Source organism: Epilithonimonas sp. JDS (assembly GCF_021261315.1).
Classification (GTDB): domain Bacteria; phylum Bacteroidota; class Bacteroidia; order Flavobacteriales; family Weeksellaceae; genus Epilithonimonas.
This window is the reverse complement of record NZ_JAJSAX010000001.1, coordinates 461372-519042: the sequence shown is the minus strand read 5'-3', so window position 1 is coordinate 519042 and position 57671 is coordinate 461372. Positions and strand designations below refer to the sequence as shown.

The 57671-nt window shown below is 37.3% G+C and carries 55 protein-coding genes (2 of these 55 running past the window's edge); 30 read left to right on the top strand and 25 right to left on the bottom strand.

All coding sequences use genetic code 11. From position 1 onward, the window contains the following. Nucleotides 1-204: the 5' portion of a 2Fe-2S iron-sulfur cluster-binding protein gene (locus LUD75_RS02415; RefSeq protein ID WP_232704123.1), read on the bottom strand. Its footprint begins 129 nt before the window's first position; the window shows 204 of its 333 coding nt (coding positions 1-204); the start codon lies at nt 202-204; its stop codon lies off the left edge, out of view. 88 nt (nt 205-292) lie between these two features. Beyond that, nucleotides 293-1345 (bottom strand): NAD(P)/FAD-dependent oxidoreductase, encoded by a 1053-nt coding sequence (locus LUD75_RS02410; protein ID WP_232704122.1) that lies wholly within the window; start codon nt 1343-1345, stop codon nt 293-295. A gap of 117 nt (nt 1346-1462) precedes the next feature. On the opposite strand from LUD75_RS02410, the gene LUD75_RS02405 reads away from it, so the two are divergent. Beyond that, nucleotides 1463-4816: a T9SS type A sorting domain-containing protein gene (locus tag LUD75_RS02405; protein ID WP_232704121.1), complete on the top strand. Its 3354-nt coding sequence runs from the start codon at nt 1463-1465 to the stop codon at nt 4814-4816. 185 nt (nt 4817-5001) lie between these two features. Here the strand turns inward: LUD75_RS02405 and LUD75_RS02400 are convergent, their stop codons facing one another. Next, a complete protein-coding gene (locus tag LUD75_RS02400; RefSeq protein ID WP_232704120.1) occupies nt 5002-6207 on the bottom strand; it encodes a methyltransferase domain-containing protein in 1206 nt (401 codons plus the stop codon). Nucleotides 6208-6484: 277 nt separating this feature from the next. Here LUD75_RS02400 and LUD75_RS02395 point away from each other — a divergent pair, with 277 nt between their 5' ends. The 4 genes from LUD75_RS02395 to LUD75_RS02380 all read left to right on the top strand — a co-directional run bounded on the left by LUD75_RS02395 (nt 6485) and on the right by LUD75_RS02380 (nt 12800). After that, a complete protein-coding gene (locus LUD75_RS02395) occupies nt 6485-7078 on the top strand; it encodes a TetR/AcrR family transcriptional regulator (RefSeq protein ID WP_232704119.1) in 594 nt (197 codons plus the stop codon). A 104-nt stretch (nt 7079-7182) separates the two neighbouring features. Continuing rightward, a complete protein-coding gene (locus tag LUD75_RS02390) occupies nt 7183-8535 on the top strand; it encodes a TolC family protein (protein WP_232704118.1) in 1353 nt (450 codons plus the stop codon). A gap of 7 nt (nt 8536-8542) precedes the next feature. Further along, on the top strand, nt 8543-9604 hold the full coding sequence (locus LUD75_RS02385) for an efflux RND transporter periplasmic adaptor subunit (protein WP_232704117.1): 1062 nt from the start codon (nt 8543-8545) through the stop codon (nt 9602-9604). A 7-nt stretch (nt 9605-9611) separates the two neighbouring features. After that, nucleotides 9612-12800: an efflux RND transporter permease subunit gene (locus LUD75_RS02380; protein WP_232704116.1), complete on the top strand. Its 3189-nt coding sequence runs from the start codon at nt 9612-9614 to the stop codon at nt 12798-12800. Nucleotides 12801-12936: 136 nt separating this feature from the next. Here LUD75_RS02380 and LUD75_RS02375 read toward each other — a convergent pair whose 3' ends face one another. Further along, the gene (locus LUD75_RS02375; RefSeq protein WP_034966543.1) at nt 12937-13383 is read right to left on the bottom strand and encodes a KTSC domain-containing protein; all 447 of its coding nucleotides are present in this window, start codon (nt 13381-13383) and stop codon (nt 12937-12939) included. Between the two features lie 237 nt (nt 13384-13620). Here LUD75_RS02375 and LUD75_RS02370 point away from each other — a divergent pair, with 237 nt between their 5' ends. Further along, nucleotides 13621-14025, top strand: a complete 405-nt coding sequence (locus LUD75_RS02370) for an META domain-containing protein (protein WP_232704115.1) — start codon at nt 13621-13623, stop codon at nt 14023-14025. Nucleotides 14026-14150: 125 nt separating this feature from the next. Here the strand turns inward: LUD75_RS02370 and LUD75_RS02365 are convergent, their stop codons facing one another. The 10 genes from LUD75_RS02365 to LUD75_RS02320 form a co-directional block, all read right to left on the bottom strand. Further along, the gene (locus LUD75_RS02365; protein WP_063970596.1) at nt 14151-14393 is read right to left on the bottom strand and encodes a hypothetical protein; all 243 of its coding nucleotides are present in this window, start codon (nt 14391-14393) and stop codon (nt 14151-14153) included. Between the two features lie 78 nt (nt 14394-14471). Then, nucleotides 14472-15806: a hypothetical protein gene (locus LUD75_RS02360; RefSeq protein WP_232704114.1), complete on the bottom strand. Its 1335-nt coding sequence runs from the start codon at nt 15804-15806 to the stop codon at nt 14472-14474. A gap of 73 nt (nt 15807-15879) precedes the next feature. Then, nucleotides 15880-16773 (bottom strand): 3-hydroxybutyryl-CoA dehydrogenase, encoded by an 894-nt coding sequence (locus LUD75_RS02355; RefSeq protein ID WP_232704113.1) that lies wholly within the window; start codon nt 16771-16773, stop codon nt 15880-15882. A 114-nt stretch (nt 16774-16887) separates the two neighbouring features. Beyond that, nucleotides 16888-17886 carry a DNA adenine methylase gene (locus LUD75_RS02350; protein WP_232704112.1) on the bottom strand — a complete coding sequence of 333 codons (999 nt, stop codon included), beginning with the start codon at nt 17884-17886 and terminating at the stop codon, nt 16888-16890. 3 nt (nt 17887-17889) lie between these two features. Continuing rightward, a complete protein-coding gene (locus LUD75_RS02345) occupies nt 17890-18504 on the bottom strand; it encodes a hypothetical protein (RefSeq protein WP_232704111.1) in 615 nt (204 codons plus the stop codon). Nucleotides 18505-18517: 13 nt separating this feature from the next. Then, entirely contained in the window at nt 18518-19333 is an 816-nt protein-coding gene (locus LUD75_RS02340) for a M23 family metallopeptidase (RefSeq protein WP_232704110.1), read from the bottom strand. Between the two features lie 5 nt (nt 19334-19338). Next, nucleotides 19339-20304, bottom strand: coding sequence for a Gfo/Idh/MocA family oxidoreductase (locus LUD75_RS02335; protein ID WP_232704109.1), 966 nt, complete (start codon nt 20302-20304; stop codon nt 19339-19341). Nucleotides 20305-20675: 371 nt separating this feature from the next. Next, nucleotides 20676-21704, bottom strand: coding sequence for a Gfo/Idh/MocA family oxidoreductase (locus LUD75_RS02330; protein ID WP_232704108.1), 1029 nt, complete (start codon nt 21702-21704; stop codon nt 20676-20678). Nucleotides 21705-22014: 310 nt separating this feature from the next. Beyond that, the gene (locus LUD75_RS02325; RefSeq protein WP_133945872.1) at nt 22015-22839 is read right to left on the bottom strand and encodes an SDR family oxidoreductase; all 825 of its coding nucleotides are present in this window, start codon (nt 22837-22839) and stop codon (nt 22015-22017) included. 127 nt (nt 22840-22966) lie between these two features. Next, nucleotides 22967-23944: a beta-ketoacyl-ACP synthase III gene (locus LUD75_RS02320; protein WP_232704107.1), complete on the bottom strand. Its 978-nt coding sequence runs from the start codon at nt 23942-23944 to the stop codon at nt 22967-22969. A gap of 190 nt (nt 23945-24134) precedes the next feature. Here LUD75_RS02320 and LUD75_RS02315 point away from each other — a divergent pair, with 190 nt between their 5' ends. The 3 genes from LUD75_RS02315 (at nt 24135) to mazG (ending at nt 26181) form a co-directional block, all read left to right on the top strand. Continuing rightward, entirely contained in the window at nt 24135-24785 is a 651-nt protein-coding gene (locus LUD75_RS02315) for a protein-L-isoaspartate(D-aspartate) O-methyltransferase (protein ID WP_034966562.1), read from the top strand. Next, a complete protein-coding gene (locus LUD75_RS02310) occupies nt 24785-25231 on the top strand; it encodes a PH domain-containing protein (RefSeq protein WP_232704106.1) in 447 nt (148 codons plus the stop codon). Before LUD75_RS02315 ends, LUD75_RS02310 begins: the two co-directional genes overlap by 1 nt. Before the next feature lie 179 nt (nt 25232-25410). Next, nucleotides 25411-26181: a nucleoside triphosphate pyrophosphohydrolase gene (gene mazG, locus LUD75_RS02305; RefSeq protein WP_232704105.1), complete on the top strand. Its 771-nt coding sequence runs from the start codon at nt 25411-25413 to the stop codon at nt 26179-26181. Here the strand turns inward: mazG and LUD75_RS02300 are convergent, their stop codons facing one another. After that, nucleotides 26182-26400, bottom strand: coding sequence for a cupin domain-containing protein (locus tag LUD75_RS02300; protein ID WP_317207309.1), 219 nt, complete (start codon nt 26398-26400; stop codon nt 26182-26184). It abuts the gene before it with no gap. Between the two features lie 55 nt (nt 26401-26455). Between LUD75_RS02300 and LUD75_RS02295 the strand changes: the two genes are divergently transcribed. Then, nucleotides 26456-26599: a hypothetical protein gene (locus tag LUD75_RS02295; RefSeq protein ID WP_232704103.1), complete on the top strand. Its 144-nt coding sequence runs from the start codon at nt 26456-26458 to the stop codon at nt 26597-26599. A 59-nt stretch (nt 26600-26658) separates the two neighbouring features. Here the strand turns inward: LUD75_RS02295 and LUD75_RS02290 are convergent, their stop codons facing one another. Further along, the gene (locus LUD75_RS02290; RefSeq protein ID WP_232704102.1) at nt 26659-27654 is read right to left on the bottom strand and encodes an NADP-dependent oxidoreductase; all 996 of its coding nucleotides are present in this window, start codon (nt 27652-27654) and stop codon (nt 26659-26661) included. A gap of 91 nt (nt 27655-27745) precedes the next feature. Here LUD75_RS02290 and LUD75_RS02285 point away from each other — a divergent pair, with 91 nt between their 5' ends. The 13 genes from LUD75_RS02285 to LUD75_RS02225 all read left to right on the top strand — a co-directional run bounded on the left by LUD75_RS02285 (nt 27746) and on the right by LUD75_RS02225 (nt 39304). Further along, the gene (locus LUD75_RS02285) at nt 27746-28117 is read left to right on the top strand and encodes a helix-turn-helix domain-containing protein (protein ID WP_232704101.1); all 372 of its coding nucleotides are present in this window, start codon (nt 27746-27748) and stop codon (nt 28115-28117) included. Nucleotides 28118-28201: 84 nt separating this feature from the next. Continuing rightward, complete coding sequence (locus LUD75_RS02280) at nt 28202-28798, top strand: LemA family protein (protein ID WP_232704100.1); 597 nt, start codon at nt 28202-28204, stop codon at nt 28796-28798. Next, nucleotides 28795-29226: a TPM domain-containing protein gene (locus LUD75_RS02275; RefSeq protein ID WP_232704909.1), complete on the top strand. Its 432-nt coding sequence runs from the start codon at nt 28795-28797 to the stop codon at nt 29224-29226. Before LUD75_RS02280 ends, LUD75_RS02275 begins: the two co-directional genes overlap by 4 nt. After that, entirely contained in the window at nt 29207-30004 is a 798-nt protein-coding gene (locus LUD75_RS02270) for a TPM domain-containing protein (protein WP_232704908.1), read from the top strand. The genes LUD75_RS02275 and LUD75_RS02270 overlap by 20 nt, the downstream gene beginning before the upstream one ends. Nucleotides 30005-30175: 171 nt before the next feature. Then, nucleotides 30176-30700 (top strand): NAD(P)H-dependent oxidoreductase, encoded by a 525-nt coding sequence (locus LUD75_RS02265; protein ID WP_232704099.1) that lies wholly within the window; start codon nt 30176-30178, stop codon nt 30698-30700. Continuing rightward, on the top strand, nt 30697-32550 hold the full coding sequence (locus LUD75_RS02260) for a monovalent cation:proton antiporter-2 (CPA2) family protein (RefSeq protein WP_232704098.1): 1854 nt from the start codon (nt 30697-30699) through the stop codon (nt 32548-32550). Before LUD75_RS02265 ends, LUD75_RS02260 begins: the two co-directional genes overlap by 4 nt. 297 nt (nt 32551-32847) lie before the next feature. Next, nucleotides 32848-34929, top strand: coding sequence for a M3 family metallopeptidase (locus LUD75_RS02255; RefSeq protein WP_232704907.1), 2082 nt, complete (start codon nt 32848-32850; stop codon nt 34927-34929). 110 nt (nt 34930-35039) lie between these two features. Further along, the gene (locus LUD75_RS02250) at nt 35040-35294 is read left to right on the top strand and encodes a DUF6364 family protein (RefSeq protein WP_232704097.1); all 255 of its coding nucleotides are present in this window, start codon (nt 35040-35042) and stop codon (nt 35292-35294) included. After that, complete coding sequence (locus LUD75_RS02245; protein WP_232704096.1) at nt 35294-35713, top strand: PIN domain-containing protein; 420 nt, start codon at nt 35294-35296, stop codon at nt 35711-35713. Before LUD75_RS02250 ends, LUD75_RS02245 begins: the two co-directional genes overlap by 1 nt. Nucleotides 35714-35753: 40 nt before the next feature. Continuing rightward, nucleotides 35754-36893: a histidine kinase gene (locus LUD75_RS19165; RefSeq protein ID WP_232704095.1), complete on the top strand. Its 1140-nt coding sequence runs from the start codon at nt 35754-35756 to the stop codon at nt 36891-36893. Nucleotides 36894-36896: 3 nt separating this feature from the next. Further along, complete coding sequence (locus LUD75_RS02235) at nt 36897-37577, top strand: LytTR family DNA-binding domain-containing protein (RefSeq protein ID WP_232704094.1); 681 nt, start codon at nt 36897-36899, stop codon at nt 37575-37577. Nucleotides 37578-37680: 103 nt separating this feature from the next. Beyond that, entirely contained in the window at nt 37681-38421 is a 741-nt protein-coding gene (locus LUD75_RS02230; protein WP_232704093.1) for an intradiol ring-cleavage dioxygenase, read from the top strand. A 214-nt stretch (nt 38422-38635) separates the two neighbouring features. After that, nucleotides 38636-39304, top strand: coding sequence for a hypothetical protein (locus tag LUD75_RS02225; protein WP_232704092.1), 669 nt, complete (start codon nt 38636-38638; stop codon nt 39302-39304). A gap of 110 nt (nt 39305-39414) precedes the next feature. Here the strand turns inward: LUD75_RS02225 and LUD75_RS02220 are convergent, their stop codons facing one another. From LUD75_RS02220 to LUD75_RS02200, 5 genes are all read right to left on the bottom strand, one after another. Then, a complete protein-coding gene (locus tag LUD75_RS02220; RefSeq protein ID WP_232704091.1) occupies nt 39415-39858 on the bottom strand; it encodes a carboxymuconolactone decarboxylase family protein in 444 nt (147 codons plus the stop codon). Nucleotides 39859-39925: 67 nt separating this feature from the next. Beyond that, nucleotides 39926-40501 carry a Crp/Fnr family transcriptional regulator gene (locus tag LUD75_RS02215; protein ID WP_232704090.1) on the bottom strand — a complete coding sequence of 192 codons (576 nt, stop codon included), beginning with the start codon at nt 40499-40501 and terminating at the stop codon, nt 39926-39928. Nucleotides 40502-40586: 85 nt separating this feature from the next. Then, on the bottom strand, nt 40587-41198 hold the full coding sequence (locus tag LUD75_RS02210) for a PH domain-containing protein (protein WP_232704089.1): 612 nt from the start codon (nt 41196-41198) through the stop codon (nt 40587-40589). A gap of 79 nt (nt 41199-41277) precedes the next feature. Continuing rightward, on the bottom strand, nt 41278-42621 hold the full coding sequence (locus tag LUD75_RS02205; protein ID WP_232704088.1) for a T9SS type A sorting domain-containing protein: 1344 nt from the start codon (nt 42619-42621) through the stop codon (nt 41278-41280). A gap of 112 nt (nt 42622-42733) precedes the next feature. Beyond that, on the bottom strand, nt 42734-44659 hold the full coding sequence (locus tag LUD75_RS02200) for an ABC-F family ATP-binding cassette domain-containing protein (RefSeq protein ID WP_232704087.1): 1926 nt from the start codon (nt 44657-44659) through the stop codon (nt 42734-42736). Between the two features lie 125 nt (nt 44660-44784). Here LUD75_RS02200 and LUD75_RS02195 point away from each other — a divergent pair, with 125 nt between their 5' ends. Next, nucleotides 44785-45429, top strand: a complete 645-nt coding sequence (locus tag LUD75_RS02195; RefSeq protein WP_232704086.1) for a hypothetical protein — start codon at nt 44785-44787, stop codon at nt 45427-45429. 28 nt (nt 45430-45457) lie between these two features. Continuing rightward, nucleotides 45458-46432 (top strand): deoxyhypusine synthase family protein, encoded by a 975-nt coding sequence (locus LUD75_RS02190; protein ID WP_232704085.1) that lies wholly within the window; start codon nt 45458-45460, stop codon nt 46430-46432. Nucleotides 46433-46525: 93 nt separating this feature from the next. Here the strand turns inward: LUD75_RS02190 and LUD75_RS02185 are convergent, their stop codons facing one another. From LUD75_RS02185 to LUD75_RS02175, 3 genes are all read right to left on the bottom strand, one after another. After that, entirely contained in the window at nt 46526-46672 is a 147-nt protein-coding gene (locus tag LUD75_RS02185; RefSeq protein WP_165569352.1) for a hypothetical protein, read from the bottom strand. Nucleotides 46673-46760: 88 nt separating this feature from the next. Beyond that, nucleotides 46761-47066 carry a DUF493 domain-containing protein gene (locus LUD75_RS02180; RefSeq protein ID WP_034966599.1) on the bottom strand — a complete coding sequence of 102 codons (306 nt, stop codon included), beginning with the start codon at nt 47064-47066 and terminating at the stop codon, nt 46761-46763. Between the two features lie 76 nt (nt 47067-47142). Then, entirely contained in the window at nt 47143-47697 is a 555-nt protein-coding gene (locus tag LUD75_RS02175; protein ID WP_232704084.1) for a ferritin, read from the bottom strand. Nucleotides 47698-47957: 260 nt separating this feature from the next. Here LUD75_RS02175 and LUD75_RS02170 point away from each other — a divergent pair, with 260 nt between their 5' ends. The 5 genes from LUD75_RS02170 (at nt 47958) to bglX (ending at nt 57187) form a co-directional block, all read left to right on the top strand. Further along, on the top strand, nt 47958-50762 hold the full coding sequence (locus LUD75_RS02170; RefSeq protein WP_232704083.1) for a SusC/RagA family TonB-linked outer membrane protein: 2805 nt from the start codon (nt 47958-47960) through the stop codon (nt 50760-50762). A 10-nt stretch (nt 50763-50772) separates the two neighbouring features. After that, a complete protein-coding gene (locus LUD75_RS02165) occupies nt 50773-52203 on the top strand; it encodes a RagB/SusD family nutrient uptake outer membrane protein (RefSeq protein ID WP_262908158.1) in 1431 nt (476 codons plus the stop codon). An 82-nt stretch (nt 52204-52285) separates the two neighbouring features. Then, nucleotides 52286-53665 (top strand): glucoamylase family protein, encoded by a 1380-nt coding sequence (locus LUD75_RS02160; RefSeq protein WP_232704081.1) that lies wholly within the window; start codon nt 52286-52288, stop codon nt 53663-53665. Between the two features lie 411 nt (nt 53666-54076). Then, complete coding sequence (locus LUD75_RS02155) at nt 54077-54787, top strand: prolyl oligopeptidase family serine peptidase (protein ID WP_232704080.1); 711 nt, start codon at nt 54077-54079, stop codon at nt 54785-54787. A gap of 72 nt (nt 54788-54859) precedes the next feature. Next, on the top strand, nt 54860-57187 hold the full coding sequence (gene bglX / locus LUD75_RS02150) for a beta-glucosidase BglX (RefSeq protein ID WP_232704079.1): 2328 nt from the start codon (nt 54860-54862) through the stop codon (nt 57185-57187). Nucleotides 57188-57308: 121 nt separating this feature from the next. On the opposite strand, the gene LUD75_RS02145 is transcribed toward bglX, so the two are convergent. Next, nucleotides 57309-57671: the 3' end of a PQQ-dependent sugar dehydrogenase gene (locus LUD75_RS02145; RefSeq protein ID WP_232704078.1), read on the bottom strand. 996 nt of this gene lie beyond the right edge of the window; 363 of the gene's 1359 nt are visible here — the last part of the coding sequence; its start codon lies beyond the right edge, outside the window — the gene reads right to left on this strand; the stop codon is at nt 57309-57311.

Genomic DNA, 57671 nt, shown 5'->3' with positions numbered 1-57671 from the left:
TTCCGGCAGTGGTACATTTTCGCTCAAAACATAGCATTGACAAGAGGCGCACATTGCCATTCCGCCGCAGATTCCGATGGTTCCTTCCGGTGCCAATTCGTAGGCGCGAACGATTTCCATCAGGCTCATCGCCATATCTGTTGGAGCAGGAATTGTGTGAGAAACGCCGTCTCTGTCTATGATTGTAATATTAACGTCTGACATTTTGCAAAGATAGAAAATAGATTTCTAGATGATAGATAATAGACAAAAGAATTATTTTCTATTATCTATCCGTCTATTATCTTGTTATCTAATCAATAGATTTCACAACCGCTTTTTCAGCTTCTTTTCTAGTTCCGTCGAAACCGTCAACGCCACTTACAGTTGTATATTTCAAGACAAATTTCTTGCCCGGATTCATCCTGTTGTAAACACTTTGAACCATCAATGTTGCTTCGTGGAAACCACAAAGAATCAACTTCAGTTTTCCAGGATAAGTATTAATGTCGCCGATTGCATAGATGCCTTCGATGTTGGTTTGATAATCCAGCGCGTTGTTTACTTTGATCGCATTTTTCTCGATTTCCAATCCCCAATCTGACAATGGACCTAATTTAGGCGTTAATCCAAAAAGTGGAATCAAGTAATCTGTTTCGATGATTGATTTTTCGCCATCTTTTTCAATTTCGATAGCTGTGATTTTATCTTCGCCAATCAAACCAGTTACTTCTGCAGGCGTGATCAAGTTTATTTTTCCCTGATGTTTTAATTCTGATACTTTTTCCACAGAATCCAAAGCGCCACGGAATTCGTTTCTTCTGTGAATCAATGTCACATCAGAAGCTACATCCGCTAAGAAAACGGACCAGTCAAGGGCGGAATCTCCACCTCCGGCGATCACGATTTTTTTGTCACGGAACATTTCTGGATCTCTTACAAAGTATTCAACGCCTTTTTCCTCGAATTTTGCGATGTTTTCCAACTCCGGTTTTCTAGGGTCAAAACTTCCCAAACCACCAGCAATTGCAATGGCTTTACCTTTAACCTGAACACCTCGGCTGGTTGTAACGATGAACTGTCCGTCTTCTGTCTTTTCATAACTCAAAGCTTTTTGAGCCAATGAAAACTGAGGTTCGAACTGCTTGATCTGTTCCATCAAATTATCCACCAAAACACCAGCATCAACGCTTGGAAATCCAGGAATATCAAAGATTGGTTTTTTAGGATAAAGCTCTGTCAATTGTCCGCCTGGCTGAGGTAATGCGTCGATTAGATGACATCTCAGTTTCAGCAGTCCTGCTTCGAAAACGGTGAAAAGTCCGGTTGGACCAGCACCGATTATAATAATATCTGTTTCAAACATTTAGAAAAATTTTGAAGTGCAAATTTAATGATTATATCTGATTTTAAAAGATTGTTAACTATGATATTAATTTGCTCAGAACTATTTATTTAAAATATCTTTGCAAAAAAATAATTTATGACCACGAAAATCTATTCTAGGCAAATTTCCAAATTTGCTTTGCTATTATTTATTTCAATTTTTTCTCAGAATTTTTATTCTCAAACCGCTCCTGAAAATACCAGATTTTTTCAACTTAATACCGTAAAAGGTAGTCGGCTTTACATTGTAGAAAGTACGGATAATTTTGTTTATCATATAGGCACGATTAATTCTTCTGAGGTTGGCTTTGATAATCTTACTGCTGCCAATGTGGGATTGGATGATCTTTTCGTTTTAAAATCTGCAGCTTCTACAGGAAGCAATACGTGGTTCAAAACCTTTAATGCCGGAACTGACGGGAAAATAATCCCCAGAAATGTCTTTGCAGATGCCAATGAAAATGTATATGTTTTTGCACAGTTTCAGGGCAGTGTAAAAGTAGGAAGCAAAACCATTACTTCTGCTAATCCTACCGATACTTTTCTGATGAAAATTGATAGCAACGGCAATGCAGTGTGGGTTGATTATCTTGAAAATGGATACAATTCACTTTACAAAACGAAATGTGTTACTGAAGGTGCCAACACTTATTTTGTTTATGGCGGTAATCATTTACTAAAACTGACTGATGCTGATGGTACAGAGATTTTTAATAAAATCTATAATGGTGTTGAGTTAAAAAGCGTAGCAGTGAAAGATCAGGATTTGTATTTGGCAGGTGCTACTATAATTTCAGGTGTTAATTTTGGTTCGGAATTTATCAATGATAGTAATGTTGGTTTTGTTTTGAAAGGTGATAAAGATGCAAATTTTACAGCTTCACTCAAGACTGTTCCTACTCAAAGTTTTTTAAACACTTCAGATATAAGCGATATTGCGTTCTCGAGTAATGGCTCTTTATTACTGACAGGATTCTACACTGGGAGTCTTATCACTTTGAATAGTGAAAGTGGAAATTTTTCTTTCACTTACAATCCGAATGCAAATTATAACATTACTGCCAGACTTTATAATTTTGTCGCAAATGTAGATTATAATCTGGGTGCTGTTTCTTTCTTTCGTTCATCATCACCAATTAGTCAAGAAGTAATATACAATATAAGGACAGACTTAAATTCGTCAAAATTGATTCCGTACGGTAACTTCGGAGATTTCAGACAGATCAATTATATTACAGATAGGTATAAAAATATAGTGAACTACATTAATCCAAACGGAACATCCACTGATTTATCTCCTTCCTCATCTACCACCAATTATTCAACCTTACTGTCTTATAATAATTTGGGAGGTTTCACATCCGGAAGCCAGCTGGTAAAATATGGTTTCAAAATGAGTGCCTCGGGAAATTCTTACACCACAACCGAAAACAACAACATCAGAGTATTTACTACGTCGCAGTATAATGCTGAAAATGCTGCATTAGCGTGGACTAAGCAGAAAGTAAATTCTATTGGTGGCAGTTTTTCCAAGCAATTCCAAAAGCATTTAAAGTCTGCAAAATCAGATATTTTCTTTACAGCATTAGCAGAAGGGAAAGGTAAATTTTTCAGTAATGAATTTAATAATGGTCAAAACGTATTTTCCAGATATGTTACAAGACTTGGAGCAGATGGAACTGCCAAATGGACGGCGAACTTCAGCAATGCAGCCAATGTAGATGAACTGAATGTTTCTCAGGATTTTGCGTGTACAGATAAAGATGATAATTTTTATTTTGTTGCAGGAATTAAAGGTAACTCATCCGTGTTTTCTGATGCGGCGGGTAATTCATCAAATTTCAGCACAGCATCCGGAAATTCTAAAGTTCTTCTAAAATTAGATCAAAACGGAAAGTTTTTGTGGAGCAAGCAGATCAATCAGTCCGGATTATCAAAAGTGGCAGTTGCAAGTGACTCTGCAGGCAATGTTTATCTGATGGGTCAGACGGAAGGAAGTTTAACATTAGATAATTTCAGCATTCCGTCAGAAGGTGGTTTGTCTTTGTTTGTTGTCAAATTGTCTAGTGCAGGAAATTTAATCTATTCCAAATATTATAAAAATGTAGGTTTCGGATTTTATGCTTTTAATCCAGTATTTGATAGTCAAGATAATCTATATGTTTTTACCGAACCAGCCAGTATATCCGCAGGAACCGGTGATTACCAGGATTACGTTTTTGGTTCCGTTACAGTTCCTGCCAATATAAACGGTGTAGATCATCTGATGTTGAAATTTGATAATACAGGAAATGTAATTTTCGGAAAGAATTTCTATGCTAATGCACCTAGTGCTACGTTCTCTTATGCGTGGCCAAATAATGCCGCTTTTGACGGTACGGATTTTATAGTCTCAGGTAACTATTACGGCGATTCCAATGCTGCAAGATATTTGGGATTGGACTTAGTAAATGTTCCAAAAGTATATTCAAGTGTTAATTCCTACGTTCCCTTTTTTGCAAAAGTAAATACAAGCGGAAATGTCATCTGGCAAAAAGCTCTTGAATCCAATAATAGTAATGCAGGGAACTACACCAATTTTGGACTTGATGAGAATAAAAACATCTATATGTATTATTCGGTGAAAGATAAAGTAAGAATAGGTGGAACAGAATATTCTTTTAATTCAACAGATGGAAATAAAATTCTCCTGAAACTTGATACCAACGGGAATCTTGTTTATTACAAAACTACCGATAAAGGAATGCTGGCTTATTCCCTAGTAGACGTCATCGAAAATGATAAGATTAATGCGTCGGGCTTTACATCAGAAAATAATTTCCTTAATTATAAGATTAACAATCAGAATGCAACAAATCTGTACGTCGCGACTTTCGGAGCTTTAGATCAAAAATATCTTACACCGATGAACAACTATTTGATTTTGACAAATGCAGCGATTTCCAACAATCCTGGAAATGCCAATTCTTTTGTGTTTGATTTGGTTAATAATGTTAATTGGACAGCAACTAGTGATCAAAACTGGTTGAACTTGACAGCTTCTCAGAACAAAAATATAGCGAACGTTATTTCTGGAAACGGAGATGCAAAACTGACATTGACAGCCGAAACTAATAATTCTGGTAGCACCAGATCTTCCAATATATTTATTTCCGGTGACGGAGGTGTGGCTTCGAAAACCATTGTTGTAACGCAAACCGGAATTCTGGCAAATCAGGAAGCTAAAACATTTGTAACCGTAATCTATCCAAACCCGACTTCTGATATCATTAATATCCAGACAGATCAGAAAATTTCTAAAATTGAAATTTTTGATACAAGCGGAAAACTTCTGAAATTAAATTCAGGTAGTGAAAAGAGCATTCAGGTTTCTGAATTAGTCAAAGGAATTTATCTGATAAAAATATATTCAGACAATCATATTATCAATTCTAAATTTATTAAAAATTAGAAAATACATACATATTATCAATAAAAAATCGATCTCAATTTGAGATCGATTTTTTGTTTTCAGTAAATTATTTTGGATAAAATCTTACCAAATGATAAGATTTTATTTTATGGTTTGCCTTAGTTTTGGCCTTTCATCATTTGTGTTTTTAATCCCTGATAATATTTAGTATTACAGGGATTTTTTTATGCATTGCGTTTGATGAGTGCCATATAAAATCCATCATAACCTTCGCTTGGCATTATTTTTTGATCTTTGATAAGCGTAAAATCTGTATTGTTTTCCAAAAATGTTTTCACCTGGCCATCATTTTCTGAAGGTAAAATAGAACAAGTTGCATAGATCATTTGTCCGCCCTTTTTAAGGATTTTAGAATAATCTTGTAAGATTTGCTGCTGCTCACCTTTAATTCTGTCGATGAAAGCCTGATCGATTTTCCATTTGGAATCCGGGTTTCTTTTCAAAACACCAAGTCCTGAACAAGGCGAATCTATCAAAAGTCTGTCAGCAGTATTGTGAAGTCTTTTGATGACCTTATTGTCGGAAATCATTCTGGCTTCAATGTTGTGAGCGCCGGCTCTTTTTGCTCGTCTTTTAAGTTCAGCTAATTTCCATTCGTAGATGTCCAGTGCAATGATCTGGCCTTTATTTTTCATCAAAGCTGCCAAGTGCAGCGTTTTTCCACCGGCACCTGCGCAGGCATCCACAACACGCATTCCTTCCTGGACGTCCAATAATTCTCCGATTTTCTGTGAACTTGCATCCTGAACTTCAAAGTATCCGTCTTTGAAAGCTGAGGTCAAGAAGACATTTTTCTTTTCTGCCAATTGGATGGCGTCAGGATAATTTTTAATTGTAAAAGCTTCTACATTTTCGTCATTCAAATCTGCAATCAGTTCTCTTGGCGTCGTTTTCAAAGTGTTGGCACGCAAAACTGTTGGCGCCTGCTCATTGAGAGCAACCATTTCTTTTTCCCAGTTTTTTCCTAACTCTTTTTCCAAAGTCTCAGCCAGCCAATCCGGAATCGAATGTTCGATAGCCTTCGTAGGAACAGTTCCTTTTTTCAGTTTTGTAAGAATATCAGCGACTTTGATGCCGTCGAATTCCTCAAATTTTTTGTAATGTGTTTTGCTCCAAAGTAGGTATGCGATAATCATTTTATACACATTGGTAGGCTTTACACTTTCGCCCATATAATATTCCAGACGTTTTTTCCAACGGATGATGTTGTAGAAAATCTCGGAAACTACGCGTCGGTCTTCGCTGCCCCATTTTCTGTGGGCTTTTAAAAGTCTTTCGATGACTTTATCTGCGTATTTTCTGTCCTCGAAGAAGGTTTCCTGAAGACAATCGTGAATCCCGATCAAAAGGTTGCGGTGTATAAGTTCCATTTATTATGATAAAATGTTATGATTTCTATTTGAGAATGTGAGTTTTACAGAATAATTCTGATCATTAATTAAAAAGAAAAATTACTGATTTTCAATCGGCAAAGTTAATGATTTTAATTTAATTTTTTTTCTCGCTGTTCTTGTCTTATGAAAAGTAGAAGTGATTTGAGCTATGTTAATTTTGTATTAAGTTTTTCAAATATGTTTAATTATTTTGTTTAACAATTTTGTCAAAACAAATGATTGGTATAAATTTGCACAAAATTGTTTAACAAAAATGTCAAAACAAGAAAAAAAAGATCAAACACAGGAATTGATCAAAGAAACGACCAAGAATTTATTCTTCGTCAAAGGGAAGTTTGATGCCACAACGCAGGAAATTGCGGATGAAGCGGGCGTCAACAGAACGCTTATCAATTATTACTTCAGATCCAGAGACAATCTGGTTCAGGTCGTTTTTGATGAAGCGCATAAAGTAGAAAAAGAGAAGTCTGAGATTATTATGCGATCCGATCTTTCCTTTAAGGAGAAAATCAGTCAGTTTATTGATGGAAGTCTGTCCACAAGTCTGCAATATCCTTACCTCGAAACTTATATTGTTTCGCAAATCAACAAAGGAAGTTGTCACAAAAGGGATGTGGAAAAAGAAGATCTTGAGATGTTTTACAGAGATATCAAAAAAGAAATGGAATTGGGAACGATCGAAAAAATGGAACCTGTGCAGTTTATCTTTAATATGATCTCTCTGTTGGTTTTCCCGAGTGCGATAAGACCTCTGTTTATGGAAAATATGATGATCAGTGATAAGGAATTTGACAGATTGATTGCCGACCGGAAAGAAATTATTTTAAATCTGCTTTTTAAGAATTAGTTAAAATAATTAAAAATTGTTAAAGTATTTACAAAATCGGATCGTCATCAATGATTAGAGATAAGAAAGAAAAAAATTAAAAAAATAAAAGAATTAACTAAATTATGAATAGAAAACTTATAACTGCAAAAAAGCTGAAAATCAGTATAGCTGCGGCATTTATGATTTTCGGCTCTTCATCTGTTTTTGCACAACAGCAGGTATCTTTGCAGGAAGCTATCAAACAGGCTTTGCAAAATAAAGCAGAGGCTAAAAAAGCGGCGCTTGAAGTCAAAAGAGCAGAACTGAAAATAACTGAAGCCAAAGCTGGAGCATTACCACAGATCAGTGCCACTGCAGGTTTAACTTATAACCCAATCATTCAAGAATCGTTGCTTAAATTTGGTGGACAAAGTACAAGAGCACAATTGGGACAACCTTGGGTTTCCAGTGCAACCGTCAATGTGAATCAGGCTATTTTTGACCAAAGAGTTTTTATAGGTCTAAAAGCGGCAAAATCTACCAGAGAGTTTTATGTTCTGAATGCTCAGCTTTCAAATGAACAGATTATCGAAAATGTTGCAACAGCCTATTATCAGGTTTTTGTACAAGAAGAAAATCTTAAAACTTTAAATGTAAGTTACGCCAATACTGAGAAAGTAAGAAACGTAATCAAAAGTTTGGTGGACAATGGATTAGCGAAAGGAATTGATCTAGATAGAACCAATGTACAATTAACAAACATTAGCGCAAACAGACAACAATTGGTAAATGCAGTGGAGCTTTCCAAAAACTCTTTGAAGTTTTATATGGGTGTTCCGATTGATAAGCAAATTGAGCTAGAAGAAAAATCCATCGAACCAAGACCAGAATTGATTGCCGGAAATGTAAATCTGGACGAGAGAACAGATATTAAGGTTTTGAATAAAAACAGAGAACTTCTTCAGTATAATTTAAAAGCAACCGAGGCCTATTTGTATCCAACCGTGGGATTGCAGGCGAACTACGGCTGGGGAGGACAAGGTTCGAGATTTCCTTTGACTAATGGACTAAAAAATGATGTTCTTTGGAGCGACTATTCAGCGATCGGTTTAAATGTTAATATTCCAATCTTTACAGGTGGTGCTACCAAATCTAAGATTCAGCAGGCGGAAATCGATATTCAATCTTTGGATGTAGATATCCAAGAAACCCAATTGAGTTTAAGTCTGGAGTACAAAAATGCCATTACCAATATGGAAAATTCCATCATCACTATCGAAAATATGAAAGGGAATGTGGAGTTGGCAGAAAAAGTACAGAAAGATACGCAATCCAACTATCAATACGGTTTGGCAACTTTGACAGAGGTTCTTGATTCTGAAAATGCACTTACAGATGCAAAACAGAACTACACGACTTCATTATTAGACTATAAACAAGCCGAGATCAAATTGATCAAAGCGAAAGGAGAACTTAATACATTACAAAATCCATAATAAAACTATGAAAAAGACTTTTATATATATCATCGTAGCAGCTGTACTTGTAGGTTTAGCGGCTTGGAAAATTGCAGATAATAAGAAGAAGCAGGAGACTGAAGTAAAAGAAGTGGCAAAACAAGTTGATAAGATCAACGTGAATGTTGTGACTGCTTCCAGAACAAATATTGATACAGATTATTCGGCTAACGGAACTTTTATTCCTAAACAAGAGACTAATCAATCTGCTGATATTGCCGGTAGAGTTGTAAGTGTTTTTGTAAAAGAAGGTTCCAGAGTTTCTGCCGGACAGGTTTTGGCAACCATCAAAAGAGATGCAATCGAAGTTGATGTGACCCAAGCTCAGAACAATTTACAAAATGCAATTGCAGATAATCAGCGTTATGAAAATGCTTTTAAAACTGGAGGTGTTACAAAACAACAATTGGATAACTCGAGATTGCAGCTTAAAAATGCACAATCTGCCTTGAGAGCGCAAGGTGTAAGAGTAAATGATACAAGTGTTCGTGCAGGAATCAGCGGAACTATCAACAAAAAAATGGTGGAGCCGGGAGCTGTTGTCGCAACTGGAACTTCATTGTTCGAAATCGTCAATATCAATTCTCTAAAACTTTCTGTTTTGGTGGATGAAAGCCAGGTTGGAAGAATCCAAATTGGACAGACTGTTAACATCAATGTCAATGTTTTGCCGGACGAATCTTTCAGTGGTAGAATTACCTTCATTGCTCCGAAAAGTGATGCGTCTCTTAACTTTCCAGTAGAGATCGAAGTTCAAAACAAAGGAAACTTAAAAGCTGGTATGTACGCAACAGCCGTTTTCAAAACCAATCACGGTGCTGAAACTCAGAATATGCTGACCGTTCCTGCAGAAGCTTTCGTAAATGGTGTGAGTTCAGGTCAATTGTTCATCGTTCAAAATGGAACTGCAAAATTGATCACGGTACAAACAGGAAAAGTTTACGGCGACAAAGTTCAGATCATCAGCGGTCTTAATGGTGGCGAGCAAGTGATCACCAGTGGACAAATCAACCTAGATAACGGTTCAAAAATCAATATCGTAAAGTAACAGAAGAATGAAGTTAGCAGAAATATCCATTAAAAGACCGTCCCTCGTTATCGTACTTTTTACGATCCTGACGCTGGGAGGTTTATTAAGTTACTCCATGATGGGGTACGAGTTGATCCCGAAATTTGAAACCAATATGGTAACGATTTCTACCGTTTATCCTGGAGCTTCGCCTGCAGAGGTGGAAACTTCGGTGACACGAAAGATCGAGGATGCCGTTGGTTCTTTGGAAAACGTAAAAAAAGTAGAATCATCTTCCTACGAGAGTTTATCGGTAATTATGGTTCAGTTGAACACAGGTGCCGACGTAAACTACGCTTTGAATGATGCTCAGAGAAAGGTAAATGCGATTTTGGCAGACCTTCCGGAAGATGCAGATCCGCCGTCATTACAGAAATTCTCACTAGATGATCTTCCGATCATGACTTTGAGTATATCAAGTAATAAGTTGAACAACAAAGATCTTTATGACCTTTTAGATAAAAAAATTGAACCGATCTTTTCCCGTGTAAACGGTGTGGCTCAGGTTGACCTTGTTGGTGGACAGGAAAGAGAGATCCAAGTGAGTTTGGATGAGAAAAAAATGCAGGGTTACGGTCTTGCGATCGCAGATGTACAGCAGGCGATTCTTTCGTCAAACTTAGATTTCCCGACTGGAGCTTTGAAAACGAGAACTTCAAGATCTACGATCAGACTTTCAGGAAAATACAGAGATGTACAGGAAATGAACAACCTTGTGGTTTCCAACAAAGACGGCGCGCAGGTCCGTTTGTCCGATATCGCAACCGTTTTCGATACTCAGAAAGATATTGAGAAAGTAGCGAGATACAATCAGAATTCTACCATTTTGATGCAGATCAAAAAACAGTCTGATGCCAATGCAGTATCGGTTTCAGAATTGGTGCAGAAAACGATTGCTCAGGTTGAAGGTAATTATAAAGTTCAGGATATCAAAGTCAATATTGTAGATGATACAACAGACTTTACGCTTGAAGCGGCTGACCACGTAATCTTCGATTTATTCCTTGCGATTATTTTGGTGGCTGTCGTAATGTTATTATTCCTTCACAATATCAGAAATGCATTTATCGTAATGGTTTCGATTCCGGTGTCGTTGATTGCGACGGTGATCGGAATGTATTTGATGGGATATACTTTGAACTTGATGAGTTTGTTGGGACTTTCACTCGTTGTAGGTATCCTTGTGGATGACGCGATTGTGGTTCTTGAGAATGTTTACCGTCACATGGAGATGGGGAAAAGCAGAATCCGTGCAGCTTATGATGGTGCTTCTGAAATTGGCTTTACAGTAACAGCGATCACGATGGTAATTGTCGTGGTATTCTTACCGATTGCGATGAGTTCTGGTCTGGTTTCTGATATCTTGGCGCAGTTCTGTGTCACGGTGGTAATTGCGACAATGTTCTCATTATTGGCTTCATTTACCATCATTCCTTGGTTATCTTCAAGATATGGTAAATTGGTTCATTTGACTGGGAAAAATCCTTTTGAGAAATTCATCCTTTGGTTCGAAAAACAATTGGAAAAATTCACACACTGGATTTCAGGAATTCTGGAATGGGCGCTTAAATCTGGATTAAGAAGAATAATGGTGGTTGTAGTGACTTTCATTGTTTTGATTGCTTCATTTATGTTGGTCGCATTCGGATTTATTGGAGGTGAATTCTTCCCGAAAATGGACAGAGGACAGTTCCTTGTTCAGATGGAATTATCAAAAGATGCTTCTGTAGAAAAAACCAATCAGGTGACTTTGGCAGTTGAAAAATATCTGAGAGATGATAAAGATGTAGTCGATATGATCACAACTGTTGGTCAGCAGTCATCAGGTTTTGGTGGTGCGCAGGCAACTTTGTATCAATCCGAAATCCAGGTAATTTTGGTTGATAAATCTGAACGTAACGAAAGTACAGACATCAAATCAGCTAAGATCAAAAGAGCATTAGAAGAAAAATTCACTGGCGTTGAGTTCAAAACAGCACCAATTGGATTGATGGGAGCAGACAACGCACCGATCGAAATGGTTGTGACGGCTCAGGACAACGCAACAGCCAACAAAGAAGCGAACAGAATCCTTGAACTATTGAAAAAAGTACCTGGTTCTGTAGATGCAGAATTGTCAACCGACTCCGGAAGTCCGGAAGTTCAGGTGAATATCGACAGAGATAAAATGTCTTCTTTAGGCTTGAATCTTTCCAGTGTAGGACAAACGATGCAGACTGCATTTAGTGGAAATACAGACGGAAAATTCAGAGCCGGAGAATATGAATATGACATTAATATCCGTTTTGGTGACGCCAACAGACAATCGATTGATGACGTTAGAAACTTAATGTTCACCAATCCTTCCGGACAGCAAGTAAGACTGAGCCAATTCGCAGATGTGAAAATGGGTTCTGGACCAAGTTTGCTTGAACGTAGAGACAAAGCGCCTTCCGTAAAGGTAAAATCCAAAGTAGTAGGTCGTCCAGTAGGAGACGTTGCGAATGAATGGGCTGCGCAGTTTATGGAAAACGAAAAAACCAAACCAGCCGGCGTAAGCTACATCTGGAGTGGAGATATGGAAAATCAGACCGAAGGTTTCGGTACATTAGGAATCGCATTATTGGCGGCTATTGTATTGGTTTATTTGGTAATGGTTTCACTGTATGACTCGTTCGTCTATCCATTTGTGGTATTGTTCTCAATTCCTTTGGCATTGATCGGAGTAATGGTAATCCTCGCCATCACAGGAAATTCATTGAACATCTTTACGATGCTCGGGATGATTATGTTGATTGGTTTGGTAGCGAAGAATGCGATTATGATCGTCGATTTTGCCAATATGAGAAAAGCAGCCGGAGCCAGCACGCACGACGCTTTGATCCAGGCCAACCACGCGCGTCTTCGTCCGATTTTGATGACGACGATTGCGATGATCTTCGGTATGATCCCGATTGCGATTGCAAAAGGAGCAGGAGCAGAAATGAACAACGGATTAGCTTGGGTAATTATCGGTGGTTTGACATCATCATTATTCCTGACTTTGATCATCGTACCAGTGGTTTATTCATTATTTGATTCACTTCTTAGAAGAATGGGCAAAGGCGAACCAGTAGATTATGACGCTGAAATGAAGGCAGACTATGAAGAAAAAGAACTGAGTGAAGACGGTTACACGCCGAAACACGTAGATTAAAATATCAATTATTTAATCCTTGAAACCGTATCAATTTTTATTGATGCGGTTTTTTTTGGTTAATAGTTATTGAATTAAAACAAAAAAAACTCCCAGAAAAATCTGAGAGCCGACAATATATTTTTAAAGCTAGAAATTAATCTGCCATTACTTCGCCAGATTTTCTGTAGATGAAATTCCCGTAGATGTGTCTTCTCGCAAAACGACTTGGAGAATCGGAATTCACCATTTTGATATAAATGTTTCTTGGAACACCGATGTATTCAAACATTTTCCCATTCAAATGCTGAACTTTCAAAATTGATTTTTCAAGATAAAAGTCAGTGATAATAGATGTTGTGATTGTGTCAGTATATTCTTCTTTATATTTTTCCTGCGTTTCTTCGTGAATGCTTACTAGAAAATGATAAGCTTCGATCACAGATTTACTTTTGTCTTCTGCTTCCAGTTTTCCGGCTTCGTCATTTACAAATTTGTCAGGATGCGTGTCCTTCATAGTGTTTCTGTAAATGGTTTTAAGATCTTTAAGAGTTGCAGTTTTGTCAACGCCAAGAAGTTTTCTGTGTTCGCCAATTCTTTTCATAATAGGGTAATATTTCGGGGTGCAAAATTAAGCTTTTAAAATTTAAAAATCATAACTTATTCATTATTAATTTATTTGAAACTTCAAAAGAATTTTCTTTGCCCATAATTTAGATGAAAACAGGTTGCAGCTAATTCCCATCGATACAACTCAGAACATTTTGGAATTATGATTTTTGTTTTTACAATGGATTATGTTAAAAAGAAAATCTTATCTTTGAATCATAACTTATATCAAATGAAAAATATTTTTTATACCATCATAATAACTTTGGCAATGGTTTCCTGTACCAGCAGAGTAGGAAACGCTTCCAAAGTTGGGAAATCTCAGGCTGCTGTTACCGGCACGCAATGGGTTTTGGCAGACGATATTGCCAACAAGCCAACTTTGATGATAGAACAAAACAGAATCTCTGGAAACGCAGGCTGCAACAACTATTTTTCTGATGCGGTAATTGATACTTCCGCAGGTAATTTCTCCGCAAAAAACATTGGTTCTACAAGAAAAATGTGCAACAATATGACAACAGAAACAAGTTATATCAGTGTTTTGCAGGAAGTGAACAAATATGTGGTGACAGAAAACACATTGGAACTTTACAAAGACAACTTGTTACTTTTGAAATTCAACAAGCAGCAATAATCCAAACTTTTGTGAACTCTATCTCGTCCATAATTTGTTTAAGCAGATAATTAAATAAAACTTTGTGACTTTTGTGGTTGCAACAAGGCATAAAAAAAGGAACTCAAATCTGAGTTCCTTTTTTATTATTCTTCGTCTTCCTCGTCGTCGTATTTTGCAAGTTCTTCATCACACCATTTGAAGGCTTCTTCCACAACTTTCGTAGCCTCATTTGCTACAGTTTCTTCGTCGTCTCCTTCCAAATCATCCAACCATTCTACATCCTCTTCCTCTACGTTAAGGATAAAACGTGGATACTCTGTGTGAACTACAAAAAGATCTTCTGGAAATTCAGAATTGTCGGCTAATAAAAACTTAGGTAATTTCATAATATAAAATTTTAAATAAATCAGAGCATTCGTGACTGTCACTCTATGGTTCAAAGATAGAAAAATTCCCGAAAACAATTATTGATAATTATTTTTTTTGATACGGATTTTACTTTCCACCTTATGCTTCGTCAGAACTTTCTTTTGCAGCGTATCTCGAGGGTCAAAAGTCACGTATATTTTTGGATTCACGGTGCTGATTAATTCCGCAACCTGAACTTCATCAAGCTTAATCTCATCTTTGATATAGAATTTCAAAGTCTCATTTTTCAATTTTTCTTTTTCAAGATATTCGGAAATAACGCTTCTGTTCTCAAGATAATCACCCTTCGACAACCAGGTGAAAACAAATCCCGTCATCAAACTCAAAAATGCGATGGAATAAGTCAAACTATCAAATATTTGAAATAATTTCCCGAAAAACACCAGCCAAATTCCAATAGAAAACGGTGCCAGTAATCTGTAATCTATGGCATTGACTGAATACACATATTGAATGAAATACGAACAAACGATACTTACAAGAGATATGATTAAAATGAATTTCTCCGTTTCGGAAAGTTTTGTTTTGATGAATAGAAAAACCATTGCAATGATTGTCAAAACGCCAATGCCATAGATTCCGTAATTGATAATTCCGCCGTTTGGATCTGCAATGTGGATGAAAGGATCAAAAGTTGTAGCCAAACCTTGGAATAATTCGGTCAAAAGCTGGGAAGTTGGTTTCAATCCTATTTCCAGAAAAGTGTTAATGTAATTTTCATTAAAATAATCGATGAACAAAACCTTGTACAAGCCATAAAATCCAACGCCGATAATTCCCGAAATCACAAAACTTTTCCAGTAGAATTTTTTATAATTGATCAAACCAAAAAACACGGTTCCAAGACACAGAAACAAAGCGCTGTAACGAATATTGATTAATAAAATTAAAATGAAACTCAGATAGAAAATTCCGCTTTTGGTAGAGATTTTATTGTTTAAAATTTGATTCGCAATATAGAAAAGAAGAATAACGAACGGAAACGTCAAAGCCTCCGCCATCGTAAAAGAAAAAATACTCACAAAGCTGAAAAGTGCCGATGCAATCAACAGTTCTTTGAAGAAAAATCGTTTTTTGTAAGCGAAAAATAAGAGGAATGTATAAACCAAGATTCCAATCAATTTGCTGCTCCAGAAATCATCAATTCCAAAATAGGTGAAAAACTTGATGAATAATGGATAGCCGAGTGGCGCCGTCGTATTGTCAATGATTGGAAATATTTCAGATTGCCTCATATATCTGATGGAATCGGGACTCACACGTCCTTTTTCATTCAGCAGAAATCTCAGAACAATCATTATGTAGGTAATAATAATTAGAAATAACTGAATGAATTTTTCGGATTTTGGATTTAGTTTTATAGAAATCATTTATTAAAAATAAAAAAACTTTGCCAATCATAGATGACAAAGTCTGAAATTAGTGTTTGCGGTTTCTAAACCATTATTTTAAAAACATTTTCGAAACTTTTTCTGCTTTTTTACTTTCGGAATAATCGTAAAAACCTTCCCCGGATTTCACACCTTTTTTCCCGGCCATTACCATATTGACCAGCAAAGGATTTGGTGCATATTTCGGATTTTTGAATCCGTCGTACATCACATTCAGGATTGCAAGACAAACATCAAGACCAATAAAATCTGCCAACTGTAAAGGTCCCATTGGATGTGCCATTCCCAGTTTCATTACGGTATCGATCTCTTCCACGCCCGCAACGCCGTTGTAAAGTGTTTCAATCGCTTCGTTGATCATCGGCATTAGAATTCTGTTGGCTACAAATCCTGGATAATCATTCACTTCTGTTGGAACTTTTCCTAATTTTTTACTCAGTTCAAAAATCTCATTAAATGTCTCTTTCGAAGTTGAATAACCTTTGATGATTTCCACCAGTTTCATAATCGGAACCGGATTCATAAAGTGCATTCCAATGACTTTTTCAGGACGTTTCGTCGCAGCTGCAATCTGAGTGATAGAAATGGATGATGTGTTGGTAGCAAGAATACAATGGGCTGGCGAAAGTTCGTCCATCTGCGCAAAGATTCTCAGTTTCAAATCCAGGGTTTCTGTGGCTGCTTCTACAATCAGATCAGCATTGGGAGCTGCATCTTTAAGATCCGTAAATGTTGTAATGTTTCCAAGAGTATTGGCTTTTTCTTCCTCAGTCAGGTTTCCTTTGGCGATGATTCTGTCCAGATTGGTGGTGATCGTTTTCAGGGCTTTATCAAGATTTTCCTGTTTCACATCTACCAAACTCACCTGGAATCCACTTTGGGCAAAAGTATGCGCAATCCCGTTTCCCATAGTTCCTGCGCCTATTACAACAATGTTTTTGTTCATAATTTAATATTTTTTATTTATGAATTCACGAACCTTTCGGTTTCATTTATATTATTTTTAATTATTTAAATATTGATTTGTAGTAAAGTCTAAAACCTAACGCCTAAAACCTAATTACTGCTTTTCAAGATAATAAAGATACTCCGTCGTTTTCGAAGCTTTATGATTTCGGTTATCTTCCTTGTCTGCCCGGAAACGCTGATACTCGGTTGTAAATATATCATATTTCCCGAATTTGGAAAGTATCTTTTTAATATCGCTTTCCGCCATCAATCCTTCATTGTTATAGCTCAGGAAAATATGCTGGAATTTTGCGTTTTCAATAAGGTCTTCAAAGGTTTTCAGAACTTCCGGTTTGCTGCAGTATTTTGATTTTTGATAATCCCGAAGTCCCGTTTTTCCTTTCGGAGAGAAGTTGTCGTATTTCGCAATCGTGTTCAAAAGATGATAGTTGGCGCCGTATTGACGGGCATTGTAAGGTGGATCAAGATACAGAATGTCACCTTCGATTTTTTGAATTAATGAGTTGCTGTCTTCATTATAAACTTCGTGTGAGTTTTCAGTCAATTCAAAAAAGGATGGCATGATTTCCATATTTTTCTGAGCAGATTTTTTAATTTGTTTAAGAAAAGCACCATAAACTGAAGCCGTGTTTGCAATTTTATCGGCAGCTTCCAAAAGTGAACACAGCAGGAAATAATATTGATCTTCATTTATTTTCCTAGAGATTTTCCAATCTTCAATTTTTTGTCGGATCGCATCTATTTTCTTCCCGTTTTCTTCCGAGAAATAAAGCCTTTCCGATTTTCCATTCTCCGAATATTCCTCTGAAATAAAACCAGATTTTCCTTCAGTCGAATTCAATTCAGCAATCAAATCTTCATCATTAAATTTCTCATGATTTCCGACGTAATTTCGATTCAGTACGTAGCTGTAAAATTCAAAATCATTGCTGATGACTTTTTTGGTTTCCGCCTTGAAATTCCGTCCGACAATTCCGGTTCCTGCAAAGAGGTCGCAAAATATTTTGTTGGATAAATCTTTGTCAACAATTTTATAAACGGTTTGTTTGATGAAATCCGAAAGTTTGTTTTTGGAACCGATGTAATTCATGAATTAAGCTTTGATCCAAATGATGTCAGAAAGGATCTCGTGAGATTCCAAATTTAAGGAAACTAAATTGTCTCTCGAAAAATTGCTGAGATATTCTGTGATTTTTTCTTTGATTAAGGTCAGTTCGGTTTTCAATTTCCAATGTTCTCCATTTTGCTCATCATAGAAAATGATGAAAAGTCGATTGGCGTGGTGCTTCCTTCCTTGCTGACTCTGATTTTTATATAGCCATTCAATTAATTCTTTTTTATGATCAACGGCGTAATCAAAACTCTTCCCTAATTGTCTCGGAAAAACACTGCTTTTATGATCAAACGGAATTCCCGAAATATAAAAATCTACCGTTTTAGAAAATTGATTTTCTTCTTTTTTAACAAGATGATTTGATGTGAAAATATACTCAACGGCTTTTGCAGACCAGAAATTCAGCCAGCGGTTAAACGCATAGTTTCTCAAACCTTCATCAAAATCCTTGCATTGATTTTCCAAGCTTTCAAAATCTTTAGTCTGATAAATAAATTTGGTTTTAAAATCCCAACCATCAGACTGCTTTCTTCCCCAGTTGTAAGGAAAATTCAGGCGTTTTTTGAGTTCAGATTCTAGTTGAAGGAGAGTCATTCTATTTAAAATCTTATGGTTTTATATAATATTTTCCAGGTTCAATATATTCGCCAGAGGGATTGTTTTTAGTTTTAAACTTTGGATTAATTGTTATTTTTTTTCCATTAGTAATATCTTGTAAAAAAATTTCAAAATGTAAATGCGCTCCAGATGAATATCCCGTATTTCCACTATAACCAATTAATTCACCTTCTTCTATTTCCTGGTTTATTCTAACTAATGAACCACGAAATTTTAAGTGCCCATACATAGCCATAGTCCCATCATCGTGTATAATTGCAATTGAATTTGCTTTCTCTTTGCAACTTTCATTGAAACAGTTTTCATTACTGTTATCCTTTACAAAAATTACTTTTCCTTTTCTAGCTGAGTGAACCTTTTCTCCTAGCTTTAACCCAAAATCATAGGCATTTAATTCTTTATGAGTTTTACCTGAAAAAGGACCTTGCATTATAAATACAGACTTGTTTGATTCAAAAGGAAGAGAATATACGTAATCGAGATTTTTTTGATTTAACAAATCTCCTGTTGTAACTTTTGTATCATAATTAAAGCTCCATTCTATATAAGGATCTTTAGGGTGTACTGTATTGAAAAGTTTGTTTTCTTTAGGTAATGCAACTATAAATGTTTCATTTGTTACAGTAGTGATGATGTTTGAACCAGTTTGTGTATATTTAAAAGTTAAGGGGAAACTTTCATTATTTTCGTAGTACACTTGAATTGAATCACCTAAATCTTTGTGAAATACCTTTGCATTGGGTTTATAGGTGATAGTTTGCGAGAAATAACTTATACTTAACAATAGAAATACTAAATATTTCATATCAATTATTTCTGAATCAACCTCATAATCTCCAGCGCCACCTTCAAAGCCTCCGTTCCATCTTCCAAAGAAACCTGAACAGGAACGTCATATTTGATAGCATTGGCAAAACTTTCCAATTCATCAAGAATCGCATTATTCGGCTGAATGTTCGGATATTCGAAAAGGATTTGGTTTTTTTCGCCTTCCGCATTTTCGATAATCATATCAAAGTCGGATGGATTTTCCGGCGCCGGTTTCATTCGGATAACTTCGGATTTTTTGTCCAGGAAATCAACAGAAACATAAGCGTCTTGCTGGAAAAACCTCGATTTTCTCATCGCTTTCATTGAGATTCTGGACGTCGTCAGATTCGCCACACAACCGTTTTCAAACTCAATTCTCGCATTGCAAATGTCCGGCGTTTTGCTCACAACCGAAACACCACTGGCGTGAATCAACTTCACTTTCGACTTCACCAGACTCAGCAAAATATCAAGATCGTGAATCATCAAATCCAAAACCACAGAAACATCCGTTCCCCTCGGATTGAATTCCGCCAGTCTGTGAATCTCGATGAACATTGGATTTTTAATATAATCTTTCGCACCAATAAAAGCTGGATTATAACGTTCAACGTGACCAACCTGCGCCTTGATTCCAAATTCGTTGCATTTTTGAAGAATTTCTTCCGCCTGTTCCAGCGTTTGTGTCACCGGTTTTTCAATGAAAAAATGGATGCCTTTTTCAATCGCTTTCAATGCGTAATCATAATGGTAAAGCGTTGGCGTCACAATATCCAACATTTCGATTTCGTTCAAAAGTTCCTCGAGACTTTCAAAATATTTATAACCGAATTCCGCTTCCAGTTTTCGGCCATTTTCTGCGTCTTTGTCGTGGAAACCAACGAGTTCGTACTTCTCAGATTGATTCAACAATCGCAAATGGATTTTCCCCAAATGTCCCGCGCCCACAAGTCCGGCTTTTATCATAGCTAATTTTTCTTAAAGACGTAAATTTAAGAATTATCGCCAACCAACATAAAAAAAGACTCAGAATTTTTAAACTTTCTGAGTCTTATCATTTTAAATATGATTTGGGCAGCTTTTCCGCCTTCCACTCCCGCTTTTTTTTCATTGCGATTGAGGCTTTGTCAATCAATAGAACTTTACAATTCTCGCAATGAAAAAAAGAGCTCCGTTCAAGTCGGGCTGCAGATTCTACATAAAAACAAGATTTGTAATAATCACAACGTTTGTCATTCTGAAAGAATCTCGACAGCTAAGTTTAGATTCTTTCAGAATGACAATATTATGGAAATATACATTCGAAATGTCAGACTGAGCGGAGTCGAAGTCTCTTTTTACAAAGCAACAATTTTCCCTTTCTCAGAACTTTCCTTCGCCGCTTCAATCACTTTCATCGTCTGAAAAGCTTGTTTCGCCGTTACGGGAACTTTCTTATCGTTCACAATCGCCTCATAAAGGTCATCACAAAAATTAAGATAATTCCCTTGAAAAGTAGGGAAGTGGACAACTCTGTCATTGTAAACCAAAAGTCCGGTTTTCTCTTCCGGCTCCGTTCCCCAATTCTCGCGATTCGGAACTTTTCCCAATTTCAATTCATCCTCTTGCACGTCGCCACGATGTTTTAGGAAACTTCCTTTCTTGCCGTGGAAAACATAAGCCGGCGTTGGTTCTTTCACGAAATAACTGGATTTCAATCTCACACGTTTGTCAGCATAATAAAGCAAAATATCAAAATAATCATCAATCTGCGTATTCTCTCTCGTCCTTCTGATGTCTGCAAAAACTTTCTCAGGAAAACCAAACAAAGTCAAAGCTTGGTCGATGATATGCGAACCCAAATCCATCAAAATGCTCGCGCCCGGATTTCCATTTTCCTTCCACGCTTTCGGGCTCAGTTCCGGATTATATCTTTCGAAGCGGATTTCTGCTTCCACGATTTCGCCAAGATAATCCTCATCCAAAACCTTTTTCACAGTTTTGAAATCACTGTCATATCTTCGGTTTTGATAAACACAGAGTTTCAGTTTTTTCTCTTTGGCAAGTTTGTGCAATTCTTCAGCTTCCTCAGAAGTTGTCGTAAAAGCTTTCTCCACCAAAGCATTTTTCCCAGCTTCCAAAACTTTCTTTGTGAATTCGAAATGTGTGTCGATTGGCGTATTCACTACGATTAATTCCGCATCGCTCTCCAAAACGGCTTCGAGAGAATCAAAGCTCGTGACTTCCGGATAATCTTGTTGAATTAATTTTTTGCTTCGTTCATAAGCGCCCAATAATTCGTAACCTTCGTGAACTTCGAAAAACGGTGCGTGAAACAATTTCCCGGAACCGCCGTAAGCCAACAAAGCTGTTTTTATTTTTCTCATAAAATTTTTACAATTAATTTGAAATGATTTCTGTCTTGCAAAGTCGCAATAAATTTAAAATAAAACCACAAAAGTCACAGAAAATTAAAATAAAATCTCGCAAATTAAGCTGATTTTGCAGACTTAATTTTTATAAATCCACGTAATCCGCCAAATCTGCGAGAGATTTGTTATTAAACTTAATAGAGATATGGCTTCGAGAGCCTCAGTCTGACATCGCTGAAAATAAACAGTTAGGAATTAGATTTGTCGCTCTGAGCGGATTCGAAGACCTTCAAAACTCTCAAACTCTCCAACTCTCAAACCCAAATTATCCCATAATGTGAAAACCGCCGTCCACGTGACGGATTTCGCCAGTAATTCTCGTTTCTTTTCGGAAAAGATGAACAATCTCGTGCGCCAAATCTTCAGGCAAAGCATTTCCAAGTGGACTGATTCTGTCAGCTCTTTCCACATCTTCAATTTTCAGCGTTGCATTTCCGGCTTTGCTTCCCATATAAGGTGAAAATCTGATGGCGTTGGCGCGAATTCCGTATTCTTTTCCCAATTCATAAGCCATTTCTATCGTTAGCCTTTCGAGGGCCGCTTTTGCAATACTCATATTGATGTAAGGGAAAAACGAGACTTTTTCCGCCGCGATGTAGCTCAACGAAACAATCGAAGAACCTCTTTGCAAAACACCATTGGACAGCAAAGCGTGACACAACGAAATCAATGAAAACGCCGAAACATTCATCGTATCATTGAATTCCTCAGCTGTTACCTCCAGCATCGGTTTTACAGATTTGTTTCGGATGGTTTTGTCCATCGCAATCGCGTGAAGAAATCCATTTAGCTGAATGTCTTTATTCTTTAAATCCTCAGCAAGGAACTTTAAACTTTCCGGAAGTGTCACATCCAAAGGCGCGGTGTAAACATCATTGCCCAAAACTTTTTTACAAGCAGATTCGAAATCTTCATAATTTTTATTGAGAAATCCAGCCGCTTTTTCAGAAAGATTGTTGTGGAAAGGTGTCACGCCCAAACCTGTGCAAACGACTTTCCCGTTGTTTTCTAATATTTTCTCAGCGGTTTTCATCGCCAAAGAATTTTCATCTGCAATTCCTGTAATCAGGAAAGTTTGATTTTCTAACATTTTTGTTAAGACTTTAAGATTATAGACGAATAGATTATAGACCTTATAATCTTGTCTGATTTTATTTTAATAATCAAATTATCATTTATCATTTATCATTTATCAATCATCAATCATCATTTATCGATTATGCCTTGTAAAGCGCAGTTCCCCAAGTCCAACCCGAGCCAACGGCTGCAAAAAGCAAGATGTTTCCTGGTTTTACTTTTCCACTTTTGTAGGTTTCATCAAGGACAATTGGGATTGTTCCGCCGGAAGTGTTGGCATATTTGTCCATATTCGTCATCACCTTTTCGAAAGGAATATTTGTTTTTCTGGCGGTTTCCTGAAGGATTCTGATGCTTGGCTGATGTGGAATTACCCAATCTACGTTGTCGGAAGTCATTTTGTTGGCTTCCAAGATTTCGTCGATGGTTTCTGGTAAAACTCTGGTTGCAGTTTCAAAAACCTCTTTTCCGTTCATTTGGAAATAATGAAGTTTCTGCTTCAAAGTTTCTTCAGAAGCCGGCATTTCCGAACCTCCTGCTGGAATATTAAAATGATATTTCCCCGTTCCGTCTGCGTGCAGTTTGAAATCGAAAAAGCCTTTGTCTTCTGTGGTTGCAGATAACAAAATTGCGCCTGCACCGTCTCCAAAGAAAACTGAATCTTTTCTTTCCCAATCCGTAATTGTTGAAAAAGTATCAGCACCAATGACCAAAACATTCTTATACATTCCGGTTTCTATGAACTGACAGCCGATTGCGATTCCATAAAGTCCGCCTGAGCAAACTGCCGAAATATCAAAGGCAACGGCTTGTGGCGCATTCATTTTTTCCTGCACGAAACACGCTGTGGATGGCGCTTGTCTATCTGGTGTTGAAGTGGCGACGATTATTAAATCGATATTTTCTGGTTTTACATCGGTGTTTTCCAAAGCTTTCAGTCCGGCTTTGTAGGCCAAATCGCTGGTGACTTCACCTTCTGCAATTCTGCGTTCTCTGATTCCGAGATTCTTAAAAATCCATTCGTCGGACGAACCTACTTTTTCGAAAAAGTCATTTTTTAAAATTTTTGGTGGAACGTAAGACCCAGTTCCTTTAATGTAAGCTCTTATTTTCTGCATAACATCCATTCGTTCATTCAATTAATTAAAAGTTTATTTAAATATTTGGTAAAAAAACAATCAAATTTATAAAGTTTAATCTGATTGAGGTAGAAATTTTTAATAAATGTTTAAAATTATGATTCTTGTTTGGATTTTAAATTTATCCTTCGGAAATTGCAAGTTATAATACAAAGAACTAACAGCAATAATGAGAGATACTTACGTTCACAAAGGGAAAAGAAAACAATTAATGGATTATCTTCATCAGAAGATTGGAATCACTGACGGTTTTGTTTTGTCTGCGATGAACGAGGTTCCAAGACATCTTTTCATCGAAAGTGTTTTCGAGGATTATGCGTACGAAGACCGCGCTTTCCCGATTTTGGCGAAACAGACGATTTCTCATCCGTCAACCGTTGCGGAACAAACCGAATTGTTGGAAGTTGAAGAAGGCGAAAAAATCCTTGAGATTGGAACTGGTTGCGGTTATCAGACGGCGGTTCTTATCAAAATGAAAGCTTTGGTTTACACGATTGAGCGTCAAAAAGACCTGTTTGATTTTTCTCATAAACTTTTCAGAGAATTGGATTTGCGTCCGAAGTTTCAGAGTTTTGGCGATGGATTTGCGGGTTTGCCAACGTTTGCACCTTTTGACAAAGTCTTGGTAACTTGTGGTGCAGAAGTGCTTCCAACCGAATTACTGAAACAATTGAAAGTTGGCGGTAAAATGGTCATTCCGCTCGGAAAGACCGATGAACAGATTCTTTACCGATTTACGAAGATTTCTGATACTCAGTTTGAGAAGGAGGAATTTGGGGTTTATAAGTTCGTGCCGATGTTGCAAAATAAATCACACTGATGAAAGTTTATAAAAGCAGAAGAGACTGGATTTATTCCTCAATATATTTTATAATTACAATTTTGCTTTGTAGTAGTGTGATTTCATCTTTTTTTGATGAAGATCTCACTTGGCTTTCCTGGTTGATTATGGTTTTTATTTCGGCTGGTATTAATATTTTAGTTCTAATTAGTTTTTTCTTCATTAAAATTAAAATCAAAAACGAGGAATTGATTGTGAATATTATTTTTGATATTTTCAGAATTAATATTTTTAAAATCACAAAAATCAGAATTGGAGAAACGATGTGGAGCGGTTTTAATAAATGTGGAACTGCAATGGGCGGACTTATCATCTTTTCGAAAAATAAAAACGACCTTTACATCACACCTGAAAATCAAGATGAATTTTTGGAGGAATTGCTGAAAGTGAATAGTCATATCATTATTGAAAATGTGAGAAAATAGTTGATGGTTGTTGGTTGAAAGTTGATGGAAATTGACTTTGAAAGACAAATGTTGAACTTTGCGAAGCGCAGCCCGACTTGAGCGGATCCCGATATAAAATCGGGAGGGAGCGGAAGGCGGATTAAGCTGCCCAAATAAAATAGAATTAGTAATCATTTATAAAATATCATTCATCATTTATGAACACACGAGAGGAAAAAATGGAGGCTTTTGGAAGGCTTCTCGATATAATGGATGATTTGCGGGAAAAATGCCCGTGGGACAGGAAGCAGACCTTGGAAAGTTTGCGCCATCTGACGCTTGAGGAAACTTACGAATTGTCTGACGCGATTCTGGATAATGACCTTTTGGAAATCAAAAAAGAGATTGGCGATGTGCTTCTGCATTTGGTTTTCTATGCGAAAATCGGGTCGGAGAAAGAGAGTTTTGATATTGCTGATGTGATTAATTCTTTGAACGAAAAACTTATTTTCCGGCATCCACATATTTACGGCGACGCTGTTGCGGAAGATGAAGAAGCGGTGAAACAAAATTGGGAAAAACTGAAACTGAAGGAAGGAAATAATTCTGTTTTGGAAGGCGTTCCGAAGAGTTTGCCACCGATTATCAAGGCTTACAGAATTCAGGATAAAGTAAAGGGGATTGGTTTTGAATTTGATTCTGCAAAAGATGCTTGGGCGAAAGTGGAAGAGGAGCTGGAGGAATTTCACGCAGAAACTGAGGCTGATAAAAAAGAGCAGGAGTTGGGCGATGTGTTTTTTTCTTTGATTAATTATGCCCGAATTTCGGGCTTGAATGCGGATACGGCTTTGGAACGAACGAACTCGAAATTCATTTCCAGGTTTCAGAAAATGGAGGACATTGCGAGGTCGAAAAACCTTAACCTTTCCGATTTGAAACTTGTGGAAATGGATGAACTTTGGGAAGAGGCTAAGGTTTTTGATAAGTAATTATTCGGCATCAATCAGAACTGCCAATTGGATGCAATTTTCGTTGGAACGGTTGCTCCAGGTGTGATTGGTTCCGGTTTGGATGACGATGTCGCCGGCTTGCAAAAGCGTTTCATCTGTATCGGTAATCAGAAAAATTTCTCCCGACAAAATAATGATATAATCCAGACTTTTGGTTTGGTGCATCAGCGGATGAGGTTGTCCAGCAGGTGCTTCAATTCCCAGTTTTTCATCTGGCGGAATCTGGACGTAGCGGAAATAAGTTCCATTTTTAATGACACTTGGGATTGCAGAATTTTCTATCGGTTTTTCCTGTTCAAAAGTTGTCGGCGTTTTGCTGGTTTGCCATACGTCGGAAATGATTAATCCGGGAAAATGTTCTGATACATTGGTGACGATTTCATCTTTTGCGATGTAAGATTTTCCGTCTTTTGTTCCTGTGATGATTCTTCTTGGAATTGCTTTGATGTTGCTTATTTATTCTTGATTTTGCATTATTAATTTTTTGCCTTGCGTTTGATTATTCTTTAATAATTGCTGCGCTTTCTCGGCTGTTTCAGCAGAAAGTCCGCCCACGATTTTAATTGGTAAAGTTTTGACTTTTCCATCGTCGATGTATTGTTTTATTTGATTGAGAGACTTTCTGAAATGATTGTAATTCTTCTCTTTTGCATAAATAAAATTTGAAATATTGAGAATCGTTGCACCAATTCCGAAGAGTGAATCGCTGGCTTTTGGTGTGATGAAATGGGTAACATTGGCATAGATTCCGTTGGCTTTCAAGACATCGGCGGAGATTTCTGATAATTGATTTCCGACTGCATCGATGACCAAATCGAATTTCTGATTTTGATTGATTTCTAAAATTTTCTCAGTTAAATTATCTTGTCTGTAATCGACGATTTGATTTTCATTAAGTCCAAGATTGATCAATTGCTGAACACTTTCCTGATTGCCAGCTGTGACAACAATTTTCTTATTTAAATTTCCTAAAATCAATCTCAAAACAAAATTCCCAACTCCGCCAGATGCGCCGGTGATTAAAACATTTCCTGTTTGATTCCAATCAACTCTGTTAAAGATTTGTAGAGCTGTGATTCCGATAGAAGGTAAGCCAGCTGTTTCTTCAAAACTGGTTGAAGTTGGTTTTTTCGCAACAATACCTTGAGGTAAAATAATTTCTTCAGCATAAGTTCCGTTGCTTCCCATACTTCCGCAAACGAAAAAAACTTCGTCATCAATCTTCAAACCGCTTACATTTTCTCCAGTTTCAATGATGCGTCCAGAGCCTTCTCTGCCTAAAATATTCGAAAACAAATATTTCTTTTCGTGTTCATTTTCCCGCATCTGATAATCGATGGGATTGAAGCCGGAAGCGATGATTTTGATTCGGACTTCATCTGGATTTATTGGTCTTAGCGTGACGGTTTCGTCTTTAAGCTGATTGTTGTCGTCTAGAATAATAGCTTTCATATTATTTTATTTTAATACAAAGTTATTGGTTAATAGCTTTAAATTTGTTAGTAGTTAACCAAAGGTTACTAGTTACCTTAATGAAATCGATATGAGTAAAATTGTTGTAGATATTATAGAAAGAGAAGCAACTTGCGGTGAAGAACTGATGGCGATGAGAGACTGTCTCGATATTCTGGGTGGTAAATGGAAGCTGATGATATTGAGATATTTGACCAATCGTGAACATCAGAAGTTACATTTTAAAAAACTTCAACGCGAAATTAATGGAATCTCTGCAAAAATGCTCAGTAAAGAACTAAAGGACCTGGAAACCAATCTCCTAATTACAAGAACGGTAGAGGATGGGAATCAAATAATGGTTTTTTACGCCATTACAGAATACGGGAAAAGTGTGACGCCGCTCACAGAAAATCTTGTCCAGTGGGGAATTGGTCACAGAAAGAAAATTATTGAAGGTTAGTTTTAACATTATTAAAAATAAATTTCATCATAGCATATAATTTGTATATTTGGTTTAATTAAAAATTTTAAAACACATCAAACTATGAAAGGTAAAGGTTGTATCGCTGTCATCGTCATTGTTGCTATCATAGCAGTCATTGGATTTTGGGCAGTCGGAATTAGAAATGGATTTGTAGGTCAGGAACAGACCGTGAATGCAAAATGGTCAAACGTGGAAACAGTGTATCAGAAAAGAGCTAACCTGATTCCGAATCTTGAAAGAACGGTAAAATCCTACGCAAAATTTGAAACGGAAACTTTGACAAAAGTGGTTGAGGCAAGATCAAAAGCGACTTCTATCAACATCGATCCTACAAATATGACAGAAGCTGATATGGCAAAATTCCAGGCAGCACAAGGCGAACTAAGTGGCTCATTAAGCAGATTGATGGCCGTTGTGGAAAGTTATCCTAATTTGAAAGCGGATCAGCAATACATCAATTTCCAAAGAGAATACACGGCGATTGAAAACAGCATCCGTTCCGAAACAGTTTATTACAATGATGCTGCGAAAGAATACAATACAAACATCAAAACGTTCCCAAACAACGTGATCGCAAACTTCTCGAACTTCAAAGAAAAACCATATTTCAAAGCAGAAGCAGGCGCAGAAAAAGCACCTGATACTTTTAAAGAATAATGAATCATTTTCTCACAAATACTCAGATGGCTTCCCTCGTGGAAGCCATCAAAATAGCTGAAGATCACTCCTCGGGCGAGATTCGTGTGCATATAGATTCCACAGCTGAAGATGATTTTGCAAAGAAAGCTTTCGGTATTTTCAAATCTTTGGAAATGCATTTGACCAAGGAAAGAAATGCCGTTCTGTTCTATGTGAATTTTGAACAGCATTATCTCACGATCATTGGCGACGAAGGCATTCACAAGAAAGTGAAACAATCTTTTTGGGACACGATCCATGATGAGATCACGGCTGAGTTTGTAAAGGAAAATTATTTCGGTGGTCTTAAAGATGCCATCCTGAAAACGGGCTTTGAACTGAAAAAATATTTCCCTGTCAATGGGGAAAATGTCAATGAACTATCCAATGATATCAGCTTCTCTTAAACGTTTTATTTTCGCATTATTTCTGATTTTTGGATTGTTTTCCAAAGCTCAGTTGGTGCCCGAAAAACCGGCTGTACTTTATCCGGTTTATGATAAAGCCAATCTGCTTTCAGAAAGTGAAAAGGATGCGCTGAATCAAAAACTGATCAAATTCTCAGACTCTACTTCTACAGAGATCGAGGTCATCATCCTCCCAACAACCAGTGGTGAAGATGTGAACTACCTCGCAACAATGTATGGTGAGAAATGGGGAATAGGACAAAAAGGTGTTGATAACGGTGTAGTCTTTTTAATTGCCACGGAAGACCGCACAATGTCTATTCAGCAAGGCCGAGCAGTTGAACAATATTTGACAGCTTCGGTTGCGGGACAGATTTTGGATTATCTTGTAACGCCAAGTTTCAAAAAAGGCGAATGGTACAATGGAATTGACCGTGGAACTTCTGCGATAATGGAGGCGGTTCAGGGGAAATTCAAACCGATTGTTAAGAAGCAGAACAAAGACGGCGGGATCAATATTGGATCGCTGCTTTTGATTGTCATTATCATCATTATCCTAATCAGCATAATGAACAGAAACAACCGAGGCAACAACGATGATGACGATGATTACACGCTTTCCAGAAAAGGAAGTCGAAGATACGGCGGCGGATTCTTCCCATTCCCAGGCAGTTTCGGCGGCGGTGGATTTGGCGGCGGAAGCAGTGGCGGCGGCGGTTTCGGTGGCTTTGGAGGCGGCGGAAGTTTCGGCGGCGGCGGTGCTTCTGGTGGATGGTAAATTTGATCTTTAATGATAAAATAAAAAATCAGAATCTAATTTAGGTTCTGATTTTTTGTTGGTTTAATTTAAAATTTTGTTAACACTTCTTATTTATTATGAATATATATTAATGTTTAACGCTTTATTTCTCGCTATATTTTCATTATATTTACTGAAATCGCAGTTTCTTTGAAAAAAACACTGGTACTTTTTGCACATCCTTATTTTGAACATTCGACAACTAATGTCAGATTGCTGGAATGTTATGAGAATATGCCAAATGTAACTTTCCGCGATTTGTACGAAGATTATCCGGATTTTCATATTCAGCCTTTTCGGGAACGCAAGCGGATTGTGGAGTTTGAAAGAATCATTTTTCATTTTCCCATCATTTGGTTTGGATTGCCACCGTTGCTGAAACTTTGGATCGATGAGGTGTTTGATATGCGGTGGATTTCGGAAGGACAGCTGAATATTTTATCGGGAAAAGATGCGCTGATCATCACAAGCGTTGGCGGAAGCGAAGGGAATTATTCCAAGGAAGGAAAGTATAAAACGAGTGCAGAAAGTCTTTTGATAGGTTTGCAGGTCTCGCTGGATATCAATAATATAGAACTCAAAAAAACACATATCATTTACAACGCAGATAATCTGGATGAGAAACAGTTGGATGTTTTTTGTAAAGAATTATCAGAAATACTGAAAATAGAATGACGGAAAATTCAATTGCAATGACGATCCTTATTTTTCTGGGCGTTGCCATCATTATGGTGCCGCTGGGGAAAAAACTGGGTTTGAGTTCCGTGATTGGATATCTCCTTGGTGGGATTTTAATTGGCCCTTTTTGCTTACAATTTACAGGAAGAGATGCCGAAGATATTATGCACGCATCGGAATTAGGCGTCATTATGTTGTTATTTTTGGTTGGATTGGAACTGGAACCGCAGAAACTCTGGCAGATCAGAAAACGGATTCTGGGATTAGGTCTCAGTCAAATGTTGCTGAGTATTGTCGGAATCTTCATCGTGTTTTACGTTGCCGGATTTGGACTTCAAAAATCTTTTATCATTTCGCTCTGTTTTGCAATGTCGTCCACGGCAATCGTTTTGCAGACGCTGAAGGAGAAAAATCTTTTCCGAACCGTTAGCGGTGAATCTTCATTTTCAATTTTACTGTTTCAGGATATTGCAGTCATTCCGATTTTGGCATTGCTGCCTTTCCTTTCAAAATCGCAAAAAGCAATAGCACAGGCAGACCACGAGAAGGTATTGTTGCACTTCATTCCCGAATGGCTACAGCCTTTTACGGTGATTGGAGCCGTTTTAGCCTTAATTTTGCTAGGTCGATATATCTTCATTCCGTTCCTGAGATTTGTTTCCAGATCCGGACTCAATGAACTCTTGACCGCCGCATCACTATTTCTCGTCATCGGTGTTTCAGAACTGATGATTTCCATTGGATTAAGTCCAGCTTTGGGTGCCTTCATTGCAGGTGTGATGCTGGCAAATAGTGAGTTCCGCCACGAGCTGGAAAGTAACATCGATCCTTTCAAAGGCTTGTTGTTGGCCGTGTTTTTCGTAAGTGTAGGCGCAACCATTAACTTCGATATTATCGCATCGAAACCGGTTTTCATTTTTACGGCGGCGTTTATTGTTTTGGCGATTAAAGCCGTTGTCCTTTTCGGAATCGGAAAGTATTACAAAATGAACAACGAGCAGAGTTTTTTCCTCGCATTTGCCTTATCACAAGTGGGAGAATTTGCGTTCGTTTTGATTAATTTTTCTGCCAGTTTATATTTGATTGATTATCAGGCCAACTCAGAACTGATGGCTATTGTAGCAATTACAATGTGTATTTCGCCACTGCTTTTGATCTTCAAGGAGAAAATTCTGGACAAATATTTTATTCAGCAGAAGTCCGAAGAAAATGTAGAACTCGGCATTATAAAACAAAGAAAAATCATCATTGTCGGATTCGGCTATTTTGGAAGTACCGTCGGAAGATTGCTGAAAGCCAACGGCATCAGATCCACCGTTTTGGATAATGATCCGGATCGTGTTGCACTACTGCGTTCCAACGGTTTCAATGTGTATTATGGCGATGCGACAAAGCCGGCGTTGCTGCGTTCGGCGGGAATCGAGGAAGCAGAATTGCTCGTCATCTGTCTGGATGATCCCGAAAAAAATAAATTTCTGGTCGATTATGTCAAAGAAAATTACCCGGACATCAAAATTTTCGTGCGAGCCAAAAACCGTTTGGATGCGTATGAATTTCTTAATAAAAAAGTTGACAATATTTACCGTGAAACCTTGGGAACAGCCGTGGATATGGCCGTTGACATCCTCAAAGAAAACGGAATGCGAAAATATACCGCCAGAAGAATGGGCAAGCGTTTTATGATTATTGATAAGGCAATGACGAGAAGACTGGCCAAGGAAAAGGACGAAAATATGGTCACTTTCACACTTCGGGAAACTCTTGAGCGTGAAGCACAGCTGCTGGCGCTCGACAGTATTTCCTTCGAGGAAAATCATTGGAGTGGCGATGATGATGAGGATAAGTAATACAATATTTTGGGCAGCTATAGATGAGAGTTATTTGGGCAGCTTTTTCCGCCTTCCACTTCCTCCCGATTTACATTAGGATCCGTTCAAGTCGGGCTGCAGATTCAGTGTAAAAGAAACATTGGTCTTCACTAAATCCTTATGTAGCAAGTTAATTAATTCAGAGATCATTACTTTAAAAAAGCAAGTCGATTATTTCCTCACTTTTCCTTATTTTTATTCCCAATTAATTTATATTCTATGAAGAAAATAAAAACATCATTGCTAGTAGCGTTTATTGCGTTTAATACAGGAAATATGATGATCAATGCCCAGCAGAAAAAGACTACTGCAACTACAGAAAAAGCTATGAACAATAATCCATTTCTAAAAAAAAGTACCCTACAATATCAGGCTCCGGAATTTGACAAGATCAAAGACGGGCATTTCAAACCTGCTTTCGAATTTGGTTTGAAAGAACAATTGGCAAACATTGATAAAATCGTGAATGACAAAGCGGCGCCGACATTTGACAATACGGTTCTTGCTTTGGAAAACAGCGGACCAACGTTGGGAAGAGCAACCATCATTTTTTATAATCTCACGAGTTCAAACACCAATGATGATCTTCAAAAACTGGAAGAAGAATTTGCGCCAATCTTCGCAGCCCATTCTGACAAAATCTCACTGAACGAAAAATTATACAAAAGAATCAAAGCCGTAAAAACCGATAAGCTCGATGCCGAAAGCAAAAGACTGACTGAGTTTTATCTTACCAATTTCGAATTGGCCGGTGCAAATCTTTCCGCGGAAAATAAAGAAAAGCTGAAGGAAATCAATCAGCAGTTGGCAACTTTGGCAACCCAATTCAGTAACAAATTGTTGGAAGCCAGAAAGAACGGCGCCGTTTTGATTTCTGATGTCAAAGAATTGGACGGACTTTCCGCAGACGACATCGCTGCAGCCTCTGCCGACGCTGAGAAAGCCGGACAAAAAGGAAAATATCTTTTGGCTTTACAAAATACAACACAACAACCGCTTTTGCAGAATCTTAAAAACAGAGCAACCAGAGAAAAACTCTACAAAGCTTCCTGGACAAGGGCTGAAAAAGGAGACGCCAACGATACAAGAGAAACGGTTGAGAAATTAGCGAAACTAAGATTACAAAAAGCGCAACTCTTCGGAAAGAAAAACTTCGCAGAATGGAGTTTGCAGGATCAAATGGCAAAAACGCCTGAAGCAGCAATGGGACTTCTGGCGCAATTGGCAAAACCAGCCGTTGAAACGGCAAATCGTGAAGCGGCGGAAATTCAGGAAGTAATCGATGCGCAGAAAGGTGGTTTTAAGGTTGAACCTTGGGACTGGAATTTCTATTCCGAGCAAGTGAGAAAAGCAAAATATGATCTTGATGATAACGAAATCAAACCTTACTTCGAAGTAACAACTGCTTTGGAAAAAGGCGTTTTCTACGCTGCTGAGAAATTCTACGGAATAACGTTCAAGGTTAGAAAAGATCTTCCAACTTACCATCCAGACGTGGTTGCGTACGAAGTTTATGACAGAGACGGAAAATCTTTAGCCTTATATTATCTGGATTTCTACACCAGAAGCAACAAAAGTGGCGGCGCGTGGATGAATAACTTCGTTCAGCAATCACATCAGTTAGGTCAGAAGCCTGTGATTTTGAATGTTTATAATTTCCAGAAACCAGCGCCGGGAAAACCATCGTTGATCTCTTATGATGATGTAGAAACATTGTTCCACGAGTTTGGTCACACGCTGCACGGTTTGTTCGCAGATCAGAAATATGCCTCAATTTCCGGCGCTAATACGCCAAGAGATTTTGTGGAATTTCCTTCTCAGATCAACGAGCATTTTGCTTTGGAACCGGAGATTCTGAAAAATTACGCTTTGCATTATCAGACCAAACAGCCTATGCCACAAGCGTTGATTGATAAGATTAAAAAAGCTTCCAACTTCAACCAAGGCTATGCCACAACGGAACTTGTTGCGGCTGCGACTTTGGATATGAACTGGCACACAGTGACTTCTGACAGCCAACTAATTCCGGTTTTGGATTTTGAAAAACAAGCTTTGAACAAGTATGGTTTGCTCGTACCGCAAGTGCCGCCAAGATATCATACACCATATTTTGCCCACATTTGGGGCGGCGGCTATTCGGCGGGATATTATGCTTATCTGTGGTCGGAAACTTTGGATTCTGATGCCTGGGAATGGATCAAAGCGAATGGTGGAATTACCAGAGAAAACGGTGACCGTTTCAGAAAATATATTCTTTCGGTTGGTAATAGTGTTGACTTAAATAAAGCATTTGAAGGTTTTACTGGCCACAAAGCTGACATTAAACCTTTATTGAGAAGCAGAGGTTTTATTAAATAGAGTTTAAATCAATTGTATAAAAGCGTTTCCATTTTTTGGGAACGTTTTTTTTATAATGAATTCTATAGTACGTAAAAATTAATTATATTTGTACGTCTAAATAATGTATTATGGATTCCAAACTGACTTTAAAATTAAATAATAACGTCATAGAAAGAGCTAAAAAATACGCTTCAAATAAAAAATTGAGCCTTTCCAGACTAATAGAAAACTATCTTGATTCATTGACCAATGAAGAAAATGATGATTTTGAGATTTCTCCTTTCGTTAAAAGTATTTCCAGTGGAAAAAGCATTCCGGCTGATTATGATTACAAAAAAGACAGAGAAAACCACGTTGATTACTTGGATAAAAAATATAGATGATGCAGAAGTTATTTTTGGACACCAATATCATTATTGATTTTCTTGGAGAGCGGGAAGGTTTTTACGAGCCGGCAGCAAAACTCATGACTTTAGCAGATCAAAAAAAAATTCAGATATTAATTTCGCCTACATCTGTTACGACTGCGTATTACATTCTTTCCAAGTTTGAAAATAGTAAAGTCGCCTTAGAAAAAATAAGAAAATTCAAATTGCTATGCGACATTTCTTTGATGGACAATGAGGTTGTAGAAAAAGCTGTTAATTCTAATTTCAAAGATTTTGAGGATGGAATGCAATATTTCAGTGCATTAGCCAGCAACTGTAATGTGATTGTAACCAGAAACGAAAAGGACTTTAAAAATGCTTTGATTCCGGTTATCAATGCTGAAAGCTATCTTCAAACATTCAAAAATAATTAAATGATTTTTTAATTAACTTCGTCAATAATTTACAATTTCTGTGAAAGACAAAAACATCTACTATCACATAGTCCTGATCCTTTTACTGCTCCTGATCCCTGTTTTATCATCGCCGGAATTGGATAGCAGCTTGCGTTTGCTCAGTTCATCTTTCTTTCAGAGAGACTTTTCAAGATATGTTTTGTTCATTGTTTTTTTCTATCTGAATCTGGCTTTTCTTTTGCCGAAACTGTATGATAAAAGAAGACTTTTGCTTTATTGGGTAAGTGTTTTCGTTTCGTATGTATGGATTTGTACACTTCCCTTTTCTATATTTCCAGATGACCACGGAGGCGATCCGAAGTTTGATTTTTTCCAGAATCAGATTTCGAACCAATCGACGAAAAATTCTTCTCACTTTGAAGATTTTCCGCCGCCTCCAGAAAATTTATCACCGGAACAAAAAGCAGAGTTTGAAGCTCATAATTTTCCACCGCCGCACATGAGAAAAGATGATTCTTTCAGCAGGAAATATGTTTCGAGCATCTTGCCATTTTTGTTTTCGTTTCTCAGTTCATTTTTCCTCTATCAATCCATCAAGAAGAAGGAAATGGAGCGTGCAATGGCAAAAGCAGATCTTCTCAATCTGCGGTATCAGCTGCAACCGCATTTTTTGTTTAATACGCTCAATTCTATTTATTCATTAATATTAATTAAATCTGATGACGCATCGGAAGGGATTTTGAAACTTTCAAATGTAATGCGTTACATCGTGGAGGAAAGCGAAAATGACTTTGTCTTGTTGTCAAAAGAATTATTTTATATTAAGGATTATATCGCGTTGCAATTGATGAGAACGGATGATAGTCTTGATTTTAATTATACAGAAAATGGCGTGACCGAGGATGTAAAAATTGTCCCGATGATTCTTCTTAATTACATAGAGAATGCTTTTAAATATGGTGTGAATGCCGAAGAGAATTCCAAGATTTCCATTGAATTGAAATTGGAAGGCGAGAAACTTAATTTCCAGGTGTTTAATAATATTGTCAATCATTCTGCCGCAGACGAATCTACAAAAGTTGGAATGAAAAATACAACCGAACGTCTGGAAAAACTCTATCCGGGGAAATACACTCTGAATATCGAAGAAAATAAAAAATCGTATTTTGTAGAACTAAATCTGGATCTCAGTTCATAATTTATGATAAAAGCCATCGCTATCGACGACGAAATTCTTGCCCTCAAAATCATCGAAACATTTGCTTCGAAGGTGGAAGGAATCAATCTGGAAAAGACTTTCCACAAGCAAAGTGATGCCGAGAAATATCTGCGAAAGTTCCCCGTAGATCTGATTTTTATGGATATTCAAATGCCAAATAAGAATGGATTGGATTTTTATAAAAGCTTATCTCAGGATGTAAAAGTGATCTTTACCACCGCATTTTCAGAATACGCCGTTGATGCTTTTGATGTCAATGCGATTGATTATCTGGTCAAACCTTTTTCGTTTGACAGGTTTCAAAAGGCTGTTGAGAAATTAGCTCTCAAATCTTCCACAGAATTGCAGTCTCAGCATCTCCTGATCCGGGCGGATTACAAACTTCATAAGATAGAATTTGAAGACATCAAGCTGATTGAAGGTTTGGACGATTATATCCAGATTCATCTCAAGAACGCATCAAAGATCACCGCAAGATCATCGATGAAAAATATTGTGGCAAAGCTTCCTGAAAAAGATTTTATCCGTGTTCACAGATCTTACATTCTTCCAATCAAAGCGATTAAAGGAATTGTCAACAAGAATATTCATCTGGAAGATTTTATCATTCCGGTTGGGGAAACTTATAAAGATGATCTCAAGAAAATCATCGGATATTATTAAGATTCCTTTAAGATTTCGCATTTAAATCGACACATTTCTGCTGTTTTCCTCAAAAATTTCTTTCACTTTCCCTATCATCATACTTTTGTCCTGTAAAACTTAAATGTTTAGAAAGATGAGGATGGTGAGCAGGAAAGACTTCCTGAAAAGTCTGGGATTAGCAGGCGTAACTGTAGTGGCAGCACCGTTTGTACTGCATTGCAGAAATAAGGATAATGAAGGCGAAGATGTGACGATAGATAATTCCGTTTCTACAGCCTGTGCAGTGACCAATTCTGAAACGGAAGGTCCTTTCCCCACCAAATCCCCATCGACACTGATCCAGAATAATATTACTGGTGACAGAACAGGCGTTCCTTTTGAAATTAATTTGACAATTCAAAACGTAAAAGCCAATTGTGCAGCTTTGCAAGGCGTGATCGTCGATATCTGGCATTGTGACAAAGACGGAAATTATTCGGAATATGGCGGAACGGGAATGCAGTCTACAGATTACACAAATTATCATTTCCTCAGAGGCAGGCAGACGACGGATGAGAATGGAAAGGTGAGTTACATATCAGTTTTTCCGGGTTGGTATCTGGGGAGAGCGACGCATATTCACGTTCATATCTATAATAATGTGGGGACGTCACTACTCATCACGCAGATTGCTTTTCCGGAAGGATCGGGAAGTCAGGTGGAGTTGGTGAATGCAAGCAGTGGTTACCGTGGAATGAGTGGCTACACTTACAACTCGAATGATAATGTCTTCAGTGATGGAACGGCAAATGAGATGAGTACAATCACCGGGAGTGTGAGCGAAGGATTTAAGCTGGCGCATACGATCAAAGTGGATGCGTAATTAATTAATTAATTAATTATAAAGTTTTAATTTAAAATCTAAAATTTAACATCTGTAATCCGGCGTCTCTCGTAGATATAGATGTCCATAATAATTTTCATAAGTTTATTTTTTTTCCGGGATTCATGATTTTGTCAGATTTTCATAGGTTGTTGGCAATGGATCCCGGAATTTTTTTTTCAAGTAATGATCAATTAAGTTTTTAAAAAAGAATATGCTGGTTCAGACGCCTTCAAAAATATTAAAATCAGATTACAGGTTTTGGGATCTTGCCCCAGGTGCTGCGATTGCGGATGTTTATAAAAATGATAGAAAGGTAAGCAGCACTGCCCATACATTGTGTGAAGTTTTAGAGTTTGTGATTCATAAAGACTCCCAAAACCCTGTAATTCTGAAAGCTAATCAGAAAGTGATGTTCGTCCCAATTTACGGAAAGGTGAAGATTAATAATTTTAATAAAGTCATTGAAACCGGCGAAGTGGTGATTTTTGAATCTGCCGAAGACCAAAATGTAATAATTAAAAACGTGCTTGCCGATGAAGATGCGGATGTTCTGATTATTAAATTCAATAAACATATATCTGAAAACTCTTACAGAATCAATCAGCTGGATCTGGAAGTCCGAAATAAACTGAACTTCATTGATACAGGTTATAGTTCTCCCGGATTCATAGGTGTTTTCGATGGAAGAGAGTCAGGCAATTATATTCTGAAACAAAAGCAAAACGTAATTTTCGGAATGGTGATCAATGGTGCTTTTGAGTTTCAAAACCGATTGATAGAGAACAGAGATGCTATCTTAATCTGGGATCTTGAAGAGCTCGAATTTGAAGCGCTGACAGAAAATGCGATCATCCTTTTCTTTGAAATTCCCGAATCATAAAATATTTGTTGTTATTATTAAATTTTCATTTTTTGATTTATTTAATCCGAAATCCCGGTCAAATTTTTGGCCGGGATTTTTAGTTCTCATAATTGCAAAAATAAAATTAACTATTCTCCAATTTGAAGTTGCGTGCTGATGGCAATTCTGTTCCACGCATTAATGGTGACGATGGCCATAATAATCTCGGCGATCTGTTTTTCCGAAAAGACTTTTAGAGCTTTTTGATAAGTTTCATCGCTCAATCCGTGCTGGGAGATTTGTGTGATTTCCTCAGTCATTTTCAAGGCAACTCTTTCCTCTTCTGTGAAGTGGCTTTCTGCCTCGTGCCATGCACTTACGATGAAAAGTCTATCTGCAATTTCGCCATATTTGAGAGCATCTTTGGTGTGCATTGCAAGGCAGTAAGCACAATTGTTGATTTGCGAAGCGCGGATTTTGATCAGTTCTTTGATCGTTTTGGAGATCTCTGTGTTTGCAAGATAAGCTTCCAGTCCAAGCATTGCTTTGTAAGCGTGCGGCTCTGATGTGTTGATGTTGATGCGTTTGTCCATTTTTTTAATGTTTTAAATTTGATAGGACAAAGTTGGGAAATCAAAGCTGCGGAAAACTTAAACTGGTTTAAGAAACGATTTTCTTCCGCAATTCACTCAGATATTCCGGCGTGAAACCGAGAAAAGAAGCGATCAAGTATTGCGGAACGCGCTGAACAAACTCCGGATATTTCTGAAGCAGATTGAGATAAAAATCTTCTTTCGAAAAGGAAAAAATATACTTCACTCTTCGCTGATTGGCGGCAAAGGCTCTTTGATACACAATTCTGAAATACTTTTCCATCACAGGAAAGTCATTCAGCAATTTCTCCTGAGACTCATTAGAGATGGCCAAGACTTCCGATTTTTCTACTGTCTGGATGGAAAAATCTGCTGGTTTTTTATGTTCAAAAGAAAAATTGTCCGTCATCCACCACGTTTCCAAAGCAAAGTCTGTGGTTTGTTCCGTTCCTTTTTCATTGATGAAAAACTTGCGCAGAAGGCCATTCAAAACGAAATAATTGTACTTGCAGATCTGCCCCTCGTCCAGGAGATTCACTTTTTTAGCAAAGATCTGGACTTCGAAAAAAGACAAGATCTTCTCAAAATCCTCATCGTTTACTTTAATGAATTTTTCTAAATGCGTTCGGAAGATTTGGGACATTTGTTTTTAAAATTGATGCTCGTAAAATTAAAACAAAAAAGCAAAACGCATCTCTACATTTTGCCTTGAATTTTATTATTCTGTATTACATTCTGGCCAAAATCTCTTTCTTTTTAGCTTCGTAATCTTCGGCGGAGATGAGTTCATTGTCCAAATAGGCTTTCAGTTTCATTAGCGTTTCCATAGGATCTTTACTCGGTTTTGGAGTGTCTTGCTTTGGTTCTGTTTGATCAGGTTGTGTGTTGACGGTGATTCCTCCAGAAGTTGCACGTTTGTCCTCCAGCTCTTTCTGTCGGCGGAACTCTATCATTTCTTCCTCTTTGGCTTGTGCATATTGATACAATTTTCTTGCTTGAGATTTTGGAATATAATCAATCGTTTCAACAAATCCGCTGACCGCCGTCATCTTAAAAGTAGATCCGAGAATCGTTTCGCTGATATGACTTTCAGCAACATCTTTCCAAAGATAATCCTGAAAATCCGTCACCAAACCAAACGATTTTGAACGGAAAAATATGATTCTTTTATTTGTAAGAACAATAGAGTCTGGAGATATATTTATTGCGGGTTTATTTTGAACAGCGATGTATTCTAGGGTTTCTCCGTTTGTTAAAAGGTCATTTACTTTTTCTATGATTTTTTCAACGGATTTTGGATCTTGCTCTTCGTTGAGGTATTTTTTGAGGTTGTTGATCATTGTGTGGAATTTATTTATTAAGGTTTTGTGAAAATAAAATTTTATCTAAATCACAGCGACTTGAATTTATAAAATAACTTTATTCTTTAATTATTTTTTCTACTTGTACACCTTTGTTTGTTAGGATCTTTAATATATAATTACCTTTTGGAAGATTACCAAGATTTATTATATTTGATAAGTTAGATGTTACCAACTGTCCAGTTGTTGAGTAGATTTCTACTTTTTGTAATTGATCTTCAGTTTGAATAGTTAAGATATTTTTAACTGGGTTCGGATATATTTTTGACTTATTATTTAAAACTAAATCACTAACTCCAAGAGCAGAACAAGAGATATTGACTAATGTATTTTTATCTATATTTGTTCCATCACCTAACTGGCCAGTAGTATTATGACCACAAGCCATAAGATGGTTGTTTACATTGGTTATTAGAGTGTAAAATTCACCCGTGGAGATGTTTTGTATATTAGTATAGGTTCCAATACGAGTTATAGAATGTTTCTCCGTGCTGGTTCCATCGCCAAGCTGCCCAGAACCGTTACCACCCCAAGCATACACAGAACCATCTAGGCTAACTGCCACATTGTGATTTGATCCTGTGTCAATTTTTTTTACTTGATAAAAAACGGCTGTAGGAGTATGAGTTTCTATGGTTGTACCATTTCCTAATTGTCCAACAACATTTCCTCCCCAAGTATATAAAGTTCCATTTGTACTGATAGCTACAGAATGATCCAAGCCTATGCTTACATTTTCCCAGTTAGTGTCTGTTCCAATTTGGATGGGACTGATTCTATTAATTGTTGTATTGTCTCCAAGCTGTCCTGACTGATTGCGTCCCCAAGCCCAAAGTGTACCATCTGTTTTTATAGCAAGTGTATGATGCCAACTTGCAGCAACAGATTTCCAAAGATCATTTGGTCTAATTTGTATAGGTGTATTTTTGTTTACATAAGTACCATCTCCCAGCTGACCGAAACTATTATAACCCCAAGCCCAAAGTGTACCATTATTTTTTATAGCGAGTGAATAGGTGCTTCCTGCGGCTATATATTTCCAATCTTTATCTGTTCCAATTTTAATTGGGGTGTTTCTTTGCGTGTTGGTTCCATCTCCCAGCTGTCCGTGATTGTTGTAACCCCAAGTCCAAAGTGTGCCATCTGTTTTTATTGCAAGTGTATGCGCAAGCCCTGTAGAGATTTCTTTCCAATTCGTATTTGTCCCAATCTGTGTCGATATATTTTTGTCTACATTGGTACCATCACCAAGCTGTCCATTGTCGTTGTACCCCCAAGTCCAGAGTGTACCATCTGTTTTTATAGCTGCAGAATGATAACCACCGGCGCTTATTTTCTGCCAACATTGAGAATATATATTAAGACTAATGAACAGGATTAAAAAGGTTGCGATTTTATTCATTTTGTTATAGTTTTTAAAAAAGTTAAATTACAAAAACAAATGGAAATATCTACAACAAAAAACTGCATCAGAATATCCAATGCAGTTTATATTTTATTTTAAACTTCAAAACCTAACCTTCCAACTGAGTTCCCAAAAACTCCCACTCCTGCAAAGTCAGATCCAATTCTTCTTTGATCTTGTTGTAAGTTTCTAAAGTCTCCTCAGAAGGATTTTCTTTGGTGAAAGAACCTTCGAATTCCTCGATTTTCAATTCAAGTTCAGAGATTTTTTCTTCTACTTTCTTGATCTTATTCTGGATGTTCTTTTGTTCTTTGCTTACGATAATACTTGACTCTCTCACGGGCTCCTGAACTTTAACTTTCACTTCCGGGATTTCATCTTCCTGATGCAGTTTTGCTTTCTCAGCCGAGATCTCACGGATGCTTTCTTTCTGTCTAAATTCCAGATATTCGTTGATGTCGCCAAGGAATTCCTTCATACGTCCATCACGGAATTCGAAGATCTTGTCAGACAATCCTTGTAGGAATTCACGGTCGTGAGAAATGACGATCAAAGTGCCTTCAAACTTCTGAAGTGCCAATTTGATAATTTCCTTTGACTGGATATCCAAGTGATTCGTAGGCTCATCCATGATCAACGTGTTGAACGGACGAAGCAACAATTTACAAAGCGCCAAACGGTTTCGCTCACCTCCGGAAAGAACTTTCGTTTTCTTCGTCACATCTTCGCCTTGGAAAAGGAAAGATCCCAAAAGATCACGAACTCTAGGTCTGGTTTCCTCGGTTGCAGAGTCTTCCGCTTCCTGTAGAACGGTTTTATCCGGCGTCAAAACTTCTTCCTGATTCTGAGCAAAATAACCGATGTTCACATTGTGTCCAAGATTCCAAGCTCCAGAAAAATCGGTGATATCGCCAGCAAGAATTTTTGCCAAAGTCGTTTTTCCTTGTCCATTTTGTCCAAGCAAAGCGATTCTAGCGCCTCTTTCTACGATGAAATCTACTTTGTCAAAAATCTGTTTTTTACCATAAGCTTTCCCCAAATTTTGAGCTTCGAAGATCACTTTTCCAGGTTGAACACTCGGTTGGAAACGGATATTGAATTTGGAAACATCCTCATTTTCCACTTCAATGCGTTCTACTTTGTCGAGTTTTTTGATCAATGATTGCGCAAATGATGCTTTGGAAGCACTCGCACGGAATTTGTTGATCAATTCCTCTGTATGTTTTATTTCTGCATCCTGATTCTTTTTGGCCTGGATGAGTTTTTCTTTTCTGTCTTTTCTTAGTTCAAGATATTTGGAATAGTTGGCCTTGTAATCGTCTATTTTTCTGTTGTTAACATCAAAAGTTCTGTTACAAGTAGAGGTCATAAATTGCTTGTCGTGACTTACAAGCAACATCGAGCCTTGATAATCTTTCAAAAAATCCTCCAGCCAGATGATAGATTCCATATCCAAGTGGTTGGTAGGCTCATCCAGAAGCATCAGGTCGTTTTGCTGAAGAAGCAATTTTGCCAGCTCGATTCTCATTCTCCAACCACCGGAAAACTCATCGGTGATCTTTTGGAAATCATCCGCTTTGAAACCCAATCCAAATAAGATCTTCTCCACATCACCTTCCAAATTGTAAGCATCGAAATTCATCAAGAGATCATTCAGATCGGTCATTCTGTTGATGAGATCAGTGTAGGCATCACTTTCGTAATCGGTTCTGGTCGCCAGTTGGTGGTTGACTTCTTCCAATTCATCCTTCAAAGCATTGATCTGCTCAAAAGCCTGCATCGTCTCGTCCCAAACCGTTCTTCCTTTTACGAAGTCAAGATCCTGTTTTAGAAACCCGATGGTGATCTTACCTTCTGTGACCACATTACCTTCGTAGAAATTGATCTCTCCGGAAAGTATTTTGAGAAGCGTGGATTTTCCAGCTCCGTTTTTTCCGACCAAACCGATCTTATCACCTTTTTTGATGGTAAAATTGGTGTCTTTGAAAAGATAATTTCCTGCGTGATGTAAGCCTAATCCCTGAACCGAAAGCATTGTATTCTATATTTTATTTGAATTTGCAAAAGTAATGAATTATGTTGGAAGTTGAATGTTATAAAATATTTACAAATTTTGCTTTGCTAACTTCCACAAATTGTTACTTTTGCGAAAAAAAATTTATGATCAAAAAATTACTTTTTGCAGCTATGTGTTCTGCATCCATCTTATCTTTCGCACAGCAAAAATTTTCAATCATCCCTTCCGTAGGTTTCGGATGGAGAACAGCTGAAAATCCTGAAGGACTTACCAGCGCTGAGGAAGATTACATCAAAGGTCTGAAAAGCGGTGTGAATTTCGATATCTCAGCTTATTATCATTTGAGAGGAACTGTTGGATTGGGACTTAAGTTTTCAAACTACAGTGCATCCAGTACAGGTACATTGTCTGGCACAGATCAAAATGGAAATCTGGTTTATTTTACTACAGATACTAAGGATAATATTACTTATTTCGGACCTTCTGTGATGATTTCCAATTTCAACGAGGAGACAAGACATAAAGGCTTTATCGATATTTCTCTTGGTGTAATCAGCTACACTACGAGATCCGGAAATGTAAAAGGGACAGGGTCGAACTTTGGTGCAGAGATGAATCTTGCGTATCAGTATGAAGTAAGCAAATTCTTCTATATAGGTCCAAAACTTGGATTGACAGGCGGAACATTGAACAAAATGAAGTACAACGGACAAACTTTTGATTTTGGAGATAATAAGGAAGGACTTAGCAGAGTTTCTCTAAGCGCGGCTGCTACTTTCCGCTTTTAATTTTATCTTTGCAAAAATCTTAAACAAAATGAGCAAACCGATTACTGAGTTTATAGAGAAATATTATCTGCATTTCAATGCTGCAGCATTGGTAGATGCTTCCAAAGGATATGTTGCCCACCTGAAAGATGGCGGAAAAATGATGATCACACTTGCTGGTGCGATGTCTACTGCGGAATTAGGGAAAATTCTTGCTGAGATGATCCGTCAGGGAAAAGTGGATTTCATCTCTTGTACTGGTGCAAACCTCGAGGAAGACTTGATGAATCTTGTGGCGCACACGCATTACGAAAGAGTTCCAAACTATAGAGACCTTACACCGAAAGAAGAATGGGATTTGTTGGAAAGAGGCTTGAATAGAGTAACTGACACTTGTATCCCAGAAGAAGAAGCGTTCCGAAGATTACAGAAACATATCTACGAGATCTGGAAAGATGCGGACGAAAAAGGAGAAAGATATTTCCCACACGAATATATGTACAAAATGATCTTGTCTGGCGTTCTGGAGCAGTATTACGAGATCCCGAGAGAAAATTCCTGGATGATCGCAGCGGCTGAGAAAAACTTGCCAATCGTGGTACCAGGGTGGGAAGATTCTACAATGGGGAATATTTTCACATCATATTGCATTAAAGGCGATTTGAAGTTTTCTACAATGAAATCCGGAATCGAGTATATGGCTTATTTGGCTGATTGGTACCCGAAAAATTCTGGTGGAAAAGGTGTTGGATTCTTCCAAGTAGGTGGTGGGATTGCGGGTGATTTCCCAATCTGTGTGGTGCCGATGTTGTACCAAGATATGGAGATGCACGATATTCCGTTCTGGAGTTATTTCTGTCAAATTTCAGATTCTACAACTTCTTACGGATCATATTCCGGAGCTGTTCCGAACGAGAAGATCACTTGGGGGAAATTGGATATCACAACTCCAAAATTCATCGTGGAAAGTGATGCAACAATCTGTGCACCATTGATGTTTAGTTATATCTTAGAAAATTCATAAAGTTGGAGGACGGAAGTCTGAGGCTTGAAGATAAAAAAGAAAGCGTTCAAATTATTTTGAACGCTTTCTTTTTTATGTTTTAATGTTGATGATCTAGTCTAATGAATTTACCAGCACCTTATATCGGTAACCGAAGATGAGTTTCTGAAATTTATTGAGTTTTGTAAAATCTCGTTTGCTATATTTTGGTAAAATCGCTTTGTTGATGTTATTCAGAACTCTGAAAAATGCTTTTTTCATAACTTGAAATTTTAAAATACTAATGGTTAAAATACAAGTTTCAAGCCACTCTAAAAATCATTTATCGATCATCATTTATCAATTATAATTACAGCATCATCACATTTTCTATTTTCGCCACCTTTTGATAGATGTCAATAACTTGATCCGCATCCATCACGAAACACTGCAAAGAAACGGATGTGTATTTTCCTTTGGAACTTTCTCTGTTGGATAAAGTGTATTTAAGGCCGTCAAAAACTCTCAAAATCTCTGTGATCTTTTCAGAATCTCCTGGAACAATGAACTTGAAAAGATATTCCTCTGGAAAGTTGTGCTGGCTTTCTAATTTCTCCTTTAATGATTTGTAAAATTCTTCTGGATTATTGTGGTTGGTTTCTACGATATCTGCCATTTTATTTTTTGATATTAATTAATAAAAAATCTCCGCTAAAAAACGGAGATCAAAGTTAGTGATATTTAATTTGTTCTTAAGAAGGATTTTCAGCCGTCGCTTCTTGTGGAAGAGAAACGTCGTCTGGCGCAGCTTCCAAAGCTTTGTCCAATGTGAAAAGTGATTCGTCTGAAGCGCTGTCTCCACCAGCGATTTTCAATTTGTCGATCAACTCAAGTGCTAATTTTTCTTCCTCAATTTGTTCTTTCACAAACCATTGCATGAAGTTCCACGTTGCCCAATCCTTTTCTTCAAATGATAAATTGACGATTTCATAAATTGAAGTCGTATTATCAACCTCGTGTTCAAAAACCTTGTTGAAGGCGTCTGACAAGCTTTGTGGATTTTCCGGCGGTGCAGGGATAGCTTCAACTCTTGCTTCGCCGCCTCTGTCCAGGATGTAACGCATCACCTTGATCATATGATTTCGTTCTTCCTGTGAGTGTCTGTAAAGGAAATTGGCAATTCCGCCATAGCCTTTTACATCTGCCCAGCAGCCGTAAGAGAGGAATATTTGTGAAGCGTGCGCTTCTTTCGTCATTTGTTTTATCAATGCCTCTTGCATTTGGGGCGATAATCTGTTAGTGTTCATATATTTTGATTTTTGTAATTGATCTTGATTTTTTGTAATTTATATTAGCTCATTTTGAAGCAATAAGTTTTCGATTTTCTTAAAATCGCAAATATTGAGCCATAATTGGGGAATTATTTTATTTGTATTTAATTGAAATAAGTGTGAAAATATAATTTATATAATTGATTTTCAGATATTTGTATAGTTGTTAATAAATATTAACTCGTTGTTAAAAATTTATTTATATTCGGTGTAAGAAAATAATACATAAGAACATTATGAGAAAAAATTATGTGAAATTACCATTGCTCATTGCCGCGATCTATTTTGGAGGCAATTTGCATGCCCAATCCACACAGGATACAATTTCTAAAGAAAATAAAATTGAGGAAGTTGTAGTGATAGGATATGGTACTCAGAAAAAGGAGAATGTAACGGGAAGTATCGGGATTGTAACAGCAAAAGACTTGGCAGATAAGCCAAATGCAAACCCATTAAATTCTGTACAAGGTAAACTTGCCGGTGTAAATGTTGTAACATCTGGTACACCGGGCGGATCTCCAAGGGTTGATATTCGAGGAGTAGGCTCATTATCGGGAAATACAGTTTTTATCGTAGATGGAATGTTAACGGAAGATATTTCTTTCCTTAATCCTCAGGATATCGAATCTATGAGTGTTTTGAAGGATCCTTCCAGTTTGGCAATTTTCGGAGCAAAAGCGGCTAATGGTGCTGTAATTATCAAAACTAAAACAGGAAAAGGAAAACCAGTTTTCAATGTTAATTCTTTTTTAGGAATTAAAAAGGTAACCAATGTTCCAAAAATGGTAGATGCAGATCAGTACATTGAGTTATATAATGAGATGCTACTTAACGATAGAGTAAATGAACCTAAATTTATTACAAAAGCACAATATCCCGGAAATACTGATTGGTTCAAAGAAATTTTACGCACAAGTATCATTAATTCAAATGATTTTTCTGCTTCAGGAAATTTAGGCAAATTGAATTATTATGGTAGTGTAGGATATCTTCAAGATGAAGGTAATCTTGCTGCGGGAAAAGGGGTCAATTCTGGAAGTGGTTTTAATAGATTCAACACAAAATTAAATCTTAGTTATAAAATTACGGATAATATTACAATTGGCGATAATTTTTCATTCTCCAAAACACGTACTGATGTTGCACAGAATCCTCTTTTGAATGCCCGTAATGCGCCACCAGTTTATGACGTTATTGATCCTGCTACAGGGACTTATCAATATATTACATTGGTGAATGTTACCAATCCTAGAGCACAATTGGATCTTTACCGTTCACAGGTCAGACAAGAGAGAATGCTTAATAATGTGTGGGCAGAGATTAAATTTTTGAAAGATTTTACCTTTAGAAGTAGTTATACAAGCGACAATTATACGCCTGTTCAATATGAATACACGCCTGCGATAACATACATTCCAAACCCGTCCATTTCTAATTTAGTTACAAGAACAAACCGATACAGAAATTATGTTTGGGATAATACATTAAACTGGAAAAAAAGTTTTGGGGAGCATAATTTGGATTTATTAGCAGGTTTCAGTAGAATTAGAGATTCCAGATCAGAAGAATATCGTTCTGCAAATAATGTAATGTATGATGGAACCAATGGATCTTTAGATATTGGAAATGGTACAAATATTATATATTTTAATGATACCAGAACTAGTCCAGATGTAACTCAAGATCAAAGACGTATAGAATCTTTCTTTGGACGAATTAATTACGACTACGCTGGAAAATATCTTTTGAATGCTTCTATTCGTCGAGATGCGACATCGCAAATCTCGGTTGATCGATATAAAACTTTTCCGGCAGTAAGTATTGGTTGGGTAGTTTCTAAGGAAGGATTTATGAGTGAGCAAAATGTTTTCAGTCTATTAAAATTGAGAGCGAGTTGGGGTAAATTAGGAAATCCGAACGTTCCTAGAAACTTTACACAGCTTGTATCTAATATAGGTGGTGGAACATATTATGGTAATAATGGTTATCCTGCAGCTACAATTACTAATGTTATTGATCCAACTATAGGCTGGGAAACTACAACGGGTATGGATTATGGAGTAGAAATGGCTTTGCTTAATAACAAACTAAAAATTGAAGCAACTTATTTCGATAAAGAATCCAAAGATGTAGTATATGGTATTTTCCAAGGAACCATTTCAGGGGCTGAAAACTGGAGGAATTACGTGACAAATGCCTATTCTTTTAAAAACAAAGGTTTCGAAGTTTCTGCCAATTATAATACAGATTTAAGTGAAAGTGTAAAATTGGGCGTATATGGTAATTTTACTTCACTTAAAAATGAAATCACGGATGTTTATGGAGGTTCATTTTTAGAGACTGGTGCCGCATTATTTAATAATTCTATTATTAGACTAGAAACTGGTCAAGCAGTAGGCTCATATTATGGATATCAAGTTGCTGGTGTTTTCCAAACAGACGCAGAAGCTGCGGCTTCTGGACAAACCGATGCAAAAGCAGGGTGGTTCAAGTTTGCAGATTTAGATGGAAATGGTGTTATTGATACAAGAGATAAAACATTTTTAGGAAGTCCAATTCCGAAGGGTACTTATGGGTTTGGTGTTAATCTGAATGTTCATTCTATTGATTTTGGTATAGATTTCCAAGGGGTATTTGGTAATAAGATTTACAATTACAACCGCGAGCAACGCTATGGTAATGAGAGCTGGGATCTCGATATGTATAATAATAGATGGCGAGGTGCAGGAACTTCCAATACCAATGCTATGATAACTTCTAGTCAATCTGTTATCTTGCCTAATAGCTTTTATGTCGAAGATGGTAGCTATATCAGAATCAGAAATATTCAAGTAGGTTATAACTTCTCAAAAGCCATTGCAGAATCATTATCTGTTAAGAAATTTAGAATCTATCTAAGCGCCCAAAATCCTTGGACTAGTTTCAAATACAACGGTTTCTCTCCAGAGGTATTAAATACAGATAGAGTACAAATGGGTGTGGATAATAATATTTATCCGATTTCGGCTATCTACACAATGGGTATGAACTTAACATTTTAATTAAACAATCATGAAAAAAATATTTTTAACACTATCTATATTTTCATTAATCGCCAGTTGTAGTGATGACTTTGTAGATATCAAACAAGAAGGTGTAGTTGTGGCAGATGATTTCTTCAAAACAGCAGATGATGCTAACCGAGCAACAAACGCGGTTTATGCCTTTCTTAGAAGTTGGAATAATACAGGATTTCCTGCTCAGAACATCTTAGGCGTAACAGGTGATGATGTAGACAAAGGATCGAACCCAACAGATGCAACATTCATAAACGATATGGATCAGTTCAAATACAATATTAGTACAGATGCAGTTGATGGATATTGGACAGGACAATGGCAGGCGGTTCAAAGAGCCAATCAAGTAATTACCAATGTTCCTAATATTGATATGGATGCAACTCTTAAAAACAGATTGGTTGCAGAAACTAAAATGTTACGAGCCTATTTCTATTTTAATCTCGTTAGAGTTTATGGAGGTGTACCTATTTTTGATGGACTTCAAAGTAATTACTTACAACCAAGAAATACGGCAGCTGAGGTTTATGCTTTTATCGTGAAAGATCTTACAGAAGCTGCCGCGGTATTACCACAAACATATCCTGCGGCAGATTTAGGAAGAGTTACAAAAGGAGGAGCTCTAGGATTACTTTCCAAAGTTTATCTTTATATGAAAGATTATCAAAAAGCTTATGATACCTCTAATCAAGTTATTGCTTTAGGATACAGTTTAGATCCAGATTTTAATCATTTATTCAGACCAGCAGGGGAATTTGGCACTGAATCAGTTTTTGAAGTTAATTGTGGTTGTGACCCTTTAATGAATCCTGATGCAGGAAGTCAATATGCAGAAGTACAGGGTGTTAGGAATCAGTTTGGTTGGGGATTCTTTACGCCTTCTCAATCATTGGAGGATGCTTTTGAGCCAGGTGATATCAGAAAAGAGTTATCTATTCTAAGAGAAGGCGAAACGACAATCGAAGGTGATTTGATAAAGAAAAATGACCCTCAAGCAGGCAATACCTGGAATCAAAAAGTATATGTGCCAACATCTCTTAATAACAATGCTTGTGGCTATGGTTCTATTCAGAATCTAAGAATTTTGAGATTTGCCGATATTTTGTTAATTAATGCAGAAGCAGCAAACGAAATTGGTAATAGTGGCGCAGCCATTGTTGGTGTTAATAAAGTTAGACACCGAGCTAATCTTGGTGATACACCTGCAACCACACAATCTGCTATAAGACTAGCAATCTGGCAAGAAAGAAGAGTGGAATTGGCAATGGAAATGGACAGATTCTTAGATCTCGTAAGAACAGGTCAAGCAGAACAATTTTTAGGTTCTAAAGGATTTCAAAAAGGAAAGAACGAATTGTTCCCAATTCCTTTGAGAGCAATTACAGACAGTAAAGGTGTTTTGACACAAAACCCAGGTTACAACTAATATCATCTATAATTAGTCAATATTAAAAGAGGAGGAGCTAATCCTCCTCTTTTTTTATATTAAAAATGAAAATAATTTCATTATGAAAAATTTTTTAACAGGATTGTTTTTGACATCTTTAGCCATAACTTCCTGTAAAACAAATCATGCATCTGTTCCGGAATCAAAAGCTAAAGCGCAACTCACAGACAACCAACTCATGGACAAAGTCCAAAGCGACGCCCTCAAATATTTCTGGGACTTCGCAGAACCAAAGTCGATGCTGGGAAGAGAACGTTATCACGAAGACAATATCTATCCTGACAATGACAAACACGTCATTACAACAGGCGGTTCAGGTTTCGGATTGATGACGATTTTAGTTGGAGTTGATCGAAAATTCATACCTCGAGCAGAAGCTGTAAAAAGATTGACTCACATTGCAGATTTCCTCGAAAAAGCAGACCGTTTCCACGGCGCGTGGTCACATTGGATCAATGGAGAAACAGGGAAAGTCGTTCCTTTTGGTAAGAAAGATAACGGTGGAGATTTGGTAGAAACCGCTTTCCTAACGCAAGGTATCATCTGCGTCCGCGAGTATTTCAAGAATGGAAACGCAGAAGAAAAAGCGCTCGCCGCAAAAATGGATAAACTCTGGAAAGGGATTGAGTGGAACTGGTACACAAAAGGCGGGCAAAAAGTTTTGTACTGGCATTGGTCGCCAACTTACGGCTGGGAGATGAATTTTCCACTGGAAGGCTACAACGAATGTCTGATAACTTACGTTCTGGCAGCATCATCGCCCGACTATTCCATAGATTCCGAAACCTACAACAAAGGCTGGACTCGCAACGGAACTTACACAACAGATCGCACAAAATACGGGCTGCCTCTGTATGTCAAACATAATTATGCCGAAGAATTCGGAGGCCCATTATTCTGGTCACAATATTCCTATTTAGGCTTGGATCCACGAGGATTATCAGACAAATACGTGAAAAGCTACTGGGATCTCAACCGAAATCACGTTCTGATTGACTACAAATACTGTTTGGAAAACCCACTGAAATACAAAGGCTATTCCGAGAAATATTGGGGACTGACGGCAGGTTATACAAGAAACAAAGATGGCTCCGTAGGTTACGCAGCACATCAGCCAATGAAAGAAGATTTGGGAGTCATTACGCCAACAGCAGCACTGAGTTCAATGCCTTATACGGCAAAGGAATCAACCGCTTTTCTAAGATTTTTATATGAAGAAAAACCGAAATTTATCGGACAGGCAGGGCCTTACGACGCAACCTCCATCAATTTTGATGACTGGACTACACCGCGCTATCTCGCTATCGATCAGGGAACTATTGCGCCAATGATCGAGAATTACCGCTCCGGATTGCTATGGAAGCTTTTTATGAACGCTCCCGAAATCCGAAACGGACTCAAAAAAATCGGATTTATGTCCACAGAACATAAGATTCGATAGCCAAAAAGTATTATCTTTAAACACTAAATTTTATTGTGTCTTTTTGAGACATTAAATGTTTTTAGGAGCTTAATTCCGCTTTCCACTATATTTTTTTTTGTCTTCGGCGTTTTCCATCAAAACCGAATTTAGCAAAAAACAAAAAAAGGATGCCGTTGCAATCGGGGCTAGGGATTTGGATATAGATCCAAGATTTGTTAATGATAGAAATGAATATCTTAATCAACAATTTGGCGAAAAATCAGAAGAATTCAGTAAATAGTGTTAATAAGTTCCGTAGGAATGAAATGTTTGTAGCAATCGATTAACAATTACAATCATAGCTCCAGAGGAGCGACATATTTGTAGAAAGAATATCGGTACCAATTGCAAGCTCCAGAGGAGCGGCCTTTTTTAGAAAAACGAAATAAAATGAATTTAAAACAAAAATTTCTTCCGTTTTTATTTTTAGCAATCACATCTTTTGCAACAGCTCAAGAAATCAAATCCGAATTCAACAAAGAAGTTAAAATCCAGAAAAAACTATCCTACATTCTGGATATTCCGCAAAACACAAAATCAAAAATTCCATTGATTGTATTTCTTCACGGCTCCGGCGAGAGAGGGAATAATTTAGAAATTGTAAAATCCCACAGCCCTTTTACTTATAAAAATTTAATCAAAGAACCTGTAGCCATTTTAGCACCACAATGTCCGGAAAATACTTGGTGGGATACGGATGCTATCTATTTTCTCATCAAAGAAATATCAGAAAAATATAAAATTGATACAGACCGGATTTATCTCACAGGTTTATCAATGGGCGGCTGGGGAACGTTGAAATTGGCAGGTGAGCATCCCGAAATGTTTGCAGCAGTTTCAGCCGTTTGTGCACCTACAGATCGTGTGATGCTGGCAAATATTCATAATTACAAAGATCTTAACATCAAATTATTCCACGGTGGAATGGACGATATTGTGCTTCCGGAAAATGCTTTCAACTTCTATCAAAAATTACATCCCGTCAATCCAAAAGCTGAGTTGACCATTTTCCCAAACGACAATCATAATTCATGGGATTCTACCTATTCGGATCCAAAACTATATGATTGGATGTTATCATTAAGAAAAATTAAAAATTAAAATAAAAATTCAATTGCTTTTTTTAAATATTGCAAATGAAGATGACCTTATAAAAACAAAAAATATCTATTTATGAAAAAGTTTGTAATCCTAGCTGCGTTGGCTCTGTCGCCGTATTTTATGGCGCAGGATATTATCTCCAAACCGGTTCAGTCTTACCAATCCACAAATTATCAATCCAAGAAAAAAGCTTTCGTTGATAATTTGATTTCCAAAATGACTTTGGACGAAAAAATTGGTCAGCTCAATTTGCCGTCTTCAGGAGATTTCACAACCGGACAGACTCAGAATTCCGATATAGGAAAGAAAATTGAGCAAGGCTTGGTTGGCGGATTATTCAATATCAAGGGTGTTGACAAAATTCGCGCTGTTCAGAAAGTGGCGGTAGAAAAAAGCAGATTGAAGATTCCAATGATTTTCGGGATGGACGTAATCCATGGTTACGAAACAACTTTCCCTATTCCATTGGGGATTGCATCATCTTGGGATATGGATTTGATTCAAAGATCGGCTCAGATTGCGGCTCAGGAATCTACAGCTGACGGTATCAACTGGACATTTTCTCCAATGGTAGATGTTTCCAGAGATCCAAGATGGGGAAGGGTTTCCGAAGGTTCTGGAGAAGATCCTTATTTGGGAAGCCAGATTGCCAAAGCAATGGTTTACGGCTATCAGGGAAATGATCTTTCAAAGAAAAATACAATGCTGGCCTGCGTAAAACATTTCGCACTTTATGGCGCAGCTGAAGCCGGTAGAGATTACAACACCGTGGATATGAGCCACGTTCAAATGTACAACACTTATTTTCCGCCTTATAAAGCGGCTGTAGAAGCGGGAGCGGCTTCTGTAATGGCTTCTTTTAATGAGGTAGATGGAATTCCTGCAACGGGAAACAAATGGCTGATGACCGATGTTCTAAGAAAACAGTGGGATTTCAAAGGTTTCGTCGTGACAGATTATACCGGAATCAACGAAATGATTGAACATGGAATGGGAGATTTGCAGCAGGTTTCAGCTTTAGCAATGAATGCCGGAGTCGATATGGATATGGTTGGTGAAGGCTTTTTGAAAACTTTAAAACAATCAATTACCGACGGAAAAGTAACGGAACAAGCCGTAACCGACGCAGCAAGAAGAATCCTCGAAGCCAAATATGACCTTGGACTTTTCGATGATCCTTACAAATATACAGATTCCAAAAGAGCTCAGAAAGAAGTTTTCAGTCCGAAAAATCTGGAAGCTTCGAGAACAATTGCAGCGCAATCAATGGTTCTTTTGAAAAACGATAAGCAGATTCTTCCGCTTAAGAAAGCTGGAACTGTAGCCGTAATCGGTCCATTGTCAGACAACGCTATGAACATGACCGGAACCTGGAGTGTTGCCGCAAAACACGAAAATTCCATTTCATTATTAAGAGGTCTGAAAGAGACAGTTGGCAAAGACGTGAATTTCATTTATGCAAAAGGTAGCAACATCTACGAATCTGCACCAATGGAAGAGAAAGCGACGATGTTTGGTAAATTAGCCGGAAGAGACAATCGCCCCGCAGATCAAATCAGAAAAGAAGCTTTGGATATTGCCAGCAAAGCAGATGTCATCGTTTTAACAATCGGTGAAAGTGCTGAGATGAGCGGTGAATCCAGTTCTAGAACGGATATCGGAATTCCGGAAACTCAGAAAGAATTGTTGAGAGAACTTAAGAAAACAGGCAAGCCAATTGTTTTGGTTTTATTTACAGGCCGTCCGTTGGTTTTAATAGAAGAATCCCAATTGGCAGATGCAATTCTAAACGTTTGGTTCCCTGGAAGTATGGCTGGATATGCCGTTTCAGATGTGCTTTACGGAAAAGTGAATCCATCTGCAAAATTGCCGATGACATTCCCAAGAAGCGTTGGGCAGGTTCCGCTTTATTACAATGCAAAAAATACTGGTCGCCCATTAAGTGTAGAAAATACAGAGAAATGTACTTTTGAAAAATTCCGTTCCAATTATCTGGATGAATGTACAACGCCACTTTATCCATTTGGATTCGGATTGAGTTATACGACTTTCGGTTATTCTGATGTTTCTGTTAGCAATGCAAAACCTGCTGGCAACGCACCAATTGAAGCAACGGTTACATTGACCAACAACGGAAAATACGATGGAGCAGAAGTGGTTCAGCTTTACATTAGAGATGTGGTTGGAAGTATTACAAGACCAGTTAAGGAATTAAAAGGTTTCGAAAAAGTATATTTGAAAGCAGGCGAAAGCAAAAAAGTGACTTTCAAAATTTCTCCTGATGATCTGAAATTCTATAACAATCAGTTGAAATACGACTGGGAAGCTGGCGATTTCGATATTATGATCGGAACCAATTCTCATGATGTGAAAACGACGAGAGTTAATTGGAGCAAATAAACTTCATTAAACAAATATAAAATAAAGCCTTCCAGAATTTTCTGAAAGGCTTTATTTGTCTATATCAACTTCGCTTGGATTAGTAATGTCAGTTTGAGGCTCTCGAAGACAATAAATATTTCTATTCCTTAATAATTTTCTGACTCATTATTTTAACGTCATCTTTCTTCAGAACCAAAATATAATTTCCGGATTTCAAAGTGGTAACATCAATGCTTTTGTCGTTTTCAGCAACATTAATGTTCAAAACTGATCTTCCTGACAAATCCAAAATCTCCGCTGTCAAATTTTTCTCATAAATATTTTTAATGAAAATAAAGTCTTTCGCTGGAATCGGAGAAATCTGAATTTGATTTTTATCCACATCAGAAACGGCAAGATTTGTTGATTTCACTTTGAATATTTTTCCGTTCGCTGCAGCAATGTAAAGCTGTTTGCTATTGTCTTCTCCAAACGTTGTGAAATTGTTACCATCAAAAGCCGA

Coding starts and splice junctions, on each gene's coding strand:
- LUD75_RS02385 (WP_232704117.1), top strand. CDS start 8,543: ATGAAAAAGACTTTTATATATATCATCGTAGCAGCTGTACTTGTAGGT.
- LUD75_RS02285 (WP_232704101.1), top strand. CDS start 27,746: ATGAGTAAAATTGTTGTAGATATTATAGAAAGAGAAGCAACTTGCGGT.
- LUD75_RS02160 (WP_232704081.1), top strand. CDS start 52,286: ATGAAAAATTTTTTAACAGGATTGTTTTTGACATCTTTAGCCATAACT.
- LUD75_RS02260 (WP_232704098.1), top strand. CDS start 30,697: ATGACGGAAAATTCAATTGCAATGACGATCCTTATTTTTCTGGGCGTT.
- LUD75_RS02170 (WP_232704083.1), top strand. CDS start 47,958: ATGAGAAAAAATTATGTGAAATTACCATTGCTCATTGCCGCGATCTAT.
- LUD75_RS02235 (WP_232704094.1), top strand. CDS start 36,897: ATGATAAAAGCCATCGCTATCGACGACGAAATTCTTGCCCTCAAAATC.
- LUD75_RS02390 (WP_232704118.1), top strand. CDS start 7,183: ATGAATAGAAAACTTATAACTGCAAAAAAGCTGAAAATCAGTATAGCT.
- LUD75_RS02315 (WP_034966562.1), top strand. CDS start 24,135: ATGAGAGATACTTACGTTCACAAAGGGAAAAGAAAACAATTAATGGAT.
- LUD75_RS02380 (WP_232704116.1), top strand. CDS start 9,612: ATGAAGTTAGCAGAAATATCCATTAAAAGACCGTCCCTCGTTATCGTA.
- LUD75_RS02370 (WP_232704115.1), top strand. CDS start 13,621: ATGAAAAATATTTTTTATACCATCATAATAACTTTGGCAATGGTTTCC.
- LUD75_RS02185 (WP_165569352.1), bottom strand. CDS start 46,672: ATGAAAAAAGCATTTTTCAGAGTTCTGAATAACATCAACAAAGCGATT.
- LUD75_RS02330 (WP_232704108.1), bottom strand. CDS start 21,704: ATGAGAAAAATAAAAACAGCTTTGTTGGCTTACGGCGGTTCCGGGAAA.
- LUD75_RS02225 (WP_232704092.1), top strand. CDS start 38,636: ATGCTGGTTCAGACGCCTTCAAAAATATTAAAATCAGATTACAGGTTT.
- LUD75_RS02340 (WP_232704110.1), bottom strand. CDS start 19,333: ATGAAATATTTAGTATTTCTATTGTTAAGTATAAGTTATTTCTCGCAA.
- LUD75_RS02155 (WP_232704080.1), top strand. CDS start 54,077: ATGAATTTAAAACAAAAATTTCTTCCGTTTTTATTTTTAGCAATCACA.
- LUD75_RS02395 (WP_232704119.1), top strand. CDS start 6,485: ATGTCAAAACAAGAAAAAAAAGATCAAACACAGGAATTGATCAAAGAA.
- LUD75_RS02290 (WP_232704102.1), bottom strand. CDS start 27,654: ATGAAAGCTATTATTCTAGACGACAACAATCAGCTTAAAGACGAAACC.
- LUD75_RS02195 (WP_232704086.1), top strand. CDS start 44,785: ATGATCAAAAAATTACTTTTTGCAGCTATGTGTTCTGCATCCATCTTA.
- LUD75_RS02215 (WP_232704090.1), bottom strand. CDS start 40,501: ATGTCCCAAATCTTCCGAACGCATTTAGAAAAATTCATTAAAGTAAAC.
- LUD75_RS02375 (WP_034966543.1), bottom strand. CDS start 13,383: ATGAAAAGAATTGGCGAACACAGAAAACTTCTTGGCGTTGACAAAACT.
- LUD75_RS02220 (WP_232704091.1), bottom strand. CDS start 39,858: ATGGACAAACGCATCAACATCAACACATCAGAGCCGCACGCTTACAAA.
- LUD75_RS02165 (WP_262908158.1), top strand. CDS start 50,773: ATGAAAAAAATATTTTTAACACTATCTATATTTTCATTAATCGCCAGT.
- LUD75_RS02255 (WP_232704907.1), top strand. CDS start 32,848: ATGATGATCAATGCCCAGCAGAAAAAGACTACTGCAACTACAGAAAAA.
- LUD75_RS02335 (WP_232704109.1), bottom strand. CDS start 20,304: ATGATAAAAGCCGGACTTGTGGGCGCGGGACATTTGGGGAAAATCCAT.
- LUD75_RS02365 (WP_063970596.1), bottom strand. CDS start 14,393: ATGAAATTACCTAAGTTTTTATTAGCCGACAATTCTGAATTTCCAGAA.
- LUD75_RS02280 (WP_232704100.1), top strand. CDS start 28,202: ATGAAAGGTAAAGGTTGTATCGCTGTCATCGTCATTGTTGCTATCATA.
- LUD75_RS02410 (WP_232704122.1), bottom strand. CDS start 1,345: ATGTTTGAAACAGATATTATTATAATCGGTGCTGGTCCAACCGGACTT.
- bglX (WP_232704079.1), top strand. CDS start 54,860: ATGAAAAAGTTTGTAATCCTAGCTGCGTTGGCTCTGTCGCCGTATTTT.
- LUD75_RS02270 (WP_232704908.1), top strand. CDS start 29,207: ATGATATCAGCTTCTCTTAAACGTTTTATTTTCGCATTATTTCTGATT.
- LUD75_RS02320 (WP_232704107.1), bottom strand. CDS start 23,944: ATGCAGAAAATAAGAGCTTACATTAAAGGAACTGGGTCTTACGTTCCA.
- mazG (WP_232704105.1), top strand. CDS start 25,411: ATGAACACACGAGAGGAAAAAATGGAGGCTTTTGGAAGGCTTCTCGAT.
- LUD75_RS02205 (WP_232704088.1), bottom strand. CDS start 42,621: ATGAATAAAATCGCAACCTTTTTAATCCTGTTCATTAGTCTTAATATA.
- LUD75_RS02310 (WP_232704106.1), top strand. CDS start 24,785: ATGAAAGTTTATAAAAGCAGAAGAGACTGGATTTATTCCTCAATATAT.
- LUD75_RS02405 (WP_232704121.1), top strand. CDS start 1,463: ATGACCACGAAAATCTATTCTAGGCAAATTTCCAAATTTGCTTTGCTA.
- LUD75_RS02230 (WP_232704093.1), top strand. CDS start 37,681: ATGTTTAGAAAGATGAGGATGGTGAGCAGGAAAGACTTCCTGAAAAGT.
- LUD75_RS02245 (WP_232704096.1), top strand. CDS start 35,294: ATGCAGAAGTTATTTTTGGACACCAATATCATTATTGATTTTCTTGGA.
- LUD75_RS02345 (WP_232704111.1), bottom strand. CDS start 18,504: ATGACTCTCCTTCAACTAGAATCTGAACTCAAAAAACGCCTGAATTTT.
- LUD75_RS02190 (WP_232704085.1), top strand. CDS start 45,458: ATGAGCAAACCGATTACTGAGTTTATAGAGAAATATTATCTGCATTTC.
- LUD75_RS02400 (WP_232704120.1), bottom strand. CDS start 6,207: ATGGAACTTATACACCGCAACCTTTTGATCGGGATTCACGATTGTCTT.
- LUD75_RS02210 (WP_232704089.1), bottom strand. CDS start 41,198: ATGATCAACAACCTCAAAAAATACCTCAACGAAGAGCAAGATCCAAAA.
- LUD75_RS02180 (WP_034966599.1), bottom strand. CDS start 47,066: ATGGCAGATATCGTAGAAACCAACCACAATAATCCAGAAGAATTTTAC.
- LUD75_RS02360 (WP_232704114.1), bottom strand. CDS start 15,806: ATGATTTCTATAAAACTAAATCCAAAATCCGAAAAATTCATTCAGTTA.
- LUD75_RS02295 (WP_232704103.1), top strand. CDS start 26,456: ATGACACTTGGGATTGCAGAATTTTCTATCGGTTTTTCCTGTTCAAAA.
- LUD75_RS02200 (WP_232704087.1), bottom strand. CDS start 44,659: ATGCTTTCGGTTCAGGGATTAGGCTTACATCACGCAGGAAATTATCTT.
- LUD75_RS02250 (WP_232704097.1), top strand. CDS start 35,040: ATGGATTCCAAACTGACTTTAAAATTAAATAATAACGTCATAGAAAGA.
- LUD75_RS02350 (WP_232704112.1), bottom strand. CDS start 17,886: ATGAATTACATCGGTTCCAAAAACAAACTTTCGGATTTCATCAAACAA.
- LUD75_RS02355 (WP_232704113.1), bottom strand. CDS start 16,773: ATGAACAAAAACATTGTTGTAATAGGCGCAGGAACTATGGGAAACGGG.
- LUD75_RS02175 (WP_232704084.1), bottom strand. CDS start 47,697: ATGAACACTAACAGATTATCGCCCCAAATGCAAGAGGCATTGATAAAA.
- LUD75_RS02325 (WP_133945872.1), bottom strand. CDS start 22,839: ATGTTAGAAAATCAAACTTTCCTGATTACAGGAATTGCAGATGAAAAT.